Annotated in this window: 57 protein-coding genes and 1 pseudogene (2 of these 58 cut by a window edge); 38 read left to right on the top strand and 20 right to left on the bottom strand. The window is 59.0% G+C overall.

Annotation, left to right across the window (positions count from 1 at the left end; genetic code table 11):
- From CF137_RS15595 to CF137_RS15615, 5 genes are all read left to right on the top strand, one after another.
- Positions 1 to 675: the 3' end of a PTS mannitol transporter subunit IICBA gene (locus CF137_RS15595; protein ID WP_139720126.1), read on the top strand. It extends 1248 nt beyond the left edge of the window; the window shows 675 of its 1923 coding nt (coding positions 1249-1923); its start codon lies off the left edge, out of view; it ends in the stop codon at positions 673 to 675.
- Positions 676 to 712: 37 nt separating this feature from the next.
- The gene (locus CF137_RS15600; RefSeq protein ID WP_162515955.1) at positions 713 to 1858 is read left to right on the top strand and encodes a mannitol-1-phosphate 5-dehydrogenase; all 1146 of its coding nucleotides are present in this window, start codon (positions 713 to 715) and stop codon (positions 1856 to 1858) included.
- 133 nt (positions 1859 to 1991) lie between these two features.
- A complete protein-coding gene (locus CF137_RS15605; protein WP_101315837.1) occupies positions 1992 to 2513 on the top strand; it encodes an MltR family transcriptional regulator in 522 nt (173 codons plus the stop codon).
- 175 nt (positions 2514 to 2688) lie between these two features.
- Positions 2689 to 3261 (top strand): DNA-J related domain-containing protein, encoded by a 573-nt coding sequence (locus tag CF137_RS15610; protein WP_139720130.1) that lies wholly within the window; start codon positions 2689 to 2691, stop codon positions 3259 to 3261.
- 69 nt (positions 3262 to 3330) lie between these two features.
- On the top strand, positions 3331 to 3579 hold the full coding sequence (locus CF137_RS15615; RefSeq protein ID WP_101325991.1) for a hypothetical protein: 249 nt from the start codon (positions 3331 to 3333) through the stop codon (positions 3577 to 3579).
- Between the two features lie 65 nt (positions 3580 to 3644).
- On the opposite strand, the gene CF137_RS15620 is transcribed toward CF137_RS15615, so the two are convergent.
- Positions 3645 to 4157 carry a mechanosensitive ion channel domain-containing protein gene (locus tag CF137_RS15620; protein WP_098970711.1) on the bottom strand — a complete coding sequence of 171 codons (513 nt, stop codon included), beginning with the start codon at positions 4155 to 4157 and terminating at the stop codon, positions 3645 to 3647.
- 13 nt (positions 4158 to 4170) lie between these two features.
- Positions 4171 to 5136, bottom strand: coding sequence for a zinc transporter ZntB (zntB, locus tag CF137_RS15625; protein WP_101315846.1), 966 nt, complete (start codon positions 5134 to 5136; stop codon positions 4171 to 4173).
- Between the two features lie 141 nt (positions 5137 to 5277).
- Here zntB and CF137_RS15630 point away from each other — a divergent pair, with 141 nt between their 5' ends.
- A complete protein-coding gene (locus CF137_RS15630; RefSeq protein WP_042023070.1) occupies positions 5278 to 5727 on the top strand; it encodes a YaiI/YqxD family protein in 450 nt (149 codons plus the stop codon).
- 124 nt (positions 5728 to 5851) lie between these two features.
- Positions 5852 to 6352, top strand: coding sequence for a metal-dependent hydrolase (locus CF137_RS15635; protein ID WP_139720132.1), 501 nt, complete (start codon positions 5852 to 5854; stop codon positions 6350 to 6352).
- A 64-nt stretch (positions 6353 to 6416) separates the two neighbouring features.
- Here the strand turns inward: CF137_RS15635 and CF137_RS15640 are convergent, their stop codons facing one another.
- On the bottom strand, positions 6417 to 7622 hold the full coding sequence (locus CF137_RS15640) for a NupC/NupG family nucleoside CNT transporter (RefSeq protein WP_101315850.1): 1206 nt from the start codon (positions 7620 to 7622) through the stop codon (positions 6417 to 6419).
- Between the two features lie 576 nt (positions 7623 to 8198).
- Here CF137_RS15640 and CF137_RS15645 point away from each other — a divergent pair.
- The 11 genes from CF137_RS15645 to CF137_RS15690 all read left to right on the top strand — a co-directional run bounded on the left by CF137_RS15645 (position 8199) and on the right by CF137_RS15690 (position 16385).
- Positions 8199 to 8465: a helix-turn-helix domain-containing protein gene (locus CF137_RS15645; protein WP_139720134.1), complete on the top strand. Its 267-nt coding sequence runs from the start codon at positions 8199 to 8201 to the stop codon at positions 8463 to 8465.
- Between the two features lie 547 nt (positions 8466 to 9012).
- Positions 9013 to 9561 carry a PTS glucitol/sorbitol transporter subunit IIC gene (srlA, locus tag CF137_RS15650; RefSeq protein ID WP_139720136.1) on the top strand — a complete coding sequence of 183 codons (549 nt, stop codon included), beginning with the start codon at positions 9013 to 9015 and terminating at the stop codon, positions 9559 to 9561.
- Between the two features lie 11 nt (positions 9562 to 9572).
- Positions 9573 to 10010: a hypothetical protein gene (locus tag CF137_RS22395; protein ID WP_275066019.1), complete on the top strand. Its 438-nt coding sequence runs from the start codon at positions 9573 to 9575 to the stop codon at positions 10008 to 10010.
- 53 nt (positions 10011 to 10063) lie between these two features.
- A complete protein-coding gene (locus CF137_RS22400; protein ID WP_275066020.1) occupies positions 10064 to 10552 on the top strand; it encodes a hypothetical protein in 489 nt (162 codons plus the stop codon).
- Between the two features lie 29 nt (positions 10553 to 10581).
- Complete coding sequence (locus tag CF137_RS15660; protein WP_139720138.1) at positions 10582 to 10932, top strand: PTS glucitol/sorbitol transporter subunit IIA; 351 nt, start codon at positions 10582 to 10584, stop codon at positions 10930 to 10932.
- Between the two features lie 54 nt (positions 10933 to 10986).
- On the top strand, positions 10987 to 11766 hold the full coding sequence (gene srlD / locus CF137_RS15665; protein WP_139720140.1) for a sorbitol-6-phosphate dehydrogenase: 780 nt from the start codon (positions 10987 to 10989) through the stop codon (positions 11764 to 11766).
- A 63-nt stretch (positions 11767 to 11829) separates the two neighbouring features.
- On the top strand, positions 11830 to 12186 hold the full coding sequence (locus CF137_RS15670; protein WP_139720142.1) for a transcriptional regulator GutM: 357 nt from the start codon (positions 11830 to 11832) through the stop codon (positions 12184 to 12186).
- A gap of 11 nt (positions 12187 to 12197) precedes the next feature.
- Positions 12198 to 12965 (top strand): glucitol operon DNA-binding transcriptional repressor SrlR, encoded by a 768-nt coding sequence (gene srlR, locus CF137_RS15675; RefSeq protein WP_139720144.1) that lies wholly within the window; start codon positions 12198 to 12200, stop codon positions 12963 to 12965.
- On the top strand, positions 12962 to 13924 hold the full coding sequence (locus CF137_RS15680; protein WP_139720146.1) for a KpsF/GutQ family sugar-phosphate isomerase: 963 nt from the start codon (positions 12962 to 12964) through the stop codon (positions 13922 to 13924). The genes srlR and CF137_RS15680 overlap by 4 nt, the downstream gene beginning before the upstream one ends.
- Positions 13925 to 14601: 677 nt before the next feature.
- A complete protein-coding gene (gene dbpA, locus CF137_RS15685) occupies positions 14602 to 15981 on the top strand; it encodes an ATP-dependent RNA helicase DbpA (protein WP_042023073.1) in 1380 nt (459 codons plus the stop codon).
- A 113-nt stretch (positions 15982 to 16094) separates the two neighbouring features.
- Positions 16095 to 16385: a YkgJ family cysteine cluster protein gene (locus CF137_RS15690; RefSeq protein WP_139720148.1), complete on the top strand. Its 291-nt coding sequence runs from the start codon at positions 16095 to 16097 to the stop codon at positions 16383 to 16385.
- Positions 16386 to 16640: 255 nt separating this feature from the next.
- Here CF137_RS15690 and CF137_RS15700 read toward each other — a convergent pair whose 3' ends face one another.
- Complete coding sequence (locus CF137_RS15700; protein WP_139720150.1) at positions 16641 to 17063, bottom strand: hypothetical protein; 423 nt, start codon at positions 17061 to 17063, stop codon at positions 16641 to 16643.
- Positions 17064 to 17337: 274 nt separating this feature from the next.
- Between CF137_RS15700 and CF137_RS15705 the strand changes: the two genes are divergently transcribed.
- Entirely contained in the window at positions 17338 to 18732 is a 1395-nt protein-coding gene (locus CF137_RS15705) for a PepSY-associated TM helix domain-containing protein (RefSeq protein ID WP_139720152.1), read from the top strand.
- Positions 18733 to 18815: 83 nt separating this feature from the next.
- On the opposite strand, the gene CF137_RS15710 is transcribed toward CF137_RS15705, so the two are convergent.
- Both CF137_RS15710 and CF137_RS15715 read right to left on the bottom strand, forming a co-directional pair.
- Positions 18816 to 19031, bottom strand: coding sequence for a DUF6500 family protein (locus tag CF137_RS15710; protein WP_139720154.1), 216 nt, complete (start codon positions 19029 to 19031; stop codon positions 18816 to 18818).
- Between the two features lie 106 nt (positions 19032 to 19137).
- On the bottom strand, positions 19138 to 20043 hold the full coding sequence (locus CF137_RS15715; RefSeq protein ID WP_162515956.1) for a 1,4-dihydroxy-2-naphthoate polyprenyltransferase: 906 nt from the start codon (positions 20041 to 20043) through the stop codon (positions 19138 to 19140).
- Positions 20044 to 20282: 239 nt separating this feature from the next.
- On the opposite strand from CF137_RS15715, the gene CF137_RS15720 reads away from it, so the two are divergent.
- The 8 genes from CF137_RS15720 to CF137_RS15755 all read left to right on the top strand — a co-directional run bounded on the left by CF137_RS15720 (position 20283) and on the right by CF137_RS15755 (position 31596).
- Positions 20283 to 21605 (top strand): isochorismate synthase, encoded by a 1323-nt coding sequence (locus CF137_RS15720; protein WP_139691808.1) that lies wholly within the window; start codon positions 20283 to 20285, stop codon positions 21603 to 21605.
- 32 nt (positions 21606 to 21637) lie between these two features.
- Positions 21638 to 23398, top strand: coding sequence for a 2-succinyl-5-enolpyruvyl-6-hydroxy-3-cyclohexene-1-carboxylic-acid synthase (gene menD, locus CF137_RS15725; protein ID WP_139720158.1), 1761 nt, complete (start codon positions 21638 to 21640; stop codon positions 23396 to 23398).
- Positions 23358 to 24155: a 2-succinyl-6-hydroxy-2,4-cyclohexadiene-1-carboxylate synthase gene (gene menH / locus CF137_RS15730; RefSeq protein WP_139720160.1), complete on the top strand. Its 798-nt coding sequence runs from the start codon at positions 23358 to 23360 to the stop codon at positions 24153 to 24155. Before menD ends, menH begins: the two co-directional genes overlap by 41 nt.
- Positions 24148 to 25008, top strand: a complete 861-nt coding sequence (menB, locus tag CF137_RS15735) for a 1,4-dihydroxy-2-naphthoyl-CoA synthase (protein ID WP_101315866.1) — start codon at positions 24148 to 24150, stop codon at positions 25006 to 25008. Before menH ends, menB begins: the two co-directional genes overlap by 8 nt.
- Positions 25008 to 25937, top strand: a complete 930-nt coding sequence (gene menC / locus CF137_RS15740; protein ID WP_139720163.1) for an o-succinylbenzoate synthase — start codon at positions 25008 to 25010, stop codon at positions 25935 to 25937. Before menB ends, menC begins: the two co-directional genes overlap by 1 nt.
- Positions 25930 to 27357 (top strand): AMP-binding protein, encoded by a 1428-nt coding sequence (locus tag CF137_RS15745; protein WP_139720165.1) that lies wholly within the window; start codon positions 25930 to 25932, stop codon positions 27355 to 27357. Before menC ends, CF137_RS15745 begins: the two co-directional genes overlap by 8 nt.
- Before the next feature lie 219 nt (positions 27358 to 27576).
- The gene (locus CF137_RS15750) at positions 27577 to 30336 is read left to right on the top strand and encodes a collagenase (protein ID WP_139720168.1); all 2760 of its coding nucleotides are present in this window, start codon (positions 27577 to 27579) and stop codon (positions 30334 to 30336) included.
- Between the two features lie 186 nt (positions 30337 to 30522).
- The gene (locus CF137_RS15755) at positions 30523 to 31596 is read left to right on the top strand and encodes a SanA/YdcF family protein (protein ID WP_139720171.1); all 1074 of its coding nucleotides are present in this window, start codon (positions 30523 to 30525) and stop codon (positions 31594 to 31596) included.
- A gap of 105 nt (positions 31597 to 31701) precedes the next feature.
- Here the strand turns inward: CF137_RS15755 and CF137_RS15760 are convergent, their stop codons facing one another.
- The 3 genes from CF137_RS15760 to CF137_RS15770 form a co-directional block, all read right to left on the bottom strand.
- On the bottom strand, positions 31702 to 32316 hold the full coding sequence (locus CF137_RS15760) for a superoxide dismutase (protein ID WP_139720173.1): 615 nt from the start codon (positions 32314 to 32316) through the stop codon (positions 31702 to 31704).
- A gap of 17 nt (positions 32317 to 32333) precedes the next feature.
- On the bottom strand, positions 32334 to 32813 hold the full coding sequence (locus CF137_RS15765) for a tetratricopeptide repeat protein (protein WP_139720175.1): 480 nt from the start codon (positions 32811 to 32813) through the stop codon (positions 32334 to 32336).
- A gap of 160 nt (positions 32814 to 32973) precedes the next feature.
- On the bottom strand, positions 32974 to 33990 hold the full coding sequence (locus CF137_RS15770; protein ID WP_101346163.1) for a chemotaxis protein CheV: 1017 nt from the start codon (positions 33988 to 33990) through the stop codon (positions 32974 to 32976).
- Between the two features lie 204 nt (positions 33991 to 34194).
- On the opposite strand from CF137_RS15770, the gene CF137_RS15775 reads away from it, so the two are divergent.
- Positions 34195 to 34914: an SDR family NAD(P)-dependent oxidoreductase gene (locus CF137_RS15775; protein ID WP_139720177.1), complete on the top strand. Its 720-nt coding sequence runs from the start codon at positions 34195 to 34197 to the stop codon at positions 34912 to 34914.
- On the opposite strand, the gene CF137_RS15780 is transcribed toward CF137_RS15775, so the two are convergent.
- Positions 34901 to 37003: a tRNA(Met) cytidine acetyltransferase TmcA gene (locus CF137_RS15780; RefSeq protein ID WP_139720179.1), complete on the bottom strand. Its 2103-nt coding sequence runs from the start codon at positions 37001 to 37003 to the stop codon at positions 34901 to 34903. The genes CF137_RS15775 and CF137_RS15780 overlap by 14 nt on opposite strands.
- On the bottom strand, positions 37000 to 37311 hold the full coding sequence (locus tag CF137_RS15785) for an HlyU family transcriptional regulator (protein WP_101323488.1): 312 nt from the start codon (positions 37309 to 37311) through the stop codon (positions 37000 to 37002). Before CF137_RS15785 ends, CF137_RS15780 begins: the two co-directional genes overlap by 4 nt.
- 137 nt (positions 37312 to 37448) lie before the next feature.
- On the opposite strand from CF137_RS15785, the gene CF137_RS15790 reads away from it, so the two are divergent.
- From CF137_RS15790 to CF137_RS15800, 3 genes are all read left to right on the top strand, one after another.
- Entirely contained in the window at positions 37449 to 37655 is a 207-nt protein-coding gene (locus CF137_RS15790) for a bacterioferritin-associated ferredoxin (RefSeq protein ID WP_162515564.1), read from the top strand.
- A gap of 144 nt (positions 37656 to 37799) precedes the next feature.
- Complete coding sequence (gene bfr / locus CF137_RS15795) at positions 37800 to 38276, top strand: bacterioferritin (protein WP_098970749.1); 477 nt, start codon at positions 37800 to 37802, stop codon at positions 38274 to 38276.
- Between the two features lie 184 nt (positions 38277 to 38460).
- Positions 38461 to 38919, top strand: a complete 459-nt coding sequence (locus CF137_RS15800; protein WP_101315892.1) for a methylglyoxal synthase — start codon at positions 38461 to 38463, stop codon at positions 38917 to 38919.
- Positions 38920 to 38989: 70 nt separating this feature from the next.
- Here CF137_RS15800 and CF137_RS15805 read toward each other — a convergent pair whose 3' ends face one another.
- Positions 38990 to 40141 carry an iron-containing alcohol dehydrogenase gene (locus CF137_RS15805; protein ID WP_139720183.1) on the bottom strand — a complete coding sequence of 384 codons (1152 nt, stop codon included), beginning with the start codon at positions 40139 to 40141 and terminating at the stop codon, positions 38990 to 38992.
- A 147-nt stretch (positions 40142 to 40288) separates the two neighbouring features.
- Positions 40289 to 40738, bottom strand: a complete 450-nt coding sequence (locus tag CF137_RS15810; RefSeq protein WP_139720186.1) for a hypothetical protein — start codon at positions 40736 to 40738, stop codon at positions 40289 to 40291.
- A 473-nt stretch (positions 40739 to 41211) separates the two neighbouring features.
- On the opposite strand from CF137_RS15810, the gene CF137_RS15815 reads away from it, so the two are divergent.
- Entirely contained in the window at positions 41212 to 42684 is a 1473-nt protein-coding gene (locus CF137_RS15815; protein ID WP_139720189.1) for a C69 family dipeptidase, read from the top strand.
- Positions 42685 to 42745: 61 nt separating this feature from the next.
- Here the strand turns inward: CF137_RS15815 and CF137_RS15820 are convergent, their stop codons facing one another.
- From CF137_RS15820 to CF137_RS15830, 3 genes are read right to left on the bottom strand one after another with little or no spacing between them, the layout of a single operon-like run.
- Entirely contained in the window at positions 42746 to 43492 is a 747-nt protein-coding gene (locus CF137_RS15820; RefSeq protein WP_139720191.1) for an SDR family oxidoreductase, read from the bottom strand.
- A gap of 56 nt (positions 43493 to 43548) precedes the next feature.
- The gene (locus tag CF137_RS15825) at positions 43549 to 43794 is read right to left on the bottom strand and encodes a DUF3624 domain-containing protein (RefSeq protein ID WP_101315900.1); all 246 of its coding nucleotides are present in this window, start codon (positions 43792 to 43794) and stop codon (positions 43549 to 43551) included.
- Between the two features lie 31 nt (positions 43795 to 43825).
- Complete coding sequence (locus tag CF137_RS15830) at positions 43826 to 44335, bottom strand: GNAT family N-acetyltransferase (RefSeq protein WP_042023121.1); 510 nt, start codon at positions 44333 to 44335, stop codon at positions 43826 to 43828.
- 186 nt (positions 44336 to 44521) lie between these two features.
- Between CF137_RS15830 and CF137_RS15835 the strand changes: the two genes are divergently transcribed.
- Positions 44522 to 45961: a RimK family protein gene (locus tag CF137_RS15835; RefSeq protein ID WP_101315902.1), complete on the top strand. Its 1440-nt coding sequence runs from the start codon at positions 44522 to 44524 to the stop codon at positions 45959 to 45961.
- Between the two features lie 83 nt (positions 45962 to 46044).
- On the opposite strand, the pseudogene CF137_RS15840 reads toward CF137_RS15835, so the two are convergent.
- A pseudogene (locus tag CF137_RS15840) lies at positions 46045 to 47658 on the bottom strand (alpha-amylase family glycosyl hydrolase).
- A 260-nt stretch (positions 47659 to 47918) separates the two neighbouring features.
- The gene (locus CF137_RS15845) at positions 47919 to 48176 is read right to left on the bottom strand and encodes a DUF2442 domain-containing protein (RefSeq protein ID WP_139720193.1); all 258 of its coding nucleotides are present in this window, start codon (positions 48174 to 48176) and stop codon (positions 47919 to 47921) included.
- A gap of 262 nt (positions 48177 to 48438) precedes the next feature.
- Here CF137_RS15845 and CF137_RS15850 point away from each other — a divergent pair, with 262 nt between their 5' ends.
- Positions 48439 to 50403 carry an LTA synthase family protein gene (locus tag CF137_RS15850; protein ID WP_139720196.1) on the top strand — a complete coding sequence of 655 codons (1965 nt, stop codon included), beginning with the start codon at positions 48439 to 48441 and terminating at the stop codon, positions 50401 to 50403.
- A gap of 107 nt (positions 50404 to 50510) precedes the next feature.
- Here CF137_RS15850 and CF137_RS15855 read toward each other — a convergent pair whose 3' ends face one another.
- Entirely contained in the window at positions 50511 to 50981 is a 471-nt protein-coding gene (locus tag CF137_RS15855) for an Lrp/AsnC family transcriptional regulator (protein ID WP_042023133.1), read from the bottom strand.
- Positions 50982 to 51141: 160 nt separating this feature from the next.
- Here CF137_RS15855 and CF137_RS15860 point away from each other — a divergent pair, with 160 nt between their 5' ends.
- Positions 51142 to 51660, top strand: coding sequence for a cyclin-dependent kinase inhibitor 3 family protein (locus CF137_RS15860; protein ID WP_162515957.1), 519 nt, complete (start codon positions 51142 to 51144; stop codon positions 51658 to 51660).
- On the opposite strand, the gene metA is transcribed toward CF137_RS15860, so the two are convergent.
- Positions 51661 to 52608 (bottom strand): homoserine O-acetyltransferase MetA, encoded by a 948-nt coding sequence (metA, locus tag CF137_RS15865; RefSeq protein WP_139720201.1) that lies wholly within the window; start codon positions 52606 to 52608, stop codon positions 51661 to 51663.
- A gap of 144 nt (positions 52609 to 52752) precedes the next feature.
- Here metA and CF137_RS15870 point away from each other — a divergent pair, with 144 nt between their 5' ends.
- The 3 genes from CF137_RS15870 to CF137_RS15880 form a co-directional block, all read left to right on the top strand.
- Positions 52753 to 53991 carry an HD-GYP domain-containing protein gene (locus tag CF137_RS15870; protein WP_162515958.1) on the top strand — a complete coding sequence of 413 codons (1239 nt, stop codon included), beginning with the start codon at positions 52753 to 52755 and terminating at the stop codon, positions 53989 to 53991.
- 54 nt (positions 53992 to 54045) lie between these two features.
- Complete coding sequence (locus tag CF137_RS15875) at positions 54046 to 55194, top strand: competence/damage-inducible protein A (RefSeq protein ID WP_139720206.1); 1149 nt, start codon at positions 54046 to 54048, stop codon at positions 55192 to 55194.
- Positions 55195 to 55462: 268 nt separating this feature from the next.
- A protein-coding gene (locus CF137_RS15880; protein ID WP_139720209.1) for a DUF342 domain-containing protein crosses the window boundary here: on the top strand, positions 55463 to 56125 show its 5' portion. 1005 nt of this gene lie beyond the right edge of the window; 663 of the gene's 1668 nt are visible here — the first part of the coding sequence; it begins with the start codon at positions 55463 to 55465; the stop codon falls past the right edge of the window.

Genomic DNA, 56125 nt, shown 5'->3' on the forward strand with positions numbered 1-56125 from the left:
ATCGATCAGCTCGATGATCAGGTGGACTGGGTCATCACCCACAAGGATCTGACCGAGCGGGCCCGTCGCCATGCGCCGAATGCCCACCATATCTCGCTCACCAACTTCCTCGACAACGGCCTCTATCAGGAGCTGGTACAGAACCTGAGCCGCGCCGCCAACGATGATGTCGCCAACCCGCAACTGCTGGTGGCAGCCAACGATGACAGCTACGAGCTGCAAGCTGCTGAAGTCTTTATCCTGAGCCGTCATGACGTCCATCTGGGACTTAAAGCGGACAATAAGGAGGCCGCCATCCTGACCGCGGGCCGACTGCTGGCAGAGCGCGGCTACGTGGCGCCCGACTACGTCAACGCCATGCTGGAGCGCGAGCAGCTGGTCTCCACCTACCTCGGCGAGTCCATTGCCGTGCCCCACGGCACCATCGCCGCCAAGAAGTTCGTTAAGCGTACCGGCATCGTCATCTGCCAGTACCCGGCCGGGGTCGCCTTTGGCGAAGCCGCTGATGAGGTGGCGCGACTGGTGATCGGCATCGCCGCGTGCAACGACGAACACATGCAGGTGATAACCCGCCTGACCAATGCACTGGATGAACCCGGTCTCATCGACCGGCTGGCCAGCACCACGGATCCCCAGGCCTTCCTGGATCTGCTGGGTGCCGAACAGGCTGCGTAATCATCTTTCATCGTCTTTGGTTCAAGAGGTTAATATCATGAAAACATTGCATTTTGGTGCTGGTAACATCGGTCGCGGCTTTATCGGAAAACTGCTGGCAGATGCCAGCCATCAGGTCACCTTCGCCGACGTCAACGACTCTCTTATCGACCAGCTCAACCACCGTCAGGAGTACAAGGTCCATGTGGTGGGGGCGGATCAGAAGCTGGACGTGGTGCGCAACGTGGCGGCAGTCAGCTCCGCCGGTCACGAGGTGATCGCCCGTATCATCACCGCCGATCTGGTCACCACCGCAGTCGGCCCCAACATTCTGGACAAGATTGCCAGCACCCTGGCCAAGGGGCTGCAGGCCCGCTTCGATGCCGGCAACCTGGCGCCACTGAACGTCATCGCCTGCGAAAACATGGTGCGCGGTACCAGCCACCTCAAGCAGGAGGTACTCAAGTACCTGCCAGTCGCGTATCATGCCACGCTCGAAACCTGCATCGGCTTCGTCGACTCGGCGGTGGATCGCATCGTACCGCCCGCCGCGGCCGCCAACGATGATCCACTGGAAGTGACGGTAGAGAGCTTCAGCGAGTGGATCGTCGATCAGACCCAGTTCAAGGGGGAGCTGCCCCAGGTGGCGGGCATGGAGCCCACCGACAACCTGATGGCCTTCGTCGAGCGCAAGCTGTTCACCCTCAACACCGGCCACATCGTCACCGCCTATCTCGGCAAGCTGCGGGGCTACCGCACCGTGCGCGAGGCGATCGAAGATCCGCTGATCCGCAGCAAGGTGCGCCGCGCCATGGAGGAGAGCGGTGCCGTGCTGGTGAAACGCTACGGCTTCGACCCGCGCCTGCACGCCGCCTACATCGAGAAGATCCTCTCCCGCTTCGCCAACCCCTATCTGGTGGACGAGATTGACCGGGTCGGTCGTCAGCCGCTGCGCAAGCTGGCGGCGGGGGATCGACTGGTGAAACCGCTGCTCGGCACCCTTGAGTACGGCCTGCCCAACGCGCAGTTGCAGGAGGGGATCGCCGCAGCGCTGCACTATCGCAATGCCGATGACCCGCAGGCAGTGGAACTGCAAGCCCTGCTGGCGGAGCTGGGCCCGGCCAAAACGCTGGCCCGCGTCACCGGGCTGGATGAAGAGAGCGAGGTGGTTCGCGCCATCGTCGCCCGTTACGAAACCCTGTAGTGACCCTGCTTGTGGCGCATTCAGCCAACCCTGATAGCGTGCCAAGCGCTTGAATGGCAAGGGAATGTGCCCCATATGATAAAAACCGGGAGAGAGATTCACTCTCTCCCTGTCAGCTGGACCCTATGCACCTATGACCACACACCAGGAAGATGAAGTACTGGAACGACTGAACGAGCAGGATGGCCCCCGCGGCTTCTTTCTCGAAGCCGTGACCATCCTGGAAGAGGCGGTCGACTCCCTGATGCGACGCGCGTTCCGTCAGGAGGAGTATGCCGTCAAATACGCCATCGAACCCCTGCTCAACCAGAGCGGCCCCCTCGGCCAGCTGGAGGTGCGCCTCAAGCTCATCTTCGCCCTCGGCCTCATCTCCCTCGAGCGCTATCAGGATCTGGAAGCCTATCTGAAGATCCGCGACTTTCTGGTACGCGACCCCAAGGATTACCGCTTCAGTGACAAGCCGATCCGCGATCTGCTTGACCGGCTGCACGGGGTCAATCAGGGCGGCATGATGAAGCTGGAGCCCCCCACTAGCGAAGAGGATTGGGCCTTCTACCAGATGCAGCTCAACCGGCTCGATCAGATGGTGCGCTCCGCACTGGTACTGGCGCTGGCCGACTGTGTCGGCGAGCTCCACAAGGAGAGCCCCATCTAATCCGGCTCAATCTCATGACCGCCCAGCTGGCGGTCTTTTTCTGCGCATCCCTTGCCATTGCGCCTTGCCCCGCCCCATCGCGAATGTCACTCTGATCCATCACCAGCTCGTCTGTACGTAGCGCACCGCGGACACCACAGGCAGAGAGCCACCTCACCCGGAGGAATCGAATGTGATGAGTGACCAGAGCACCAACCCTCTGATTGCCCCGCTGCTAGCGCTGTTGCAACAGGCGGCGGGCAGCTACAAGGTGCACGAACTGATGGCCGACCTGCGCCAGCAGGGGGCAATCCCACCATTGGCCGATGATGAGCAGTTGCAGCTGTTTCGGGTCAACTTCCTGATCATGAACGCCCTCTACCAGTTGCAGGCCGAGCTCTGGCAAGAGGGGTGGTGGCTGGTGATCAGCACCCTGGATATCCGGCTCGAACCGCTGGCCGAGACCCCGGATGCCAGCCACGCCTTTGCCCTTGGCGAAAATCTGCGTAGCTACTATCTCGACTGGCAGGTGTTCTGGCAGACCGATCGGGCAGAGGTAGAAACCCTGCTCAACCGCTTCTGGCGCGCCTATGACGGAGAGGGACACAAAGGGGAGGCGCTGGCACTGTTTGAACTGGATGAAGGGGCGAGTCAGGAGGCGATCCGCCGACGCTGGCGGGAGCTGGCGTTGCAGCACCATCCGGATCGGGGTGGCAATGCCGAGACCTTTATCCGCATCCGCTGGGCCTGGGAGTCTCTGCGGGGATGATCCCGTTGCTGCTCATCTGTGACAGGCATAGACTGGAAGTGGATATTCCCCCAAGGAAAGGAGAACATCATGACAGTCAGTGAACTTCGCAAGATCTATCAGCAACAGCTCCTCATCGAAGCTGAACTTATCCATGACATCGCGGTTCCCGGCTGGCTCATCGAGTTCAGAGGCAAGGATGGCGCCCTCTATGAGCTTACCGATACCCTCGGCTGTCCGGTCAGTTTCGGCACGGTCGCGCAGGCCCGCGACCATGTCCATCTGGTGGCCGACTGCCCAATCCAGGTGGAACACCTCTACCGCTTCTTCGAACGCTAGCTGCACCCGCCAGACCCCGCACAGCAAAAAGGCTCCGAGGAGCCTTTTTCTATTCCGGTTGCTTTCTATTCCGGTTGCAGTGGTTCCGCCAGCTTGCCCTCCAGCTTCCTGACCGGTTTTTGCAGGATCAGGTTGGCCGGATAGGTGACCAGATCGCCGTTGTCATCCCGCACCCGCAAGTAGAACAGGCCGATCTCGGTGATCACACCGGTGACCGAATCATCCTTGTCGAGGATGCGGATCCGGTCGCCAATCCGATAGGGAAAGGCGAAGAAAATGGTGATGCTGGCGGTGATGTTGGAGAGGATCGACCACTGGGCCACCATGGCGACCCCCAGTACCGCAAAGAAGGACGACGCGAGCACCACCAGCCGGGAAAAGTCGAGCCCCCACACCCCGGCCAGCACCAGCAAGGTGGCGCAGCCAAGCAAAAAATGGAACACGTGGGCCACGTAGAGCACCCGGTTCTCGCTCACCTGCCTGCTCTGGCCGAGCGCCAGCAGGCTCTTGTGAATAAGCCGCCGGATCAGGGTGTGCCCCAGCAACAGCAGCAGGGTCAGGCCAATTGATTGCCACATGGGTTATGCCTCCTTACCACCAGCGTCTGTGCCTGAGCCAGACGGCCAGCCCGGCTGCCAGCGCCACCAACGAACCACAGAAGACCCAGAAGGCGGTCGGGCTCTCGGCCCCGGGCATACCGCCGAGGTTGATACCAAACAGGCCGGTCAGGAAACTGGCAGGCAAAAACAGCAGCGCCATCACCGACATCTGGTAGGCGCGGCGGTTGGTCGCCTCCGCCATCAGATTGTTGATCTCGTCTGCCAGTACCGCGGTGCGGGCCACCCCGGCATCCAGATCGTCGAGCCAGCGTCGCAGCCGGTCGGCAATATCGAGCAGACGGCGGCGGTCATCCTCATCCAACCAACTGATCTTCTCGTTGGCGAGACGCGCCACCAGATCCCGCTGGGGAGAGAGGTAGCGGCGGATCATGATGAGCTGCTTGCGGATCAGCGCCAGGCGGCCATTGGCGGGCATGTCGCGCATCAACACCATCTCTTCCAGATCGAGGATCTTGTCGTGCAGCTCCTCGACAAACTCCCCCGCCCGGTCGGTCAGGGCATCACACACCTCCACCAGCCAGTCGGCCGGGGTATCGGCGCCGCCCCCCAGCTTGAGCTGGTTGAACACATCCTGCTCGGAGAGCAGCGGACGACGGCGACTGCTGATGATGAGATCCGGGGTGATGAAGATGCGCAGCGCCACCATCTCTTCGGGCCTGTGGTCCTTGTTGTGGTTGATGCCGCGCAGGATCAGCAACACGGTTTCCCCCATCCGCACCAACTTGGGACGATTGCTCTGGCCGAGCAGCGACTCCTTGCCCGCCTCGCTGAGCAAGGGGGTCTGCAACAGCCAGCGTGCCGCCTCCGGATTACCGTAATCCAGATGTAGCCAGGCCGGGCGATCTCCCGGGATCTCGCTTCCTGCAGGCAGCGGGGTCATGCCGCCCTTGCCATCCAGAGTCAGGCCATAAATGAGGTCACTGGGCACCCGATCCATTTCGTCTCCATTTCTCGTTTCATGCGCAGGCCCCAGCTTACACCAAAGCAGGAACCGACTCAGCCCCACGGCGGACAGCGGTCGCCTGTGTTACTATGCCTGCTTTCGTATTCCCCCGTTTTAACCACAGGAAACCATGCCATGCCCATCTGGGTTGATGCCGATGCCTGCCCCATTCCGGTCAAGGAGATCCTCTACCGCGCCGCCCACCGCGCCCGGGTCGTCACCACCCTGGTGGCCAATCAGGGACTGCGAGTTCCCCCCTCCCCCTATATCAAGACTCAGCAGGTGGAGAAGGGATTCGATGTGGCAGATCATGTCATCGCCCAGCAGGTTCAGCCCGGCGATCTGGTGATCACCGGCGATATCCCCCTCGCCTCCTGGGTGATCGACGCCGGTGGCGAGGCGCTCAATCCCCGCGGCGAAATCTACACCCGCGAGACAATCAAGGCGCGGCTCGGCATGCGCAACTTCATGGAGGAGCTACGTTCGGCCGGGGTGCAAACCGGCGGCCCCGCCCCCTTCAACTCTGCCGACAAGCAATGCTTCGCCAATGCTCTCGACAAGTGGCTGGTCAAAGGCAAGTTGTAAAGAGACCCTAAAGGCGCCCTTCTTGGGCGCTTTTTCGCCGTAACATCCTGATTTTTAAAATAACAGCTGACCAACGCCAGCGGCCTGATAAGATGCGCCGCCCTTTCTCCACACAGTAATCATCATGACCGCCCAAGGGCACCTGCTCTTCTCTGTTACCTGCGCCCTGCTCGCCCACAAACTCCAGCTCACCCCGGCCCTGGCCGATGCCAGCCTGTGGCAGACCATTCCTGCCGCCTTGGCCAGCGCCCTGCTGCCCGACCTCGATCATCCCAAATCGGTGCTGGGACAACGACTGCCGTGGATCTCGAAACCCCTGTCGCGACTGTGTGGCCATCGCGGCTTCACCCACAGCCTGCTAGCGGTGGCCATCGCTATCTGGGGACTAAACCAGAGCTTGCCTGCCGGATCTGTGCCTGTCGGGGTCAAAGATGCGCTGATCGTCGGCTACCTCAGTCATCTGCTGGGGGACTGGCTCACCCCGGCGGGCATTCCGCTGCTGTGGCCCATCAAGCGCCGCTTCCGGCTGCCGGGCTGGCCGCTCAAAAGCGGTGGCCCGCTGGAAACCGGCTTTTGCACCCTCACCCTGCTGGTTGCGGGCTGGTGGTGCGGCTGGTTGATATAACACAGAGACAAAAAAGGCCCCGAACCTGAGTCCGGGGCCTGCCAGTGGTGATGCCACTAGAGGATTAGATCATGATGCCGGCGATAACCGCAGAGAGCAGGCTGACCAGGGTAGAGCCGTAAACCAGCTTCAGACCGAAGCGGGAAACCATGTTGCCCTTCTCTTCGTTCAGCGCCTTCACCGCACCGGCGATGATGCCGATGGAGCTGAAGTTGGCGAACGACACCATGAAGATGGAGAGGATGCCGACGGTGCGCGGCGAGAGCTCGGCAGCCACTTTGCCCAGATCCATCATCGCCACGAACTCGTTGGTTACCAGCTTGGTCGCCATGATGGAGCCCGCTTGCAGCGCTTCACCACTCGGGATCCCCAGGATCCAGGCGATTGGGTAGAAGAGGTAGCCCATCACGAACTGGAAGTTGACGCCAAACGCCATCTCGAACAGGTAGTTCACCAGCGCAATCAACGCGATAAAGCCGACCAGCATGGCCCCCACGATCACCGCAACGGTGAAACCGGCCATGATGTACTCGCCCAGCATCTCGAAGAAGTTCTCTTTCTTCGGCGTATGCTGCTCGTCACCTTTGGTGATGGCTTTCAGGTCGGTCACCGAGTTATCCGGCTCGTACGGGTTAATCAGTGACAGCACGATGAAGGTACTGAACATGTTGAGCACCAGTGCGGCGACCACATAACGTGGCTCGATCAGCTGCATGTAGGCACCGACGATGGACATGGAAACGGTGGACATGGCCGTCGCTGCCAGGGTGTACATCTGCTTCTCGTTCAGGTGCGGCAGGGTGTTCTTGAGGGCGATGAAGTTCTCGGACTGGCCGACGATCATCGAGCTGATGGCATTGAAGGACTCCAGCTTGCCCATACCGTTGATCTTGGCCAGCACTGTACCTATGCCACGAATGACGATAGGCAGCAGACGGATGTACTGCAGAATGCCGATCAGCACCGAGATGAAGACGATGGGCATCAGCACCATCAGGAAGAAGGAGAAGGCCCCTTCGTTGACCAGACCACCGAACACGAAGTCGGTACCCTGTTTGGCAAACTCCATCAACTTGGTGAAGCCAGCCGCGAAGCCCCCCACCACTGCCAGACCCACTTCGGAGTTCAGCATGAACCAGGCCAGCGCCAGTTCGACCACCAGCAGTTGGCCGATATAACGCAGCTTGATCTGTTTCCAGTTGTGGCGGTTAGCCAGCAGAGAAAGAGCGAGGACCATGACCAGTCCGAGCACAAAGTGAACGTATTCCATACCTGTAGCACCTGAGTAAATTGTAATTTTTGACCGGCGCCATCATAGACATTTGCACATTTAAAAATCAGATAGCCATCACAATCCCGCTCAATAATATGCATACAGGATAATACAAACGTTTTTAAATTAATTACGCAACAGCTCAATATTAATCGCGCTGCGCATTTAAAAAATAAACCATAAATAACAATAACTTACATAATTTCTCAGGAAATTTTATGACCATTCAAAACATTCAACCATCATTGCTGCAACATTTAGTTTTCTCTAACATCTGCTTTCAGCAGTATTTTTAAATCATTAAATTTAAACAATAGAGATGGAAAACGTTTATCTTTTATAAATATTTAAATTGCCGTCGAAAATTCACTCGGAATCCACATGATAGCCCGATATCTTCTTCCAGCACTCCACCCCTTCCTTAGGCATCACCAGTTCAGTCTCCTTTCTTGGGTGTCATTTGTTCTATAGCTCAGCGTTCTTGCAAGGCGGGATACCGGCTGTCGTCCCTTTTATACCAATGACATTAAGGAGGTGATCTAATCAGCGTAAACTTTCCTCTGGCACGCCATCATGGCTCAACTTATTGATTTTATATCCCTTGCCAAGGCAGAAACCTCTGATACCTGCAGACGTATCCGGCTTCTGGCGCTCGCTCATTTCCAAGATGGCCACTCCCGCGCTCAAATTGCCCTCTTGCTCAAGGTCGACCGTAACGGCGTCAATAAATGGGTCGCCAACTTGCCTGCTCACGGCTTGGCGGGTCTCGATACTATGCGACCGCCTGGCAACCCTGCGGGACTCAATGAACTGAAGCGCTCACAACTCCTGTTGTATTGAGACCAGTTACTGATAAGGCTAAGCACCTTCAGCTTGAAGGGAATCATGGTGCTCAGCGCACGGACCCCCGTTAGGTCCCGTAAAACTCATGAATTTGGATCGCCCCTCCCAGAAAGGCACTACGCTGCCAAAAAACCTTCACACCTTTCAAAATGAAAATCGTTAATTTTCAGTTGAAAAGTCATCATTATTGACTCAGCTCGCACCAACAGGAGGAAGTCGATGCTGAAGCGGCTTCAGCAAGAAAGTGTGACACAAGTAGCATTAAAAAGTGATTACGTGTGTAACAAGCATGGTCTAGCGACATAAAAACAACAACTTAACAAAATTAAGTGACGTGGCGCACAAAAATATCACCAAAACATTTTAATGAGTATTTTTGCAACTGCAGTCACAAAAAACTTAGCCATAGTGAAAGCTGAAGCTACTGAAATCACATTTTGAAAAGATGTGAGTTGCCGCCTTATTTTTATTGTGAAAAATTAATGTGGCGATGAGGTTTCGCAATAACCTTTTAACTTTTCATTTATAGATAGGAAGTTCACACATGGAATTTATTATTCATGGAGCTGAATGGTTTATCGGACTGTTCCAGAAAGGCGGTGAAGTCTTTGTTGGGATGGTAACCGGCATTCTACCGCTGCTGATCTGTATGATGATCGCCATGAACGCATTGATCGCGTTTGTAGGCCAAAAACGGGTCGAGCACTTGGCTGCCAAGTGTGCCGGTAATCCAATCAGTCGTTACTTGATTCTGCCCGTTATTGGCACTTTCGTATTTATGAATCCAATGACACTTACGCTTGGTCGTTTTTTGCCAGAGAAATATAAACCCAGTTATTATGCTGCAGGATCTTACTCTTGTCATAGCATGAACGGGTTATTCCCACATATTAACCCTGGAGAGTTATTTGTTTTTCTCGGTATTGCTAATGGCATTACAACATTAGGATTGAATGTTGCCCCATTAGCAATGGCATATTTTCTCGTTGGTATAATTTCAAATTTTTTCAGAGGCTGGGTGACTGACTTTACTACTGCATTTGTAGAGCGCCAGCAAGGTATCAATTTGAATGCTGAAGTTAAATTTAGCTAGGAGGAAAATTTATGAAATCTCTAGTTATTTCTCGTGGTCCGAGCGGCTGGGGTGGCCCTCTTAGCATCCCCGTGGACCTAAATAAAAAAATCGTCTATATCGCCGCGGGTACTCGCCCTGCGATTGTAGACCACATGTTGAAATTGACAGGAATGCAAGTCATCGATGGTTTCAGCGACAGCATTCCAGAAGAAGAAATTGCATTGGTTGTTATCGATTGTGGCGGTACTTTACGGTGTGGTCTGTATCCAAAAAAACGAATACCAACGGTTAATATTCACAACACCGGAAAGTCGGGGCCACTAGCGCAGCATATCATAGAAAGCATCTATGTATCTGGTGTTGGAGTTGAGCAAATTGTTATTTCAGATGGTGAACACAATAATATTTCATCTCCTGCGGTATCTTCTAATAAAATTACAAAAGAATACGATGTCACAAAAAAATAACTGAACAAAGTGATGGCTTGCTTGCAAAAATTGGTATGGGAATGGGGTCCGTCATGGCGACCTTCTTTCAAGCTGGTCGAGACACAATACAGACTGTGCTGACTAGCATCCTACCTTTTATGGGTTTTGTGTCGATGATCATCGGTGTAATTCTTGCCTCTGGCTTTGGTGATGTAGTGGCTCATGCTCTTACCCCGTTAGCAAGCTCTCCTATAGGCTTGGTTACTTTGGCATTGATTTGCTCATTCCCATTCTTGTCTCCATTCCTTGGTCCTGGTGCCGTAATAGCTCAGGTAATTGGGGTTTTAGTTGGCACTCAGATTGGTTTGGGAAATATACCACCAGCACTGGCTCTCCCTGCTCTATTTGCAATCAACGCCCAAGCTGCTTGTGACTTCATTCCCGTAGGCCTATCACTGGCTGAGGCCAAGCCAGAAACGGTACGTGTAGGTGTTCCATCTGTATTGTATTCCCGCTTCCTCACCGGTGCCCCTACTGTATTATTAGCTTGGGCAGCCTCTTCATTTATATATCAACAATAATCGAATTACACTAATAACAAGGGAATGATATGTATCACACCACTATTACAGAAATTGGCATTTTAGCTTCTGAAGCACTGGCAGATGGTATGCTAATTATCTTTGACAATAATGCACCTAGTGATGTCGGTGAATATTGCTTCTTGCATCCACATAGTGAACTTAAGGGTGAAATAAAACCAGGGATGACCTGCAGGCTCAATGGCATTGAATATCCAATTACTGCAGTTGGTGAAGTGGTGAATACCAATCTTAGTCAACTCGGTCATATCACAATTCAGTTCAATGGTGCAGAGTTAGCTGAACTACCCGGCACTGTTCATGCTCGTGGTGTTATGCCGGCAGAAATCGCTGTTGGCTGTGAGCTCTCCTTTATCTAAAAAATATATAATCTGCTCATCTTGCAAGACGAGCTAAATTAAAAGGTACAAAAAATGTCTAAAGTAGCTCTCGTTGTTGGTGCTGGTCAGTCTCTGGGTGCTTATCTGGTTAATGGCTTGGCAAATGATGGTTATCGCGTTGTCGTAGCAGACATAGATAGTATTAGTGCACAAAATGTTGCTGTCAGCATCGGCGAACATTGCGGTATGGAAAATGTCATGGCTATTCAAGCAAATGCCACAAACGAAGATGATGTAATCCGTATGATTGAAACTGTGAAGGAGAAGTGGGGAAAAATAGATCTAATGGTTTACAACGCAGGCTGGGCTGCGGCTCACAAGATTGATGTATTTCCAGTAAGTGATTGGGATCGTTCTGTCGCAATCAATCTAAACGGCTATTTCCTCTGTGCTCGTGAAGTATCCAAACTGATGATTGAGAAAGGCACTCGTGGTCGAATAATCAACATCAACAGCAAAAGTGGTAAAGTCGGTTCCAAACATAATAGTGGTTATTCTGCGGCTAAGTTCGGTGCGGTAGGCCTGACCCAATCCCTCGCGTTGGATCTGGCTGAACATGGTATCACTGTTCACTCTTTGATGCTGGGCAACTTGCTTAACTCCCCGATGTTCGACTCTTTGCTACCTCAATATGCCGTCAAGCTTGGCATCCCAGAAGAACAAGTGAAACAGAGCTATATCGACAAAGTGCCTTTAAAGCGTGGTTGCGAATTTTCTGATGTGATGAACGTTCTACGTTTCTATGCATCTGAAGGTGCAGAGTATTGCACAGGTCAATCAATTAACATTACTGGTGGTCAAGTGATGTTCTAAATCCTTCTATCGAGGTATGATAAGGGGTGCCATCGGTTACCCCTTTTTCTTCAGAGGACAGATATGGATTCAGTTAACGCTTTTATCACTGTTGCCTGTGGCGCTTGGATTCTGCAAACGGGATTTGGCTACATTCAGATGCAGGTGTTTAATCAGCTCATTCAGAAACTGGCTCAGCACGGCCACATGAAAATAGGCCGAAGCCTTAGCCGTTTTTCTTCTCGCGTAATGGTGGTTTTTGTCCATGGTGATGATGGGATAATTACAGATTCTTATATTTTAAAGGGCCGAACGGTTTTTGCTCGCCCAGATAATTTCGATACAATCATTGGTCAAAATGTTATAAATATCCACACCATCGCCATGAGTGGGGAATTTGATAAAAAGATAAGCGAAGCTTTGTACTCTGCTGTATCGTAATAGGTGAAATCATGAATAACATCGAACGACGTGATTTGGTTTTGCAATACCTGAAGGATCATGGACGTACTTCAGTAAATGCTCTTGCAGCTCATTTTGGGCTGACTGGTGCAACAATCAGAAGTGATCTTCGCACCCTTGAACTCGAGAGCAGAATTGTTCGATGCTATGGTGGAGCAGAAGCGCGGGTACTGCCTGTTCCTGAGACAGAGCAGCCGATGAATGAAAAAACAAAAATAAATCAAGAAGTAAAAAGAAATATCGCACAAGCTGCAGTTTTCTTGATTGATAACGGTGAATCATTAATTCTTGATAATGGTAGCACTACACTTCAGATGGTAAAATATCTTGAAGGTAGAACCGGGCTTTCCATTATGACAAATAGTTTATCAATAATGAATGAGATTGCAAATTTGGATTGTGATTTCAATTTACTGATCCCAGGCGGGGTATTTAGAAAGAATTCTTCATCATTTCACGGCCCACAAGCAGAGCAGGCATTTAGTTCATTTACTTTCGATAAGCTTTTTATCGGCGCAGATGGTTTCGATATCGAGATGGGGACCACTACATTTAATGAATTATTTCAAGTAAGCCAAGCCATGGTGAAAGCTGCACGGCAGGTTATCGTAGTGACTGATAGCGAAAAATTCAAACGCAAAACGCCCAATGTAGTTGTTAGCATAAATCAAATTGACGTAATCATTACGGATAGCGGTATTAGTGATGAGGACAAGAAGGCTCTTCAGGCTAAAAAAATAAAAGTGATTACAGTATGATTGTAAACAACATTGAGAAATACGCCAAGGAAACAATTAAAATTCAATCACAAGCGGTCATGGAACTAGACTCCAGAATAAATGATGATTTTATTCGGTCCTGTGAACTAATTCTAAAGTGTAAAGGGAAGCTAGTAGTTTCAGGGATTGGCAAGTCTGGACATATTGGGAAAAAACTGGCAGCGACATTTGCCAGTACCGGAACCCCAGCTTTTTTCTTACATCCATCAGAAGGGCTACATGGCGACCTAGGCATGGTGGCACCTGGGGATGTCGTGATCTTAATTTCTTATAGTGGCTCTGCAGCTGAATTCAAAACTATGGTTCCACTGTTCAAAGCCAAAGGTATCCCGATCATTTCCATGACCGGTGATGAAAAATCGTTTCTAGGCAATGTGGCTGATGCAGTCCTGAATATACATGTTGACCGAGAAGCCTGTCCCCTAGGGCTAGCTCCGACGGCTTCTGCAACTGCAACGCTGGTTCTTGGTGATGCACTGGCTATATCTGTAATGAGAAGTCGGGGATTCAGTGAGCAAGACTACGCAGCCAGTCATCCTGGTGGGGCACTAGGAGCTCGATTACTACTTCGCAATAGCGATATCATTGATACCGAGCTGCCCGTCCCAATAGTCCAACGAGAAACCCCATTTCGCGACGCCTTACGCGTTTTAAGTTCTGGATCGGTGGGATTGCTGGCTGTTATGGACAATAGCCAGTTGAATGGTGTCTTTACTGATGGCGATTTGCGACGCGCCATTGACATTGGTGTATCAAGTACAGCCCCGATATGGCATTTAATGAACCACAACCCGGTCTGGGTATCAGCTGATGGCCTTGCTGTAGAAACACTAAATCTCCTACATAATCGAAACATCAATGCGGTTCCAGTTATGGACTCTGATGTACTCAAGGGCGTGATTACTACACACCAAATATATAAAGCTGGAGTTAGGTAAAAAACATCATTTTTGGCCGATTAATTTCAGTGTAATACCGACCTTGATAACGAAAAACATATTATATCTATATAGTGATTTCGAAAAATCGTTCACAAGAGAAAGCTCGCGGTCTTTTTGCTCTTGTGAACAAGATTTTTCCAGCATGTTTAACTGAGTATTAATATACAACACAGTCGAGATGACATTCCCTTTCAGTGTCAAAGGCACGTAAGTAACACCGCTTGATTCACAGCTCAAACAAGCTACTGTCTCCGAGCATTTTGGCCATTTCTGAATAGCGATTCAGTAACGGAACAACGAGCTCCCCTTGGTGCTAAAAATGGTCAGAATGACACCTTTTTTACGCTATAAGGAAGGATTCCATTGGTCGCTAAATTATATTTTCACCATGTATGGCGATTACATTTCATCTCATCCTCACATACCTAACAGGCTTTAGCTTACTTAAAAAAAATGTTGTTTGGGGTATTTCAAGTATCATCAGGAATGATGATTGCGTGAATCTCATTTCATTATTTTCACTAAGTGATATAAACCAGGGTCTCGTAACTGTACGCTTTTGCCCATGCTGCTTTTGCGTTCAAATTTCCGCCACATCCACTGCCACATTCTGGTATGATGCGCGGCCTTAGCGCTCGTGCGCATCCCCGTTTTCTTCGAAATAGAGTCTTTTTGTGAACAACAGCGAATTTAGCAGCCTCAATCTCTCCCCCGCCCTGCAAGAGAACCTCATCAGCCTGGGTTATCTGCAGATGACACCGATCCAGGCCCAGAGTCTGCCCCTGGTGCTCGATGGCAAAGACCTGATCGCCAAGGCGAAAACCGGTAGCGGCAAGACCGCCGCCTTCGGTCTGGGCCTGCTGGCCCAACTCAACGTCCATCGTCTCGAAGTGCAGGCGCTGGTGCTCTGTCCGACTCGCGAACTGGCAGATCAGGTCGCGCAGGAGATCCGTCGGCTGGCCCGCGCCCTGCCCAACGTCAAGCTGGTGACCCTGTGCGGCGGCACCCAGACCGCGCCCCAATCGGCCACCCTGGGCTTTGGCGCCCACATCGCCGTCGGCACCCCGGGCCGCATCCTCAAGCATCTGGAGCAAGGCACCCTGGAGTTGTCTGGCCTTAAAACTCTGGTGCTGGACGAAGCCGACCGGATGCTGGACATGGGTTTTGGCGAAGAGATCAACCGGGTCATCAGCTATGCTCCCCAGCAGCGCCAGACCCTGCTGTTCTCCGCCACCTACCCGGAAGGGATCGCCCAGATGAGCCGCGGTGTGCAGCGCAATCCGGTCGAGGTGAGTGTCGAGTCTCTCCATGAAGGGAGCGCCATCGAACAGAAACTCTATGAAGTGCCATTTGGCGAGCGCCTCGATGCCCTCACCTGGTTGCTGAGCCACTATCAGCCAGCCTCCTGCGTGGTGTTCTGCAACACCAAGCGCGCCTGTAACGACGTGGCTGACCATCTGGCCGCCAAGGGCTTCTCGGCGCTGGCACTGAACGGCGATCTGGAACAGCGCGAGCGGGATCAGGTACTGGTGCGCTTTGCCAACGGCAGTGCCACCATTCTGGTGGCCACCGACGTGGCAGCCCGCGGCCTCGACATCAAAGAGCTGGGCGCCGTCATCAACTATGAGCTGACCTATGACCCGGAGATCCATGTCCATCGCATCGGTCGTACCGGTCGTGCTGGCCAACAGGGTCTGGCCCTGAGCCTCTATCAGCCGAACGAAGCCCAGCGCGTCAACTTTATCGAAGAGTACCAGCAGGCCCCGATGCCGCAGGGCGACCTCGCGCTGATTGGCCGTGATATCAAGCCGATTGCGCCACAGATGGTGACCCTCTCCATCGATGCGGGCCGCAAAACCAAGGTGCGGGCCGGTGACATTCTGGGTGCCCTGACCGGTGAAGGCGGTATTGCCGGCGCCGATGTCGGCAAGATCCAGATTTCCGAGCAGTACTCCTACGTCGCGGTCAAATGCAGTGTGGCGAGTGCCGCCCTCAAGCGGCTGCAAGAAGGCAAAATCAAGGGGCGCACCTACCGCGCCCGCAAACTGGGTTAAACCTGAGGGTGGGCAGCCTGACTGCCCGACTCACGGTTGACCGCAATACGGGCGCCTTTGCAGGCGCCTGTTTTTTATCAAAAATGTGCTATTTCATGGCATGGACAACATAGATGAACCAACAAACCCCAGTCGAGGTCAGCTGCCAGAACTGCGAAGCCTGCTGCTGTCGCCTTGAAGTGATGCTGTTTACTGATACCGGCGTGCCGGATCGCTACGTCGATGATATCGAAGGTCAGGTGCCGGTGATGCACCGGCTGGAAGATGGCTGGTGTGCCGCGCTAGATCGCAACACTATGATGTGCCGCATTTATGAAGTACGGCCGCTGATCTGCCGTGAATTCGATATGGGTGAGCCCGACTGCGTTGACGAGCGAGACAAGTGGTTTATCACGCTGGCCTGACCCGGGCGCCCGATCGCACTCCCGCCATGATGTGCCGCATTTATGAAGTACGGCCGCTGATCTGCCGTGAATTCGAGATGGGCGAGCCCGACTGTGTAGATGAACGGGACAAGTGGTTTATCACGCTAGCCTGACCTAGGCGCTCGATCGCACTCCCCGCCATGATGTGCAGCATCTACGAGGTGCGACCGCTGATCTGCCGTGAATTCGAAATGGGTGAGCCCGACTGTGTGGACGAGCGGGACAAGTGGTTTATCAACTTGGCGTAAGCCCTGCCACAGTGATATCGCAGGGATCGGGGGTGAGCTGCTGTTCCAGCCAGTGGATCGCTGCCGCCTCCTGTTCGAAATAACGCACCGCCCCGAATGGCAGACCCCTGAAGAGGTTATCTGCCAGATAGCGTTTGAAACCACCCTCTAACACCACCGCCAGAAACCGGCAACCACTGCTGGCGCACCAACCAAACTGGCGGCGAAAACGGGCCAGCACCTCGGGTCCGGCGGCTTCGAACTCGGTCGCTACCTCCACGATCCCCCAAGGCAGGCCGACCAGCTCGACCAATTCCTCGCGAAAGTCAGCCTCATAGGCCATGGCGCCTGCCAGATTAAAGGCGCCATTTGGCCGGCAGATCAGCATCTGCCCTCGGCGCACCATCTCGAATTGCCCATGTGGCTGCATCCCTGCTCCCTTGCGCTGCAACTGCCTGCAAATTGTTATCATAAGGTAATAATTTATAAAGAAAAGTCCAGTGAAAAACCTTTACCGATGAAGACCAGACGCCTCATCTGACTAGCCAGCAACGCCTTCTCATACCTTCATACTGTCACCATCCTGCACCGGATCAGCCTCAACAAAATGTGTGATTGCAGTTAATAAAAAGTTACTGCTATTATCCGCGCCGCCACAAACATTCCACCAGCCGAAAGGTTTGGCACACCAACAAGGATGCGCAATGAAAAACAGGGACTCGAGTCATTACCAACGGATCTGGCGCTGGCACTTCTACGCCGGTCTCTTTGTCGCCCCTTTTCTGATCCTGCTGTCGCTGACCGGGATCGTCTATCTGTTCAAACCCCAGCTCGATAACCTGATGTACCCCGAGCTGATGAAGGTCGCCCCCACCAGCCAGACCCTGAGTGCCGACCAGCTGCTGGCCAAGGTGATGATGGCCATGCCAGATGCCAGCCTGCGTAAATACCTGCCCCCTGCTGCTCCCGATCAGAACGCCAAGTTCATCGTCAATCGGGGCGAACAGGAGCTGACCCTGTTTATGGATCCTGCCAGCGGCGCCCTGCTCGGCACCATGGATAACAAGTGGAATCTGCAAGCGGTGGCCCGCTCCCTGCACGCCGACCTGCTGCTCGGCACCACGGGGGATCGGCTGATCGAACTGGCGGCAGGCTGGGGGCTGGTACTACTGCTAAGCGGCCTCTACCTCTGGTGGCCACGCAAGGGGCCCGGGATAGGCGGCATCCTCTGGCCCAGAATAAGCCAGCGCGGGCGGCTCTGGTGGCGGGATCTGCATGCCGTAGTCGGCTTCTGGGGAGCCGGTTTCCTGCTGCTGTTGCTGCTGAGCGGCATGACCTGGACCGGTTTCTGGGGCGATCAGTTTGCCGCGGTCTGGAACCGCTTCCCCGCCGCCATGTGGAACGAGGTGCCCAAATCGGCGCCGCTGGCCCGTACCCTGAATCAGGCTCATGAGCAGACCGTTCCCTGGGCGGTGGAGAACACCCCCATGCCCAGCTCGCAGCCAGCTAACAAAGAGCACGATCATGGCGCTATGAACCACGGCGAACACGAGGGGATGGTGATGGCAAGCCAGCGCATTGCGCTGCAACAGGTGGTCGAGACCGCCAGTGAACGGGGGGTCAAACCGGGTTACAGCATCACCCCGCCGGTGGGTGACACCGGCGTCTACACCATAGCCCTGTTTGCCGACGATCCGCGCAACGACGCCACCCTGCATATCGATCAATACAGCGGTAAGGTGCTGGCCGATGTGCGCTGGCAGGATTACGGCCCGGTCGCCAAAACGGTGGAGAGCGGCGTCATGCTGCACATGGGCAAGCTCTACGGCTGGCCCCATCAACTGGCCATGCTGATCATCTGCCTGATGGTGCTGACCAGTGCCGTGAGCGGCCTGTGGATCTGGTGGTGCCGCCGTCCGCAGGGCCGTCTCGCCGCGCCGCCGCTGCCAGCAACACTCCCGCCGATGCGCGGTGCCATCGCCCTGCTGATCCTGCTGGGGATCGCCTTCCCGCTGGTGGGGGCCTCCATGGTTGCCATCTGGCTGCTGGATACCCTGATCTTCTCCCGCCGCCCCCTCAAGGTGGCGCGCGCCAGCTAGTCGATAGCATCATCGACCACCAACAGAGAGGGCTCCCGCTTGGGAGCCCTCTCTGTTTCATTGCGTTTCATTGCAACCGACTTTCACTCCTGCTCGACCAGCAGGAGAATTCTCTTGGCCTTCTCAAAGTGATCGAGCTTGTGGGTCTGGATCCACCAGGTCGCCGCCTCCATCAACAACTCGGGATCGTCATTGCGATTGGCAAAAAAAGCATAAAAGGAGAGCCCGACCGTCTCCCCCTTCTGGGCGATTTTCTGCTGGCATACCTGAATGATTTTCTGTTTGAGTGATGCACGCATGGCAGTCTTCCTGTCTGACTGATTCAGTACCAACGCGTCGCATCGGCACACAAAAAGGGCTCCCGCCTCGGGAGCCCGTTTCACATAACAACAAGCAGGTCGCTCATCAGGAGAGCGCCAACCCGATGGAGAGCAGCAGACTGAACAGAAAGGCGCTGATGGCGGTCTTCTTGAGGGAACCGGTCAGCACCTCGCCATCGTAGCTTTCGCGCAAGGTACGGGCCGCATCGCTGAGAGGCTTCATGGCGGGCAGGAAGATCCACGGCCAGAAACTGGCGGGCTGGATCAGGATAAAGGCGATGGTTGCCAGCAACGCCGCCCCCAGCAGTACCCAGTGATAGGCGATGGCACGGTTGCGGCCAAGGCGCACCGCCAGAGTGATCTTGCCGCTGGCGGCGTCGGTCTCGATATCGCGCACATTGTTGATATTGAGCACGGCGGTGGCCAGCAGGCCACAGGCGGTGGCAGGCAACAGCAGATCCCACTCCAGCGTCTTGGTGAAGAGGTAGTAGGAGCCGAGCACCCCCAGCAGACCGAAGAACAGAAACACCGAAATATCGCCGAACCCGCGATAACCGTAAGGAGTCTTGCCCACGGTATAGGTCACCGCCGCGACGATGGCTGCGCCACCCAGCACCACAAATGCCAGGATCTGCAGCCACTGACCACCGAAGGCGCAACCCAGCAGCAGCAGACCGCTGGCCACCGCCGCCAGCGCGGTGAGCGCCATCGCTACCCGCATCTGCTTTTGGGTAATAAGGCCAGAAACCACGGCGCGCTGCGGGCCGATCCGATCGCCATTGTCGGCGCCGGAGACCGCATCGCCGTAATCGTTGGCCAGATTGGAAAGGATCTGCAGCAGAATGGCGGTCAGCAGCGAGAGCACCATGATGGTGCCATCGAAGGCACCACGACTGGCAGCCAGTCCCGCGCCCAGCAGGATGGAAGAGCAGGCCAGTGGCAGTGTTCGCAAACGCGCCGCCAGCAACCAAACAGAGAAGGTATTTGTCATATTGTGATGGCCAAACAATCGGATATTGATCGTGTTAAGGGTTATCGAACCGGATTTGGGTATACTTGGCCCCAGAGAGTGAAACACCCTCGGGCGATTTACATGGACGAATGGACGGATAATATATAGGAAATCCTCGCCCTTTGGCATAAACCCACTGAAACCTACATAAAGATCGGTGCAACCCGGCACCCATCACTGCAGGATCAGTCGTTACTATCCGGCTCAGAAAAGAATCCATGTTGGCTCAGACCCATATCAAGCAACAACTGGACGCCCTGCGTCACAGCAACGTCAGCGGCTTCGTACGGTTGCGAGTGGCGATCGAAATCCGCTCCTTTCTGGGCTGGCTCGCGGCGCAAACCCTCTATCCCCGCATCTACTGGCAGGCCCGTGGCCAGGATCGTCCCGAATATGTCGCGCTGGGCGCCATCCATGAGCTGACCGAGCCACACGCCATCAAACGGGTGTGCGCCAACGCGGCCAGCCAGCATCACGACGACAGCCCCCGCTACTATGGCGGACTGGCGTTCGATCCGGCCCAATCCGGCTGGCAAGGGTTTGGCCCCTGCCGTTTCGTGTTGCCCCGCATCGAGCTGGTGCGCCGTGGCGAGTGCGTCAGCCTCTGCCTCAACCTCTGGCTGGATGACGACAACCTCGCGGCCGAACTGCAGGCGGCCGAAGCGGCCCTCGATGCCCTGCGCCCGGAAGCCCCGCTGCCCGCCCTGCAAAAACAGCCCTGGCAGCGACAGGATTGCCCCGGCCCCGCCCAGTGGCAGGCGCTGGTGGAGCGGGTCACCGCCCCCGATTTTCAGACCCACACCCCCAAGGTGGTGCTGTCGCGGGAGAGCCTGCTGACCAGTCCGAACCATGATGCAGATATCAATCCCTGGGCCATGCTCGACCAGTGGGCCCGCCACGCCCAGGACTGCTTCCACTTCGGTTTTCAATTCTCCCCCGAGCAGGCCTTTATCGCCTGCTCCCCCGAGCGGCTCTACCGCCGGGAAGGGAGCCACCTCTTTACCGAGGCGCTGGCGGGCACTATCCGCCGCTCCGGCGATGAAGAGGTTGATGCCCAACTGGCCGCCGAGCTGCTGGCCGACAACAAAAACCGGCTGGAGAACCGGCTGGTGCACGCCGACATCCTCAGCCGACTAGCGCCGCTGGCCCACGATGCCACCCTGACCGAGCCGCGCATTCTCAAACTGCGGCTGCTGCAACACCTCAAGTGCGATATCGAAGCCGAACTCAAGCCCGGCGTCTGCGACTGGCAGCTGCTCGACGCCCTCCACCCGACTCCAGCGGTGGGCGGTGCGCCGCGCGAGGCGGCACTGGCGTTCATTCGTGAGTTCGAGCCCTATGATCGGGGCTGGTACGCCGGTGCCTGCGGCATGCTGAGCCGGGAAACCTCGGAGTTCTCGGTCGCCATTCGCAGCGCCCGCATTCAGCCGGGCAGCGTCACCCTGTTTGCCGGTGCCGGCATTGTCGCCGGATCCGAGCCTGTCGCCGAGTGGGCCGAGCTCGACAACAAGATCGCCAATGTGCTCTCCCTGCTGGGATAGCCATGACCCCTTTTCAACCCGCGAGAGCCCCTATGCCCACCCGTAAAGAGCCGACCAGCGAAGAGTTTGCCTGCCCCCCGTTTTCGAGCCAGCACGCCACCTTCAACCACGTCTGGTCTTCCCTCTTGCTGGAGGAGCTCTTTCGCCTCGGGGTGCGCGACATCGCGCTGGCCCCCGGCTCCCGCTCCGCGCCGCTGACCATGGCGGCCGCAGCACATCAAGGCTTTCGCCGTCACCTGCACTTTGACGAGCGCGGCCTCGGCTTTATGGCGCTGGGGCTGGCCAAAGGAAGCAACCGGCCGGTGGCGGTGATCATGACCTCGGGCACCGCGGTGGCCAACCTCTGGCCCGCCGTGGCAGAGGCCCAGCTCACCGGCGTGCCGCTGATTATTCTCTCCGCCGACCGCCCTCACGAGCTTATCGACAACGGCGCCAATCAGGCGATCGACCAGCAGGGGATCTTCGGCCGCTACCCCGTCTATCAGCAGAACCTGCCGAGCCCCACTCCGACCATTCCCGCCGCCTTCGTGCTGAGCTCGGTAGATCAAGCGCTGGCCAGGCAGGCGCTCACCCCCGGGGTGGTGCACTTCAACTGCATGTACCCGGAGCCCCTCTACCCGGGCGATCACTATCAGGATTTTGGCGACTATCTGGCCCCCCTCGGTGACTGGCTCAGCTCGCAAAGGCCATGGAGCCCGTGGCTCGCGATCGAACCGACCTGCCCGCCGCAACCCGAATGGCGCGAGTGGCAACACAAGCGCGGGGTGATTGTGGCTGGCCGGATCACGGATCCCGAACAGGCACAGGCGGTCACCGCACTGGCGGAACAACTCGGCTGGCCACTGCTGGCGGATCTGCAGAGCCAGATCCGCTTCGATAGCCGCAACCTAATCCACATGGATCTGGCGCTCAACGACCCTGAATTCGTCGCAGAGCTGGGCCGCGCCGAAGTGCTGCTGCAATTTGGCGCGCGGCTTATCTCCAAGCGGCTCGGCCAGTTCATCAAGCACCATCCATGGCAGGATTACTGGCTGGTGGATCCGCAACCGGCGCGGCTCGACCCCGACTACCGGTTGCGCAACCGGCTGATCTGCAGCGCCAGCGCCTTTGCCGCGGCTCATCCGGTCAGCACCGCTCAGATCCCTTGGCACCGGCTAGCCGAGCTGCAACACCACGCCAGCCAGCAGATCGTCGCCGCCTGCGATCGCTTCTCCGAACTCGGGGTCTGCCATCGCCTCAACCAGCTGATCGAAGGGCAACTGTTTGTCGGCAACAGCATGCCAGCCCGACTGATGGATATGCTCGGTGACACGGGCAAGGGGCCGAGCCGGGTGATGACCAACCGCGGCGCCTCCGGCATCGATGGCCTCATCGCCACCGCCTACGGTTTTGCCCAATCGGTCGAACCGGGCAGCAATGAGCCCACCACCCTGCTGCTCGGCGATCTCAGCGCCCTGCACGATCTCAACAGCCTCGCCCTACTTGGCAAGGCGAGCCGCCCCTTGGTGGTGATCCTGCTCAACAACGATGGCGGCAGCATCTTCCGCATGTTGCCGGTGCCCACCGAAGGGGAGCTGCTGGAGAGCTACTACCGGCTGCCCCACGGCCTCAGTTTTGAACATGCCGCCGCCATGTTTGGCCTCAGCTATCGCGCGCCGACCACTCTGGCCGAGTTCGAACGCGATTACCGCACCGCCCTCAAACATGGCGTTACCTTGATCGAGATCCGGGTACCGAGCGAGCAGGTAGCCGATGATCTCAAGGCGCTGGGGGCCGCCATCCGTGGCAAATAAGGATGCCAAGGTGCCGCTGGTGCTGCTGCACGGCCTGCTGGGGGATGGCGGCGACTGGCAACCGGTGATCGAGCGGCTGCCCGCCATCCGCTGCATTGCCCTCGATCTGCCCGGTCACGGCAGCCATAGCGCTCTGAGCGTCGATGGTTTTGAGCAGTGCCACCAGTGGCTGGTTGCCGAACTGGCCAGCCGCAATATTAAACGCTATCTGCTGGCGGGTTACTCGCTGGGGGGGCGACTGGCCCTCTATCACGCCAGCTGCGAGCCCGCCGGGCTCCAGGGGCTACTGCTGGAAAACTGCCACCCGGGGCTACCGGCCAGTGAGCGCACCGCCCGCATCCAGCACGATGAACAGTGGGCCCAGCGCTTCGAGCGCGAGCCCCTGGCCGAGGTGCTGGCAGACTGGTACCGGCAAGGGGTGTTTGCTGATCTCGACGAGGCAGCCCGCGCTCGCCAGATCGCCAAACGCCTTGGCAATAACGGCAGCGCCATCGCCGCCATGCTGCGTGCCACCTCGCTCGGCAAGCAGCCGGATCTCGCCCCCTGGCTCATGCAGTGCCAGTTGCCGGTCACTTATGTGAGCGGCAAGCGGGATCACAAATTCCATCAGCTGGCTTGCCAGCTGGCGAACCAGGATCGCAAAATCAACCACTTGGTGCTGGATGGCGGCCATAATCTGCATGCCCATCAGCCTGATAACTTTGCCCGACTCCTCACGGAGTGGGTCAACCAACAAGAAGAGACGAGTCATGATTGAAGCAATGACGGAAGCTGAACTGTACGCTCCTGTTGAATGGCAGGATTGCTCCGCCGGTTACGAGGACATCCTCTATCACAAATCCGACGATGGCATTGCCAAGATCACCATCAACCGTCCCCAGGTTCGCAACGCCTTCCGTCCCCGCACCGTCAAAGAGATGCTGCAGGCGCTGGCCGATGCCCGTTATGACGACCATATCGGCACCATCATCCTGACCGGTTTTGGCGAGAAAGCCTTCTGCGCCGGCGGCGACCAGAAGATCCGTGGCGACTACGGTGGATACCGTGATGACGAGGGGACTCACCACCTCAACGTGCTCGACTTCCAACGCGACATCCGCACCTGCCCGAAACCTGTGGTTGCCATGGTGGCCGGTTATGCGGTTGGTGGCGGCCATGTGCTGCACATGATGTGTGACCTGACCATCGCCGCGGACAACGCCCAGTTTGGCCAGACCGGCCCGAAAGTCGGCTCCTTCGACGGCGGTTGGGGGGCTTCCTACATGGCTCGCATCGTCGGCCAGAAGAAAGCCCGCGAAATCTGGTTCCTCTGCCGCATGTACGATGCTAGCCAAGCCCTCGACATGGGTCTGGTCAACACAGTCGTGCCGTTGGCCGAACTGGAGCGCGAAACCGTGCGCTGGTGCCGCGAAATGCTGCAAAACAGCCCGATGGCGCTGCGCTGCCTGAAAGCCGCTCTCAACGCTGACTGTGATGGTCAGGCGGGCTTGCAGGAGCTGGCGGGCAATGCCACCATGCTGTTCTACATGACCGAAGAGGGTCAGGAAGGCCGCAACGCCTTCAACGAAAAGCGTCGCCCCGACTTCTCCAAATACAAGCGGAACCCCTGATGACACTAGCCCTGTATCGCTATCAACTGCCTTTTACCCAGCCACTGACCTTTCACGGCAAGGTGGAGGTGGCGCGAGAGGGGCTATTGGTGCGCATCAACGACGGCTGGGGGGAGATTGCCCCCCTGCCCGGCTTCTCGAAAGAGAGCCTGCAACAGGCAGAGGCGGAAGCCCTTGCCACGCTGGCGGCCCTGGCCGCTGGCGACACCCCGAATCCCGTGCTGCCGTCGGTGCAATTTGGCCTCGACTGCGCACGCCGGAAATGGCCCGAGCAGCGCAACCCGCTGCCGGAGCCCTATCCCCTCATTCAAGGCTCCCCCCAGGAGCTGCTGCGTAACTGGAAAGCCTGGCTGCACCGCACCCCCAACAAGGCCAAGCTGAAGGTGGCGCGCTACCCGATGCGTGACGAGCTGGCGCTGATCCGCCTGCTGTGCGATCGCCTCCCCTCCCTCAAGCTGGTGCTGGATGCCAATCAGGGCTGGACCCGCGAGGAGGCATGGACCTTCTGCGGCCATCTCGATCCGAACCGCATCGAGTATCTGGAAGACCCCTGCGCCGATTTTGCCGACATCGCCTTTGTCGCCAACCGCACCGGCATGCCAGTGGCGCTGGACGAGCTGCTGGCGCAAGGCAAGCCGTGGGAGCCGATCCCGCAACTGCGCGCGCTGGTGCTCAAACCCACCCTGCTCGGATCCCTGGCCAACTGCGAAGCGCTGATCGCCCGCGCCCGCGAACTGCGGCTCAAGGTGATCATCTCCTCCTGCTTCGAATCGGATCTGGGCCTGAACCAGCTCTTTCATCTGGCAGGCGAGTGGGCACCGGAACAGGCGCCGGGGCTGGATACCCGCCGCTGGATGGCTGGCAATCTGCTGGGGGAAGATGGCAAACCGGATCTGAGCCGACTGGAGCAACTGTATTACCGTGATTGACCCCTCCTGCTCATCCGAACAGACGCCTTGCCCGGTACGCCACCGGGCAATCACCACCCCGGACCACATTGCCATCCACTCCGCCGCCCCCCTCAGTTACCGCCAGCTCGATGCCCGCCTCAACAGCCTGTGCCAACAGCTGGAACAGGCCGGTGTGCGCCGTGGCGATCATCTGGCAGCAGTGGTGCGCGGTGCACTGGAAGATGTGCTGCTGGCCTGGGCCTGCGTGCGCAGCGGCGTGGTGTTCTGCCCGCTCAACCCCGCCTTTCCCGTTGAAAAGCAGCGCGAGCTGGCGGTGCAACTCGATGCTGGCGCCTTCTGGTCAGCAGGGGAGATCCCGACGGGAAACTGGCAACCCTTGCTGCTCGACTTCGCGCGCGAACTGCCGGCAAGCGAGGAGGCGTGGCCGCTGGCATCGACCCAGCTCAACAACATGATCCTCACCTCGGGATCCAGCGGCACGCCGAAAGCGGTGGTGCACCGGCTGAGTAACCACCTTGCCTCGGCGCGCGGCTCTGCCAGCCTCATTCCCCTCGATGAGGAGTGCGGCTGGCTGCTCTCCCTGCCGCTGTTCCATGTCGGCGGCTACGCCATCCTGTTTCGGGTCTTTCTGGCGGGCGCCACTCTGGTGCTGGATCAGCGTGAGCGGCCCCTCAAAGAGCGGCTGGAATGCCAGCCCATCACTCACTTGTCCCTGGTGCCGACCCAGCTCTGGCGCCTGCTGGCAGAGGCTTTTGACCCAGCGCGCACCCGCCTGCGCGAACTGCTGCTCGGTGGCGCCGCCATTCCGCAACCGCTGGTGCATCGCCTCTGTGCCATGGGGCTGGTGCCTAAAGTAAGTTATGGCCTCTCCGAGATGGGCAGCCAGGTCTGCACCGCTGTGCCCGGTGATGCGGGCGTGGTTGGCAAACCGCTGCCGGGGCGGGAGGTGTGCATCAGGGAGCAGGAGATCTGCGTGCGCGGCGCCACCCTGTTTGCCGGTTACTACCGAGATGGCGTGCTGGATCTGCCCCTCGATGGCGAAGGCTGGTTTCATACCCGCGACAAGGGGCGGTTCAGTGCGGCAGGGGAACTGCTGGTGGAGGGGCGACTCGACAACCTCTTTATCTCGGGCGGGGAGAATATCCAACCCGAGACCATAGAGCAGCGACTGGTGGATCATCCCGCCGTGGCCCAGGCGCTGGTAGTGCCGGTGCCGAGCGATGAGTGGGGGCAACGCCCCGCCGCCTTTATCGACTGGCACGGCGAACCGGTTCCCTACCCCGAGCTGGCAGCCTGGATCCGCAGCGCCCTGCCCGGCTTTATGGTGCCCGACCAGTGGCACCCCTGGCCCGATCTCGGCGGCAATCTCAAGCCCTCCCGCCAACAGTTGGGCAAGGTTGCCCGACAGCTGACCACCTTGTCACAACAAGCTGAATGAGATCAGACTCACAATTTCCCGATCTTCTCTGAAAACAGAAAAAGAAACATGTGAGTCCTTGCTGCGGCGCCAACCCACGACAGTTCGATCAGATTAAAAAACACACCATCTTATTGATTCATTTGATTTTTAATTGGTGGTTGATATCCCTTTGAATCCCTGTAGATTGCATTGCGATTACTCGCAAGACAATACACAAACAACAACAAAGGGATAAAAATGAACCGTTCGGGTACCGGGTGGCTGCTGCTGGCAGGCCCACTGCTTTTGGCTACATCCTCGGCGCAAGCCAACTACTCCCCCAATGACTGGCGACAGTATCAGCTGACTGGCGAATCGAGCCAGCAACTGGCCGCTCGCATCACCGAGATCACCTACGAACTCAAGGCGCGCAGCAGCAGCGCGCCCTACCAGCAGCTTAGGGTCTACCGCCGCTTCGACTGGCAGAGCAGCGAGCTCGGTGCACTGGCCGAGCAGCAGTGTGGCGAGCCGCAGCTCAAGGTGGATGCAGGCTGGCAGATCCGCTTCGTGCGCTGTGAAGATCGGATACCGGCGGGCAAGCTTATTCCCGCCAGCAGTTATGACTTCGGCTATGGCCTCAAGCAGGGTCGCTGGGAGCAGCTGGGGGGCACGCCGACCGCACAGCGGCAGGATCGCCTGCCGCTGCCGCAAGCCATCATCCTTGGTCAGAGTGAAAGGGAGCTGGATCGCTGCGAACTCAACGCGCAAGGCCGCTGCGCCGAGCCCGAGTGGCACTATCAGCCGCAGGATTGGCAGCAGTTGCAGGTACTTGAAGAGACACCCAGCGAGCGGGATGGCCGGCTGGAGCAGATCTTCTTCCGTCTGCAGCCGATTGCAGGCAGCCAGGCTGCCGCTCAGGTCAGCGAGATCCACGTCTGGCGCCGCTATCAGTGGCAGCTGGATCAGCTCACGCCTCAGCAGGAGTGTGATGAGCCCCAAGAGCGCAAGGAGGGGAGCAACACCATCCGCTATCGCATCTGCCGTCAGGTGATCCCCGCAGGCAGCGAGGTTCAGGTAACGCTGCAAGATAGCGGCTACCAATACCCGATCGCGGGCGGCGAGTGGCAGCCCCTGCCAGAGAGCAAAGAGTGGCAGGAGAGCCGGGTGCTCAATCGCCCCATAGTGCTGGCCAGCAAGGAGGAGCAACTGGAGTGCCGCCGAGCCAATGGTCGTCTCTGCTCCGAACCCGAGCAGCCCGATATGGATCTGCTCGATAGCGATGCCGCCAAACTGGTGGCCGACGTGAGCGGCCAGAACAGTCCTGCCTGGCAGGCGGATTATGGCCACGATGACGCCAAGCTGATGGCGGTGGTGCGCGGCATGCGTGCCCTGCTGGCGGCCAACCAGCCGACCCATCCGGCGATGGACAAGCTGCTCTACTATGTGCGCGCCCACAACTACCACGGCGGCGTTGGCAAGGAGAGTGATCAAGTCGCCCGGGCGCTGGCCGGGGTGATGATTGACCTGCTCAACCACCCCCTGTTGTTGGGAGCCGAACCGCAGGATCAGGCAGGCACAGTGCTGGAAGCCTGGAGCGTGGCGGCGCAGGGACAACTTGGACAAGCCGCCTTCCGCCAGAGTGCCGCCCCCATGCTGGCCCAGCTCAGCCAGGCGCTCGGCTATGCGGTGCAACATGCGGCGCAAATCAATGGTCACAAACCCTGGGCTGATGGCCTGTTCGAGCTGCTCAATCTGGTCGATCAGAGCGCCTCTTACGGGCAGCAGGCAGACTTCAGCGCGGCGGTGCTGCAACAGGAGGCGGCATTGCGCCAGAACCTGCTGCAACTGGGCCTGAGCGAACTGGCCCTCTGGAAACAGCGCGATGGCTCACGGGATCTGTTTATTTTCAACAACATCCTCGATGCCCATAGCCGTCTCTACCAGATGATGCGCTATCTCCATCACACCAGCCCGGATGAGGCGATCGCCTATCGCCAGCAGCTGGATCGCGATGTCATCGCCATCATGCGCCAGCAGGGGCTGATCCCGGGTGGCCAGCATCCGGCGGCCATGCTGGAAGAGGTCTCCCTGACCCTCTCCAGCTACTACCTCACCTACACGGATCGCACCAGTGAAGCCTGCGTCAGCGGCGAATTCGCCGGGCTCTGCACCCCGATCCGCATGGAAGATATCCTGTCGTTCGAGCACACCTGCTCGCCCACCCTGCGCCTGCGCGCTCAGGATCTGACCCAGGCTCAGGCCGAGGGGATCTGCCGTGAGCTGGGTGACGAGGAGCAACGCTTCCACCAGCTGATGGAAACTGGCGAGCAACCGGTGGCCGATGATCACAACGAGGCGCTGGAGCTGGTTATCTTCAACTCCTCTGCCGACTGGGGCCGCTACGGCAGCGCGCTGTTTGGCGTCTCCACCGACAATGGCGGCATCTATATCGAGGGGGATCCGGCTCGCCCCGGCAATCAGGCGCGCTTCTTCGCCTATGAGGCGGAGTGGAAGCGCCCTGCCTTCCAGGTGTGGAACCTGCGCCACGAGTACGTTCACTATCTGGATGGCCGCTTTAACCAGTACGGCAGCTTCGGCCACTATCCGCTCAATCGCACCACCTGGTGGTCAGAGGGAATTGCAGAGTACATCGCCCACGGCCAGTGTTTTGCCCGTGGCCTGGATAACGTGGCAAACCGCCCCGCCAACCAGCGCCCGACACTGGCGGCGATCCTCCACCTCGATTACGAGCAGGGGGGCGAGATGGTCTACTCCTGGTCCTATACCGTGCACCGCTTCCTTAACGACACCGGTCGCGGCGCCAGCTGGCTGACGCTGGCACAGGCGCTGCGCAATCAAGATCAAAAGCAGGCGATGAGCGACTTCGAAGGGGAGCTGGACCGGCTGATCGCCAACGACAGCGACGCCTATCAGGCGTGGCTCGGCCGGGATCTGTTGCCATGGTGGCAAGCCAACAAGGAGTCTGACATCTGCAAGGGCAATGATTCGGCCCACTGACCCATCGTAACGACGCGAGGGGCAGCCACGGCTGCTCCTCTTTTTTCCGGCGTAGTAGCCAGCCCATCTGATGCGGCAACCTCTGCCCGCAAGAGCGCTACCTACTCATCAAGCCTGACGCCAGCGGCCGAGTTGTAATAGAATGGCGATAGCCACTCCTCACCTCAGATCCTGACCGCACCGCGCATGAAGAAGTTTGCCAAAATCCTCCTCGCCTGCCTTGTTTTGCTGCTGGCACTGATTGCTTCGCTGCTGGCCTATAGCGAGTGGATCGTCTCGGATGCCCGTCACTACACCTACGATCAGGTGGAGCAGGTGCCCTACAACCGGGTTGCGGTGGTGCTGGGTACCTCCAAATATCTCTCCGGTGGCGGCCCCAATCACTACTTCAAGCACAGGATCAAGGCGGCGGCCGAGCTCTACAACGATGCCAAGGTGGACTTCATCATCGTATCCGGTGACAACGCCACCGTGCAGTACAACGAGCCGCGCCAGATGCGGCGTGCCCTGATCAAGGCGGGCATCCCCGCCTCTGCCATCTATATGGATTTCGCCGGATTCCGCACTCTCGACTCAGTGGTGCGAGCCAAGGAGGTGTTCGGTCAGGATCGCTTTACCGTGGTCTCCCAGGGCTTTCATAACGAACGTGCCATTTTTATCGCCCGTCATTTTGGTATCGACGCGGTCGGCTTCAACGCCGAAGACCCCAGTGCCTATCAGGGGATCCGCACCCGGGTACGGGAAGTCTTTGCCCGCCTGATGGGGCTGCTCGACCTCTATGTACTGGACAAGGGGCCCAAGTTTCTCGGGGAGCCGGTGCCCATTGGTCTGCCTGTACCTTGTAAATCTCTGAGCACCATCGGCAGCCTGCAACCCTGCCTCAAACAGCCCAAACCGGCCGTGGGTGAGATCAAGCCAACGGCGGTATCCGCTGCTGTTGCAGTCACTGAACCGGTCACACCGGCTGTATCAGCAACGGCAGCCACTGAGCAGGTCACTCCGACTGTATCAGCAGCGGCAGCCACTGAGCGGGCCACGCCAGCGGTATCCGCAACGGCAGCCACTGAGCTGGCCACTCCAGCTGTATCAGCAGCGGCAGCCACTGAGCAGGCCCCGCCAGTTGAATCAGCAGCAGCAATGACTGAACCGGTCACCCCCGTCAAACCAGCGGTTGAAGCCGCCGCCAAGCCCCCCACTGCGACCTTGCCAACAGTGCCGGTGGCGCCCTCCGCCGCCAGCGCCAGCGTGCCCGCCCAATAACAAAACAAACGACCCGCCAGTTGGCGGGTCGTTTGGTATTGCATGCACTGCAGATTGCGGCTGCGGTCTTGTACCGCTCAATACCACATCTCTATTGCGGCCAGATCAGCCGCGCGCCGCCTGATAGCGGCTGGCCACTTCGGCCCAATCCACCACCTGATAGAAAGCCGCGATGTAATCCGGACGCTTGTTCTGGTACTTGAGGTAATAGGCATGCTCCCACACATCCAGCCCCAGGATCGGGGTCTGGCCATGCATCAGGGGGCTATCCTGATTGGCACTGCTCTCCACCTGCAATCGGCCTGCCTGGTCCACCACCAGCCAGGCCCAGCCGCTGCCAAAGCGACTCAGGGCCGCCTGAGTGAAGGCCTGCTTGAAGGCATCGAATCCCCCCAACTCCCGCTCGATGGCCAGCGCCAGTTCGCCACTTGGCTCACCGCCACCCTGCGGGCTCATTACCAGCCAGAACAGGGAGTGGTTGGCATGGCCGCCGCCGTGGTTACGCACCGCCCCCTGCAGCGTGGCGGGCAGGGTAGCGAAGCGGCGCAGCAGCTCCTCAACCGGCAGTGCGGCCAGCTCCGGCGTACCTTCCAGCACGGCGTTGAGGTTGTTGATATAGGTCTGGTGGTGACGGCTGTGGTGGATCTCCATAGTCAGGGCATCGATATGGGGTTCCAGTGCGTCATAGGCATAGTTCAAGGCTGGCAAGGTATGGCTCATGATTACCTCTGGTCGGATTAATGGAGTCGGGATGAAGATTCGCTCTGGCACAGACATTGGCCAAGCGAGCAGATGATCGCGGCATTGCTGCCGTAGCGCTGAACGAACGTCAGCAACTCGGCACGAGTGGTGCGGGTGTGGCGCAAGGCTGCCTCCCGCAAACGGGGTGAGGTCGCGGGGGAGTGACAGGCTGCCAGCAGGCAGTCGTGGACATAGCAGAGCTGGTCGGCAGCGCGATCGGGCAGGGTCATGGCCACCAGCAGATCCGCCAGATTGTGATGGGCCACCACCAGTGCCGCCACCGCCTCATCGGCATCGTGCCACTGAGCCAGTTGCTGGCATGCCAGCCAGAGCGCTTGCTGATAATGGGCCAACGCCTGATGGTATTCGCCACAGTCAAACAGCCGGTTGCCCTCTCTGGTCTGCTGCTTCCAGTGAGTCATGCTGCTGCCACCTTCGGTCGACCCGACCCACCCTTTCACCCAGGTTGCTGTCATATCCGTCACGCCATCAAATGATAATAGTTATCATTACATGACTTGTATCCGGGAAACAAGAGAGAATCACATCACGGCTCGCGGCCAAAACAGAACGGCCACTCCCTGGCAAGGAGTGGCCGTTTGATCCGCCCGATCAGTCAATGACCAGAATGGCTGGTCAGATATTGTTGGCAGGGGAAGGAGGGGCAATCCCCAGCAGCATATGATCCATCATCCCCACCATGCGGCCAATCTCAGGCTTGGTAATGGTATCGTTGGCACCTAGTTGCAGCGCCTTCTGACGGTTATCATCGCTCATCAGGGAGGAGAACATCACTATGGGCATCTCCTTGTAGGAGGGGGTATCGCGTAGTCTTTTGAGCAGGTGCATGCCATCCATCCGCGGCATCTCCACATCGGTGATCACCGCGTTGACGAAACCAGACACCGGCATCCTCTCCTCCTGCGCCAGACGGTCGAAATCCGTCAGCATCTCCAACCCTTCCCCCCCATCCTTGGCCGTTATCACGTTGAAGCCAGCGGTACGCAAAGTGGTCTCGATCATCTTGCGGATAAAGGCCGAGTCGTCCACCACCAGAATGGTCTTGCCCTGGCGCAGTGCCATCATGCGATCGTCGATGAGCACCTTGCGATCCTGGGTAACGTCGTACTTCTCCATGCTGAGCTCGGGATTGATATCGGCGATGATCTTCTCGAAATCGAGGATCATGATGAGGTTGCCATCGCGCCTGACCACCGCTACCACGCAGTCATTCTCCCCCGCCTCCAGAAACTGGCTGGGGGACTCCACATCCTCCCAGGAGACCCGGTGAATCCTGCTGACGCTGTCGATCAGAAAGCCGTTGGCCATCTTGTTGAAGTCGGTGACGATCACCACCTTGTGGCTGGGATCCGGGTTGGTCTTGATACCAAGCCAACCGGCCAGATCCACCAGCGGGATCAGGCGCTCCCGCAGGGAGAACACCCCCACCATATGGCGCTGGGCATTGGGGTAATCGGTGGTATCCGGCACCCGGATCACCTCGCGCACCTTGGCGACGTTGATCCCGTAATAGGCGATCTTCTCTCGCCCGTCCGGCAACAGCTTCTTGAGGTGAAACTCGATGATCTCGAGCTCGTTGGTCCCGCTCTCGGTCAGGATGGATTTACGCTCTTCCCCGTCTTTGGACATCATGGTGACTCTCATTCTGGTTGCGCGGGCAGCACACCGCTGCGGTTTTCTCTCAGTATAGGAATGGATCCGCCCAGACCGGAGAGATCCGCACAACTTAGCCTTGATAGCTACTTGATCCCGCGAGCAAAAAGGAACGTAACAGCGATGGAGAGTACAAAGATGCGATGGTGAAGGTCATCACCTCAATCGAAACAGGAGCAGAATATGGCGCAAAGCGTGGTTGTGATTGGAGCTGGGGGTGGCATAGGGCAGGCTCTGGTGACGCAATGGCTGGCCACAGGAGCCAATAAGGTCATTGGCATCAGTCGTCAGCAAGCCCCCGTCGGGTTTACTGATCCCCGCCTGCATTGGCTCTGTTGTGACTACAGTGACCAGCAGATTAGCCACTGCGTCGCTCAAATTATCGCCCTGGCCCCCAACTTGCGTCATCTGGTGATCTGCAACGGCATCCTGCATCAGGGGGAGATCCAGCCGGAGAAGCGGCTCGAAGCACTCAATCTCGATGCCATGACCCACCTCTACCAGACCAACGCCTTGTTGCCACTGCGCTGGATCAGCCAGTTGTTACCGCTGTTTGGCCGTGAGCCCTGCACCCTGGCCGTACTCAGTGCCCGGGTCGGCAGCATAGGCGACAACCGCGCTGGCGGCTGGTATGGCTATCGCGCCTCCAAGGCCGCCCTCAATATGTTGCTCAAGTGTGCCGCCATCGAGTTGGCCCGGCGGGCCCCCGGGGTCAAATTGCTGGCCTTTCATCCCGGCACCACTGATACCCCGCTCTCCCGTCCGTTTCACGCCAATGTACCGGCGGGAAACATGCAGAGTCCCGAGCAGGTAGCCGGCCATCTGGTGCAGCTGATGAACCGGCTACAACCGGATGGTGAATTGAGCTTTCTCGACTGGCAGGGCAAACCTATCGAGTGGTAGGGGAACCCAACAAACGCGCCAGCAGCGCCCGCAACCCCTTGATCACGGCGGGTTTGCCCGCCAGCTGCAACTTCGCGGCCAGCGTTCCCCAATCGGCATATTGCCAGATGGTGGCGATCAGCAGCTGGCGCTCGGCAGGGGTCAGCAAAGCCAGCACAGCCAGATGACGCGCCAGCCACAGCTGCAAGCTGGATTGGCACAATTCGAAGGGCTTGTGATGCAGGGCAAAGCATTCAATCTCATCGCGATCAAACTCGCCAAGCTCAGGCGCGGTGACGGTACTGCCTTGCAGGCATTGCCATACCAGCTCGGGATCCAATTCTTTCAACTCACCCGCCAGCAGGGTCGGCAGCTGGCGTGCGAATCTCTGCTGCCACTGAGCCAGCTCGGGCGCATGTTCGGGTTTAAGCGCCTTTAGCAGCAAGGCTGCGTGGCAGCCGCTGGCGGCATCCCGCTGCAGGCCGATGCGCAGCACCGCCAGCCCGGCCTTGCGCCAGAAGGGGAGCAGATCGGCGCCGGCCGAAAAGGCAGAACCAAGATAGTCGATGCCCGCCTGGCGATAGTGTTCTTCCAGCCTGCCAAGCAGCAGCGAACCCAGCCCGTGGCGATGCAGCTCGGGGTGGATGGCGATGCGCATCACCCGGGCATAACTGCGCGCCCCCGCCGTTTTGAAACCGGCGTGGGCCAGCAGCGACTGGGGCAGCAGATGACCGCGCGGGCGGCGGCGCCCGGCCCAGATCGCCTCGGCCAGCTCGGGATCTATCCCCCCTTCCCGTGCCACCAGCGCCACACCCAGCAGGCTCGCATCCTGTTCCAGCAGATGGATGTCGAGATCCGGGCTCTCCAGAAGGGATCTGAGATCGCCCGGCGTAGTCTGGTAGTGAGCCAGCACCAGCAAGCCAAACAGCTGGTTGAGCAGCGCCTCGTCATCAGCCAGTTCCTCTTGGCTGATCAGACGCCAGCTCGGGCTGGTCGGCGGTAAGGGCGCCGCCACCTCGGCATTGAGCCCCAGCAAGCGGAAGATCAGCGGCTCCAGCGGATCGCGCTCACTCCAGCGAATAGGTTCGCCCAGGTGGAGCTCCTGCCACTGCGGGGTCTGGCTATCGAGCACCCGTTTGAAGCGCAGGTGAAAACCGCGCCCCGTCCCCTCGTAACCGTGTTCGGTAGTGGCAAACACGATGCGGCTGTGGCGGGCCAGCATCGCCTCAAGCAGCGGGGTCGGAATGGCGGCCGCTTCATCCACCAGCAGCAAATCGGGATTAATCGTCTCGTGCACCAGCCGATCCGGTGAGCAGTAGCTCAGCCCCGTCAGCTGTTCCGGCTGAGGTTCCGGCTTATGTTCCGGCTTATGTTCCGGCGTAGTATCGAGACCACGAGCGGCGTGGGCAAACAAGGTCGCTACCGTCGCCTGCGAGGGGGCCGTCACCACTATGTTCAGCTCGGGCTGCTGACGCAACAGCTCGGCTGCGGCCAGCCCCAGCAGCGCACTCTTGCCACGACCGCGATCGGCACTCAGCACCAGCGGACGGCGGCGATGGCCGTGCAATACCTTGTGGATGGCGGGCAGCGCCCGGGCCTGATCGCAGCTCAGCGCTCGCTCGGGCCCAATCGGTTGCCACGGCTGCGGACAAACCGGCGGAGCCAGTGACAGGGCCGGATCCCCCGCCAACAACCGCACCAACCGGGTGATAAAACCGTGACCCGCTCGGCTCGCCTCCTCCGGCTGCGCCACCAGCCGAATCCGATCTGGATCCGGCCATGCGGGCCAGATCTCTCTGGGCGGAGTCAGCAACAACAACAAGCCACCGGCGCGCAGGGTACCTGCCAACGCCCCGAAGGCGTCGGGGTGAAAACCACTGAAGGCATTGAACACCAGCGTGTCGCACTCCTGACCGAGCCGCTGCAGCGCCTTGGCGGCGGGTTGCGGGGCATAACACTCAGGCCCCGCGCCCAGCCAAAAGATGCGCTCGCCGAGCAGGGTTTGGGCACGGACAATGCAGTCGGCCTCCTCCCCCTCCAGCCAGATCAGGCGCCGCTCACCGGCGCAGGCCAGCGCCTCGCGCAGCCGGTTGACCTCTGCTTGAGTCATGAAGCCGCGCTGTCAGCCGGTTTGCGGGGTTCGAACATGCGATCCCCCATCTGATCGATAAAGGTGTGGGCCTTCTGCACCATGAAATGCTCGGCATCGGCCGGATTGGCAAACAGATCGGAGCGGATGAAACGGTGAGTCTGCAGCACCCCATCCAGCTCTTTGGTGATGCGGCCCGCCAGCCGATATTGCCCCCCTTCAGCCATCGGCTCGGGATAGATGAGATAGCCGGCATATTCGGTCGGTGTAACGTCCGCCACCTTGGCCGACTCGCCCCCGAACAGGGCACTGAACAGTTTCTTGAGCATGGTGATCTCCTCTGGTTGCCAGCATTGTCCCCAAGGGGTTGCACAGTGGCAAGCAAGGGATCTTATTACCAATGGTTATTTGCATCACGAACCATTCTCATTTAGATTTCACTCAACTCCAGCATGAGGTAAATCCTATGTACGTCTGTTTGTGCCGCGGCATCACAGATACCCAAATCCGCAAGGCGGTGCAGTCAGGTAAAAGCGAATTCCGCCAGCTCAAGCAGTCGCTCGAGGTGGGTGCCCAGTGTGGCAAGTGTGTGCGCATGACCATGGAGATCATCGCCGCCGAGCTCGACAAGATGGAGCAGGAGCAACCCGTGCTCTACTACCAAGTGGCCTGACCCAGGCCACTCCTTTCTGACCCGACCCGCAAACAGGGTCACCCTTCCACTCGGGCGAGCTGGCTCGCCAGATCTCTTATTGTCACTTTTCTCGACTAAGCTCTAACGATCCAAGCCTCAGGCACGAACCAAGGAGCAGAGCCGATGAAAGGAGATCCCAAGATCATTGCCCACCTCAACAAGGTGCTGGCCAATGAGCTGATTGCCATCAACCAATACTTCCTGCACGCCCGCATCTACGATGACTGGGGCCTCAAGGCGCTTGGGCACAAGGAGTACCACGAGTCCATCGATGAGATGAAACACGCCGATGAACTGGTCAAACGGGTGCTGTTTCTCGAAGGGCTGCCCAACTTGCAGGATCTGGGCAAGCTGCGCATCGGTGAATCTGTAGAGGAGATGCTGCGCTGCGATCTGTTGCTGGAGATGGACGCCATCCCGGACTTGAAAGTCGCTATCGCCTACGCCGAGTCGGTGCAGGACTACATCAGCCGCGACCTGTTTCAGAAGATCCTGGAGGATGAGGAGGAGCATGTGGACTGGCTGGAAACCCAGCTCGACCTTATCGATCGCATCGGGCTGGAGAACTACCAGCAGGCGCAACTGCACCACGGCTCCTGAGCCGGCAGACCAGCAAGCAACGAGACCCGCCAGCGCGGGTCTCTTCATTTTGGCCGCCTATTTGGGCCGCGATAGCCCGAAAACTTTTCGACAGGATCACAGTTAATACGCCCGACACAACATCCGTCATGGCTTTCGATTAGGATACGGCTCTCTGCCAATAACAATGCTACGGACGATTTCCATGGAACAGATTGCACGCGAGATGGCGCCCCACAAACGGCTGGCTCTGGTGGCTCACGACAACATGAAGACCCCTCTGCTGAACTGGGTGATGCGCCGCAAGGAGGAGCTCAAGCTCCACCATCTCTATGCGACCGGCACCACCGGCACCATGCTCGGCAAGAAGGCGCAGTTGCCCATCACCTGCCTCTTCTCCGGCCCCATGGGTGGCGACCAGCAGCTCGGCGCCCTGATCGCCGAAGGGAAGATCGACGTGCTGATCTTCTTCTGGGATCCCCTCAATGCGGTGCCCCACGACCCGGACGTGAAGGCACTGCTGCGGCTGGCCGCGGTGTGGAACATCCCGGTCGCCACCAATGAAGCGACCGCCGACTTCATCATGGACAGCCCCCACATGCGGCAAGCGTTCAGCGTGCAGATCCCGGATTACGCCGGTTATCTCAAGGCGCGCACCGAGTGATCGGCTAACCCGTCATGCAAGAGGGCCGCAACAAGCGGCCCTCTTTATTGGGAAACAAACCGACACCGGCTTATAGCGCCCGGGCGAGAATGCGCGCCACCCGATCCGGATCGATATCCTGCTGCTCACCAAGCGCGGTGCGCCCCACCCGCTTGAGGTTGGAGCAGATCGCCGGAATGCAGCTTTCGCTGAGGCCATAATCGGCCAGCCGGGTGCCCAACCCCATCTTCTGGAAGAACTGCTCGGTGCGGATGATCGCCTCCTCGATGCGCAGGGCCTTATCCTCGCGGGTCGAATGCCACACCCGCTCGGCAAACTGGGCCAGCTTGTCCTGCTTCTGGCTCGCCCGCTCACGGAGCAGCGAGGGGAGCACCACCGCCAAACTCTGGCCGTGATCCAGCCCGTAGAGCGCCGTCAGCTGATGGCCGATGGCGTGAGAGGCCCAATCCTGCGGCACCCCACAGCCAATAAGGCCGTTGAGCGCCAGACTGGCAGCCCACATCAGGTTGGCCCGCACCTGATAGTTGGCAGGCTCCGCCAGCGCTCTGGGGCCGTTCTCCACCAGCACCTGCAGCAGGCCTTCCGCCAGCCGGTCCTGCACGTCGCCGCCTACCGGGAAGGTGAGGTACTGCTCGGTGATATGGATAAAGGCATCCACCACCCCGTTGCCGGTCTGGCGGGCAGGCAGGCTGTAGGTGGTCGCCGGATCGAGCACCGCAAATTGCGGCTGTACCAGCGGGCTTCTGAAGGAGATCTTCACATCACCCCGGCTCACCACCGAGGTGGGATTGTTCTCGGAGCCGGTGGCAGGCAGTGTCAGCACACAGCCCATCGGCAGCGCCTGGTGCACGCTCGCCTGTTTGCCGCAGATATCCCAAGGGTCGCTCCCCTCATAACAGGCCGCCGCCGCGACAAACTTGGTGCCATCCACCACCGAGCCGCCGCCGACCGCCAGCAGAAAGTCGATGCGCTCGCGCTTCACCAGCGCCACCGCTTCCATCAACAACTCGTATCTGGGGTTGGCGCCGATGCCGGAGAACTCCTGCCACGTCACCCCTTCCAGCGCCCGGGTCAGCTGCTCATAAACGCCGTTTTGCTTGATGCTGCCGCCGCCATAGAGCACCAGCAGGCGGCTGCCGGGCGGGATCAGCGTTGGCAGGCTGGCGATCTGCCCCTCACCAAAACAGATGCGGGTCGGGTTGGCATATTGGAAGTTGTACACGGCGGGATCCTCGACTTGAACAGAGCGGGGACATTGTGCGCCTGCAAGCGGGTGAGGTCAAAACAGCGGGAACCCCATGGACAACTGCCGGGTCGGCAAGGAGCAATCCGTGCCGACCCGGCAGAAGCGAGGCAACAGGCGGCAGGATCAGGCCGTTTTGGTCTTGTCACTCTTGTCTGATTTGCCAGTCAGGCGATCCATCGCCTCTTTCAGCATCGCCTCTCGCTGCTCGTTGAGCGGCTTGCTCTGCTCCGCCCGCTCTTCCGGCGTCAGCTTCTTGTTGTCGGCGATGGTCTTGAGCTTGTCCTCTATCTCGTTGAACTTCTTGCGATCGAAGCCCAGCGCCTTGTCCACCAGCTGCTGTACCACGCCCCCCTTGTCGGAGCTCATATCCAGCGCTGGCGGCAGCTTGCTGTTCTTGGCCAGATGTTCGTAGGTCAGCACCTGCTGGGCCTGACTGGTCATGCGCTGGGTGGAGAGGCTGACCATCTCCTCCCAGCCACCGCCCTGACCGCCACCGGCACTGTTGAGGGTGGCGAGGGCACGGTTGTTGGACGCGCTCTGGGCAAGCTGCTGGCTGTAGGGTTTGATATCCATGGGGGCTCCAATTCGGTGCGTATCTGCGGCAATGAGCACAGGCTGATCCGGTCACATGGGGCGTCAGGCCCCACCATTATCAATTAAACCAGCAAGTTACAGGCCAACTTGTCAGATAGTGCGAGATCCAGAGATATGGCGGATCTCACCACGCATCCCACGCAAGCAGGCGTCAGAATCATGACTCATCTGCTGCCAGCTCACGCTGTTTTGGCACATTTTGCCGTCCACGCGCCACGATGCCAGAGAAAAGTCAGGAACAGTCGTTCGATCACAAAATAAACAACCACTCGGGAATACAATTTTGGCGCACATCACAACCAGCCAGCCGTGTCATGGATGATCTGTTCGAAAAACTAATAACAGGCAGACCAATCTGTCGTGCTCACTCCGCTGCCAGTTCGGAGTTGCAGCCTCCCCACACCTCATCCCCTCGTCTGGCTCTCACTCACCGCAACCCTTCGGGTACACCTATGAAAAAACACACCTTGAGTCTTCTCTCCGCCACCCTGCTCACCCTGCTTGGCACCAGTGCCGACGCCTGTACCGGCCTTATCGTCGGCAAGGGGGCCAGCGCCGACGGCAGCGTAATGATCGCCAGAAACGAGGATTTTGGCGTCAACAACTGGAACAAGTACCTCGCCTTCCGGCCCGCGCAGCAGAACGAGGGCAAACTCTGGAAACTGGGCAACGGGTTGGAAGTGCCGATGCCCAAAGCATTTTTCGCCTACTCCGCCATCCACGACTGGGATGCCACCACCAGCGATCCGGCTGGCAAATATTATGAAGAGCGCGGCATCAACGAGTTCAACGTCGCCATCTCGGCCACCACCAGTGCCGAGGTCAACGACAAGGCCCAGAAAGCCGATCCGCTGATCGAGAAGGGAGTCATCGAGGCCATCATCCCGACCCTGATCCTGCCGCAGGCCAGGACGGCCAAAGAGGGGGTCGAGCTGCTCGGCCGCTATGTGGAGCAATATGGCGCCGGTGAGGGCAACAGCCTCTATCTGGCGGATGTGAACGAGGCCTGGCTGATGGAGATCGGCTCCGGCCACCACTGGATCGCGGTGCGGGTGCCGGACGACAGCTACGCCATGGTGGCCAACGGCCTGCGCATCCACGGCGTCAATCTCGACAGCGCCGATGTGCTGCACTCGCCCAAGCTGCTGGAGTTTGTACGCGAACACAAACTGCTGGATAACGCCGATCCAAAGGATTTCAACTTCGCCAAGGCGTTCGGGGTCATTGCCGACCCCTATAACGTGGATCGGGAGTGGCTCGGCCAGAAAATGCTGACCGCCAGCCACCAGCAATCAACCCGGCAGGCGCAATATCCGCTGTTTATGAAGCCGGATGCCCCCATCGCCGTGCCGGACGTGACCAGGGTGCTGAGCGCCACCTATGACGGCACGCCGCTGGCGGGCAAGGCAGAGCGGCCGATCCGCGTCGATCGCCAGCTCGAATCCCACGTCATCCAGCTGCGCAAGGAGATGCCCAAAGAGCTGCAGGGGCTGATCTGGCAGAGCTACGGCGTGCTGGCCGAATCGGTGATGGTGCCGCTCTACAACACCCTGGAAAACTATCCCCTGCCCTATCGCAGCGGCAGCGACAGCTACTCCGACGATTCCGCCTACTGGCAGTTCCGCAGCCTGACCGCACTGGCCAATACCAATCCGGACAAATACCTGCCGCTGCTGCGAAACGTCTGGAGCAAGGAGAGCAACAAGCTTTACAAGGAGGTCGCAGTCCTCGACAAGAGCCTGAAGCAGGCCTACGCCAACGACAAGGCCACCGCCATCGGGCTGGCCGCCGACTACTCCTACGGCCAGCTGGAGCAGACCTACCAGATGGCCAAAGATCTGCGCTACAAGCTGATGACGGATCTGACCAAGAGCAGCGAGAAGAAGTACTCGGAGGAGGAGTTCAAGAAGATCATGAGCCTGTAATCGGCTCGCCAACGCAAAGAGGCTCCCGAGGGAGCCTCTTTTGTTTCATCCTATGCAGCGATCAGCGACGGCTGATATTGAGCGGGCCGAAGGTCTGCGCCACCGGCATGATCTCGATGCTGTTGATGTTGACGTGGGCGGGCTGCTGGCTGATCCAGAGCACGGTATTGGCGATATCATCTGGTTGGATCGCCTCCACCCCCTGATAAACGGTCGCAGCCTTGGCATCGTCACCGTGGAAGCGCACGTTGGAGAACTCGGTGCCGCCGCACAGGCCCGGCTCCACGTTGGTGACGCGGATGGCGGTGCCCGCCAGATCGGCGCGCAGGTTGAGGCTGAACTGCTTCACGAACGCCTTGGTAGCGCCGTAGACGTTGCCGCCCGGATAGGGGTAGGTGCCCGCGATGGAGCCGATATTGATAACGTGGCCGCGATTGCGCGCCACCATGCCCGGCAGCAGCAGGCGGGTGAGCAGGGTCAGACCGCTGATGTTGGTGGCGATCATCTGCTCCCAATCTTCCAGATCCGCCTTGTGGGCCGGTTCCAGCCCCAGCGCCAGACCGGCGTTGTTGACCAGCAGATCCACTTCGCTCCAGGCGGCCGGCAGACTGGCGATGGCGGCGCGGGTGGCCGCCTTGTCCTGCACGTCAAACACCAGCGGCAGAAACTGCTCGCCCAGCTCGTCAGCCAGCGCGGCCAGCCGCTCGGCACGGCGACCGGTGCCGATCACCTTGTAGCCCGCCTGCACCAGCTGGCGGCTGATGGCTTCACCAAAACCGGACGAGGCGCCCGTTACCATTGCAATCATCTGAACCTCCATATCTACACCGATATTGTTATTTATCTTTTTGAATCTATTCAGATTCATTCATCGCTCAATTCACGTCCGGTCGCCTTGCGCCAGACAAATACCACCAGATGGAGCAGCAACAGGCCCGAGCCCCCCAGCGCAAACAGCAGGCCAGTGAGGGCATTGACCGACGTATCGGCGCCACACCACCACCAGACCAGCCAGCCGATCAGGCCGATGACCAAGGTCTGGCCGGCGCAGGCCGGGCAGCGCCCCAGTTTGGCCTTGATGGCGGTGGCAAGGCAGTTGTCGCAGCTCATCCTGATCCTCCACTCTGCTCGTTCAACATAACTAGCGGGCCTGTGAGAGCCGCTTGCGAGCCTGACGCCGCAGCAGGATCTCCTCATCACTCACCAGCGGCAGCACCAGCCGGTGTGCATGCTGGTCACGGCCATAGTAATTCGCCAGCCGCTGCTGGGGACGAAATCCCAACCCCTGATAGAGGGCCAGCGCCTCTTCATTGGCATCCCCCACTTCGAGGCGAACCGCCCCCCAACCGGCAGCCTTGCCCTCACGGATCACCTGTTCCAGCAGGCGGCGGGCCCAGCCCAGACGGCGTACCGTCCAGCGGATCGCCAGTGCCTGAATGACCAGTCGATCCCAGCCTCGGTGCTCCAGCAGGCAGAGGTAACCCATCAACAGATTTTTTTCATCCAGCAGCAGCAGGGTACGTCCCTTGGCGTGGGTCAGCAGATAGTGCCAGCGGCTGCGGCCAAAGGCGACTTCAGGGGGAAAGCAGTAGCGTTCCAGATTAACGATGGCGCCCAGATCATCGGTTCGGGCCGCTCGTACGGTCAACACAGGGAGTCCTTGTTCGGTTATTTATCTTCAGCACCAAAAATGCGATTTGTATCACAAGTGACCAAAGCAGAATATGAGGCACTGTAACCTCTTGTTTCCCCTCGCGCCATTGTCGTGCTTGTCGGTGCATCGAAGCCCACTGGGGATCCTGCCTGTTCAGGCAGTCTGATCTGTGGAGCCGAAAATATGAGTACCTATGTCATCGTCGAAGAGCTGGGCGACTGGCCTTGCCATGCCGATTATCTGCTGACCGCCCGCACCTACCTGCAACATGGGGTGCCGACCACCGGCGGCCGACCCCGCATCATCAACCTCTGCCGCAATCTGGAGCACCTGAGCGCGGGCTACTACTGCTCGCTGCTGGCACAGGCCCGGGGCCATCAATGCCTACCGGGTCTGCAGGCCATCAGCCGACTGCAACCCCAGCAGCCACCGGCCAAGCTGTGGCGCAAGGCGCAAGGGTGGCTGGCCCAGCAGAGCGAGGATCGGATCCGGGTGCGTGCCATCTTTGGTCAGTGCGAACAGAGCGAGCTGGCGGGGTTGGCCCGCTACTACTACGGCCTGAGCCAGCTGCCGCTGCAGGAGCTGACCCTCAAACGCGGCCGTCACGGCTGGTCGGTGCGCCAGCAGCAGAGCCTGTCGCCGCTGGAGCTGAGCCAAAGCGAAAAAGCACTGATGCAGCACCACGCTCAGGCGCTGGTGGGCACAGGTGACGAGGAGCAGGCGGCGCCGCTTTACCAGCTCGCCATTCTGGTAGACCCCGATGATGGTCGCGCCAGCAGCGATGGCTTGGCGCTGGAGCGCTTTATCCGGGCCGCCGCCGCCCAGGGGATCCGCGCCGAGATCCTGCCACCGTCGGCCATCGAGCGGCTGCCGGAGTTCGACACCCTCTGGCTGCGCGCCGAAACCGCGGTCGGCCACTACACCTTCGAATTTGCCCGCCGCGCCGAGCAGCTGAAGATGCCGGTGATCGACAGCTCCCGCGCCATCCTCGCCTGCAGCAACAAGCTCTACCTCTACGAGCTGATGGTGCGCAGCGGGGTGCCCATGCCGCCGACCATGGTGGTGACCCGTCGCGGTCGCCACCATGTCGATGAGCTGGTGCAGCGACTAGGCCTGCCGCTGATGGTGAAGGTGCCCGATGGCGCGCAGGGGCGCGATCTCGCCCTGGCCAGTGACGAGCAGCAGCTGGCCCGGCTGCTGGACGAGGGGCTCAGCCGCTCCGCCCTGCTGCTGGTGCAGAGCCGGATCCCCGCCGAGTTTGACTGGCGCATCGGCTTTCTCGACGGCTCGCCGCTGTTCGCCTGTCGCCGCTACCGACCCGAACCCGGCAACCGCATTCGCCGCCGCAAGCATCCCCTCGACATGAGCCGGATCGAGGCGCTGCCGCTCAACGAGGTGCCGGAGCGAGTGCTGCAGACCGCCCGCCGCGCCGTCCATCAACTCGGCAATGGCCTCTATGGGCTCGATTTGCGCCAGCAGGGCCGTGACTGCGTGTTGCTGGAGATCGTCGACAACCCCTGGATCCGCGGCGATATCGAAGACAAAGAGGCGCAGGATCTCTACGAGCGGCTGGCCCGCGCCTTCCGTCAGCGGCTGGAAAACCGCGGCCAGACCACCGCATAGCCCGCCATGACCTCAACGCCCACAATGACAGAGAGGGCCCCGCGATGGGGCCCTCTCTCGTCTCACAGCTTGTTGCCGCTGACCTATTGCAGGCGCAGGAAACGCCCGCTCAAGGGGGGAAGCTCCACCGTCACGCTGCTGCCGCCGATGGCCAGACTCTCGCCGCTTTGCAGATCCACCAGCGCGCTGCCGCTGCGCAGCTTGCCCGTCGGCAAGTTGTAGCTGAGCGCCGTGGTGGAGAGGTTAAGCAGGTAGACGACTTGCTCCCCCGCCGTCTGCTTGATGTCGCCATAGAGGCTGCCATCGGCCACCAGCTTGACTCGTTCCCCCTGATAGAGGGCGGGATGAGCGGCGCGCATCCCTAGCAATTGGGCGAGCCACTCTTTCAGCTCGGCCTGTTCGGCACTGGCCACAAAACCGCTGACAGCGGGCACCTTGCCGTCGCTGCGAGCCACGTGATCGTCGCACAGTCCCAGCGCCGCGCAGTCGCCGCCAACCTTGGCGGCAAAGCCCGGCACCTCGTCGCCAAACTCCTCGCCATAGTAGAAGGTGATGGGGCCGGAGCGGGCAGCGAGGAAGCTGAAGGCCGCCTTGTGGCGCAGCCAGTACTCCGCCGGATTGAAGTGACCGCGCTCCAGCAGATCACCGAAACGCACCAGATCGTGGTTGCCCAGCATCAGGTTCGGCATGGCGTGGCTGGGGTAGTTTTCCACCTTGTTCCAGCTGGCGTCGAGCACGCTGGCCCCTTGCCCGCCCTTGCCGGACTCCTCCACCGCCAGCGCCTGCACGATACCGTAGCGCAGCGGGAAGTCGAACGCCGAGGCGAGCGCCGGGTTGTCGCTCGATCCATACGCCTCGGCACGAATATCATCAGCCCCCTTCCACACCTAGCCCACCATGTAGCCGAGAGTGCCCCACTGCTGACCGGCGGCCTTGCGCGTCGCGCTGGCTCGTTCCACTTCGCTCCGAATGGCGCGCCACTCGTCCAGATTGAGCTGATAGGCCTGATCGAGGCGCCAGCCATCGATGCCATACTGCTCGACCCAGTAACGGGCCACCTCCTTGAAGTAGGCGAGGCTCTGGGGCTTACTGTAATCCACCAGCTGACCGGGATAACCGGCACCGCCGCTGGTGAGGGCAGGCAGACGCCCCTCTGGCGACGGCTTGCTCACCCCCACCTTGTTGACGTGGCCAAACACCCCATCGAGGAAAACGTAGAGGCCACGCTGGTGGGCCCCATCCACCAGTTTTTTCAGCTTGGCATTGCTGCCGAAGTTGGGGTCCACGGTGAAAAAGTCGCAGGCGAAGTAGCCGGTGGCATCGAGCTTGTTGTCGCCGCCCTGACCGGCGCAGGAGTCAAACACCGGGGTGAGCCAGATGGCGTTGACGTTGAGACTCTTGATATGGTCGAGACTGTCGATGATCCCCTGCAGATCGCCGTTATGCTGGGAGGGGCCATAGCCGACGCCGTAGTTGGCACTGCCGTCACCATCGGCAAACGACTCCACCATCACCTGATAGATGCGCAGGTTGCAGGCGGGTTGATCATCGCCATAGCAGGCACGGTTGCTGACCAGATCGGTACGGTTGGGAACCGGCGGGATGACTTCACCACCGGAAGAACTGCTGCCACCGCAGGCAGCCAGTAACAGGGCGGCCCCGAGCAGGCCGCCATAGCGTAACGTTCCTTGTTTCATTGTTATGTTCCCGCTGTGAGAGCAGGCGTCTGATACGCCTGTTTTTCACCATGATAGCGAGCGAGCCCAGAATGCGCTGTGACTGAAAACGTTATCTGAATCAACTGGTTAAGCGCACCTGCCGAGGCAAAACGGTAGTTGACCGAGAGCCAATATGATCGGCTCGGGTATGCGGCCACGCAGCTCATAGCCAACCCGACCTGACTGGTGTGCAGCGACGTGAAGAGGGGTCGATCCCCCTTGCTCACAAACAGCGGGGATTAACGGAAGGCTTCCCGTTCATCGATGGGGGAGATCAGGTGATAAATCTCGTGGGCTGACAAGGTACAGCCGACCGGCCACTCCAACTGGTGGTGACGGTTGATGAAGACCCGGGCGCACTGGCGCTCACTCTCCAGTTTTGCAAACAGCGCCTGACCACGCCAGGGGTTCAGATCCAGCACCCCTGTGATACCGTCCGATAACACCACGAACAGACGCCATCCCTGCACATACTCCACATCGATAAAGACCGGCATCCTTTCGGCTCCGATTGGGATAATTCGCGGTAATTATAAACACCCGTCACCCTATCCATACGCGCCGCAGCTCACATTTCACCCAGCAGATTATTCTGTAATCATTAACTGCACGCCGTCACACCCTTTGATAAGCGATATGTTAATTGCCCCTTTTGGCAAGCTAGAGTGCAACCTTCTCCCCATCTGCCTGTCATAAGGTCACAACAAATAAAAAAAAACGTCTGTGGACAGACGTTTACAGGCTCTATCAGGAACATTCATGACAAACCTAAAACAGCGACTGGGCCCATTTTGGCCTTTCGCTATCTTCTGCGCGCTCGCCCTGTTCTCTCTCACCTTCAGTCGAATTGCCCTCGGCCTCTGGCAACTGGAACGGGTGGATGCCGTTGCCGGTTGGCAGGAGATGCTGCTGCAAGGGATCCGGGTCGATTTTGCCACCCTCTGCTGGGTCTGGGGCGTCCCCGCCATGTTCACCCTGCTGCTGGCGGGCCCCCATGCCATCGGCCGTGGCTGGCTGCAACTGATGCGAGTGTGGCTGACCGTCGGACTCTGGCTGATGTTGTTCCTCGAGATCTCCACCCCCTCTTTCGTTACCGAGTACGGCTTGCGCCCCAATCGCCTCTATGTGGAGTACCTCATCTATCCGAAGGAGGTGCTCTCCATGTTGTGGGCGGGCCGCAAAGCCGAGCTGCTGCTGGCCGTGGTATTCAGTGGCGCCGTGCTGGCCGGTGGCTGGTGGCTGAGCGGCCGTCTGGTGCGTGGCCTCAGCTTCCCCCGCTGGTATCTGCGTCCAGCGTTTGCCCTGCTTATTCTGGCCATCGGCTTTCTCGGCGCTCGCTCCAGTCTTGGCCACCGCGCCCTGAATCCGGCCATGGTCGCCTTTGCCGATGATCCGCTGATCAACTCACTCACTGTCAACTCCGCCTACTCCCTCTTCTTTGCCATCAAACAGATGGGTGCCGAAGAGGATGCCAGCCAGTTTTACGGCAAGATGTCCGAGGAGAAAGTGCTCGAGATCATGCGCCAGGAGAGTGGCCGTCCGGCCAGTGATTTCAACTCGGATCTGCTGCCCAGCCAGACCTTCAACCCGGCGAGCTTTCAGGGCAAACCAAAGAATCTGGTGATCTTGCTGCAGGAGAGCCTGGGCGCCCAATTTGTCGGTTCCCTCGGTGGCCTGCCGCTCACCCCCAACATCGATGCACTGTCCCAACAGGGTTGGGCCTTCGAGCAGCTCTACGCCACCGGCACCCGCTCGGTGCGCGGTATCGAGGCGGTGCTGACGGGCTTCACGCCGACCCCGGCACAGGCGGTGGTCAAACTCGGCAAGAGCCAGACCAACTTCTTCACCATCGCCGATCTGCTCAAACAGCGAGGTTATGACACCAGCTTTATCTACGGCGGCGAGAGCCACTTCGACAACATGCGCAGCTTCTTCCTCGGCAACGGCTTCACCACCATCGTCGAGCAGAAGGATTTCGACAATCCGGTATTCAAGGGCTCATGGGGCGCCTCTGACGAGGATCTGATGGCCAAAGCCGACGAGACCTTCAAGGCACTGCACAAGGAGGGCAAACCCTTCTTCAGTCTGGTGTTCAGCTCCAGCAACCACGATCCGTTCGAATTCCCGGACAATCGCATCGAGCTCTTCGAGCAGCCCAAGCAGACCCGTAACAACGCGGCCAAGTATGCGGATTACGCCATCGGCGAGTTCTTCAAGAAGGCGAAACAGTCCGAATACTGGAAGGACACCCTGTTCCTGGTGATCGCCGATCACGACAGTCGGGTCGGCGGCTCCAGTCTGGTGCCCATCCCCCGCTTCCATATTCCGGGGGTCATCGTCGGTGACGGCATAGCGCCGAAGAAGGATCCGCGCATCGTCAGCCAGATCGACATGGCACCGACCTTGCTCTCCCTGATGGGGATCAGTGCCGACCACCCCATGCTGGGCAAGGATCTGACCCGCATGCCCGCCGACTGGCCGGGACGCGCCCTCATGCAGTACGACAAAAACTTCGCCCTGATGCGCGGCAAGGATGTGGTGATCCTGCAACCAGAGCGACCAGCAGAAGGATTTGTCTATAACCAGACCAGTGAAGCGTTGACCTCTGCCGCACAACCTGACGCGATGAAAGACGATGCCCTTGGTCTGGTGCTCTGGGGCAGCATGGCCTATCAGCAGGGGCTCTATCAGACCGCAAAGGATCAACGGGTCGCCGCCAAATAAGCGTCCCCTTTCGGATAGCAATGAGGCCAAAAAGGTAACATGTTGAATAGAAAAAACCGCCAGCTGGCGGTTTTTTCTATCTACTCAACCGAGCGACTCGCCCGCCGTTATGGCTGGGTAAAACAGGGTAACGAACGGCTGAATCTGTGCTCGAATACCAGTGAGGTTTCGAGGTGCACCACCTCCTCGCGGGAGGTGAAGTGGTCGAACACGAAGTTACGCAGGTGCTCGGTGTCGGAGACACACAGGTGCACCAGAAAATCATCCTTGCCGCCCATATGGAACAGGCTGATCACTTCGGGCAGCGCCAGAATGGCATCGCGGAAGGCATCGATGATCTGGCGACTATGGCGGGCCAGCTGCAGGGAGACCATGGCCTGAATGTGGCCGCCGAGGGCCTGATAGTCCACTTCGCAGTGCGCCCCCTTGAGCACGCCATCCTGCTGCAGTTTGCGTACCCGCTCCAGACAGGTGGAGGGGGCAACCCCCACCAACGCGGCCAGATCCTTGTTGGTCATGCCCGCATCACGAAACAGATGGGCCAGGATATCCAGGTCCAGTTGATCCAGATTTCTCATCTTAACTCCTTGAACCACACAATTTTTTTAAACTCTGCCCGTAAACCGGACCGAACACAACGCAGATTGACATCGCGACCACGCGCCCTATCCTTTGTCACACTCAGCATCCGGGCCTGGCCCGTTTCGTCTTGCCCCTACCTGCCTCATAAGGACTTTTATGTACTCGTCTCATCCCTTCTGGAGCCAGGAAGTCCCCCGTGTCGATGGCCAACTGCTGCTGACCCCCTGCCCCGGCACCCAGCAGGTGCCGTTGACCCTGGCCCTCGATCAACTGAGGTTTGCCGGCGCCCACGGCGTGGTGACCTTGATGACGGCGGCCGAGCTGGCCCGACTCGAACTGGATCAACTCGGTCAGCAGGTCGAGCGCGAAGGGATGCGCTGGTTCCATCTGCCCATCGAGGATGACCAGGCCCCCGATAGCGCCTTTGATCTGATCTGGCAACAAGCCCTGCCTGCCATGCGCGAGCTGCTGGGGGATGGCAAGCATTTGGTCATTCACTGCAAAGGGGGCAGCGGTCGTACCGGTCTGGTCGCCGCCGCGCTGCTGATGACCCTGGGCCAGCCACAAGCAGAAGCCATGGCCGCCATCAAGGCCCACAGACCCAAAGCATTCAACCTGGCCGTGCACCGCCAGTGGCTCGACCAGCTGGCCACGCGGTTGGAGCAGGGCGGCTGACTACTTGCCGCCCTGACCGTAGGTAAAGACCTTGCCGATATCCTCTACCCGATAACTGGTGAGCTGATAGACGTAGTAGTTGAGCCAGTTGGCAAACAGCAAGTGACCATGGCTACGCCAACTGGCGCGCGGGGTATTGCCCGGCTCGTTATCAGGGTAGTAGTTGACCGGAATGGCCGGGTCGAGCCCTGCCGCCAGATCCCGCTGATACTCTCCGTCCAGGGTCAGGGTGTCGTATTCAGGATGACCGGTGACGAACACCTGGCGACAATCCTTGGTCGCCGCCAGATAGACCCCCGCCTCTGCTGACTCGGCAAAAATCTGCAGGTCGGTATGGGTGCGGATCAGATCGCCATCGAACGCCGCATAGCGGGAGTGGGGGGCGACAAACTCGTCATCAAAACCGCGCAGCAGCGGCTCGTGCTCATCGAGGCGATGATGGCGGTAAACCCCGGAGAGCTTCTCGCCGTGGGTCTGCTTCTCCATGCCATAGAGCGCCTTGAGTGCCGCCTGCACCGCCCAGCAGAGGAACAGGGTGGAGGTGACATGCTGATGGGACCACTCAATGATCTCGACGATGCGCGGCCAGTAGACCACCTCTTCGAACTCCACCAGCCCGAGCGGCGCCCCGGTGATGATCATGCCGTCATAGTTATTGCCACGCACCTGCTCGAAGTCGTGATAGAAGTTCTCGAGGTGCGCCTGCGGCGTATTCTTCGACTCCCGATCGTCGATGCGCAGCAGATCCACATCCACCTGCAACGGCGAGTTGGAGAGCATCCGCATCAGCTGGATCTCAGTCTCAATCTTCTTTGGCATCAGGTTGAGGATCAACACCCGCAGCGGGCGGATGTTCTGGGTGACGGCCCGGGATTCCGTCATCACGAAGATGTTCTCCTGCCCCAGCACTTCGGCGGCGGGTAACTGATCCGGGATTTTGATCGGCATGCTTACTCCCTGTACTGCATCGGTAAAAGTGTCTGGACATCCAGAAGCCTATAATAAAGCCCCCAGCCTGTCATCAGATACCTTTTGTATTCATCCTCGCCTTTGACTAGCATACGGCTCAGTGTGCCTCCTGCTTCCAAGATAATGACTGGTATCAAGATTTCCGTAGATCGACTGCAAGTCGGCAACTTTGTATCCCTGCCACTGGGGTGGCGCGAACACCCGTTCCTGTTTTCCAGCTTCAAGATCAAAAATGAAGAGGAGATCGAACTGATCCGCCGTCTCGGTCTCAAGCTGGTCACCATCATTCCCGACAAGAGCGACGCGCCTCCCAAGCCTCTCAGCCAGGTGCAACCGCAACCAGCCGAAGCGTCAGATACTGCGCAGCGTCAGGCGCAGATGCAGCAGGAGAAAGATCGCCGCATCGAGCAACTGCAGCAATATCGTCGCGACTTGCAGCAGTGCGAGAAGCAGTTCCAGCAGTCGCTGGCACAGGTGCGCAATGTGATGAGCAAGCTCCAGTCCCGCCCCCTCAATGCCATTGGCGAGGCGCAGGAGCTGATCAACGCCATGACCGAGCAACTGCTCGCCGTGGATGAGATGGTGCTTCATCTGGTCTCCGACAGCGATGATAACAACAACCTCTACTTCCACTCCCTCAATGTCAGCGTGCTCTGCATGCTGCTGGCCAAGGAGTGCGCCATGTCGGCCGACCAGATCCGCCAGATCGGCATGGGGGCACTGTTCCACGACATCGGCAAGCTGAAGATCCCGAGCCAGATCCTGCGCAAGAGCGAACCCCTCACCAAGCCGGAACAGAACCTGATGGCCCAGCACCCGCGCTACGGTCTGGATCTGCTCAATCTGGCCAAGGATTTCCCGGCCGAGTCGAAGGGGATAGTGCTGCATCACCACGAATACCTGGATGGCAGCGGCCCGGAAGGGCTCAAGGGTGGCCAGCTCGACCCGCTGACCCAGATGGTGTCGCTGATCAACGAGTACGATAACCTCTGCCACATGCAGGCCAAGGTGCCCTACTCGGCCCTGAGCGGCCTCTACAAGCAGCGCAAAGCCCAGTTCAATCCGGAGTACCTCAGCATGCTGATCCGGCTGATGGGTATCTACCCCCCCGGCAGCGTGGTGCAGTTATCCAACGGCCAGGTGGGGCTGGTGATGTCGGTCAACGCCTCCCGCCTGCTCTACCCTTCGGTGCTGGTCTACGATCCGCGCATCCCGCGCCAGGAGGCGGCCATCATTGACCTGCAACAGGTCGAATTGTCGATTGCCAAGGTGATCCACCCCAAACGGCTGCCACCTGCAGTGTTCGAGTACCTCAATCCACGCACCCGGATCAGCTACTACTTCGAGCAAGCCAAATCCTGATTGCCCTGGCCTCAGGTCAGCGCCGTTACCCTTTTCTAAAGCAAGGAGTTCGCCATGCGTATCGAGATCATCAGTACCGGAGACGAAATAGTGACGGGGCTGGTGGTGGATACCAACGCGGCCTGGCTCAGCGCCCTGCTGCTGGAACAGGGGTGGCAGGTGCGCCGCCGCCTGACGGTGGGGGATAACCTCGCCGACCTGAAAACGGTGCTGCAAGAGAGCGCCAGCCGCGCCGAGGTGGTGCTGGTGTGCGGCGGGCTCGGGCCCACTGCCGATGACCTCACCGCTCAGGCCGCCGCCGAGGCCTTTGGTCAGCCACTCACCCTGTTCCCCGACTGGCTCGCCACCATCACCGCCCGCTACGCCAGCCGGGGCCGCCCCATGGCACAAAGCAATGCCAAGCAGGCCTGGTTGCCACAGGGGGGCGAGATCCTCGACAACCCGGTCGGCACCGCCTGCGGTTTTGTGGTGCGAAGTGGCCAGAGCCAGCTCTTCTTCACCCCGGGCGTGCCGTTCGAATTCAAGCAGATGGTGCGCGAGCAGATCTTGCCGCGCCTCAAGCTACTGGCCGGAACGCAGACCGACACCGAGCTGCGCCGCTTTTACACCTTCGGCGTCTCGGAATCGGCCCTCAGCGACATGCTGGATGCCACCCCCTGGCCCACCGGCATCGAGCTGGGTTACCGCTCCGCCATGCCCCTCATCGAGCTGAAACTGATCGGCCACGGCGCCAGCGCCGCTGATATAGATAGCGCCGAGAGCCGACTGCTCAGCACGATCCGCCCCTGGCTAGTCGGCAGCGGGGATAGCGAGTCGGCGCAACAGATCCTCGCGCTGCTGCAAGGCAGGCCACTGACTCTGCTGGAGGGGGAGAGTGGCGGCGCGCTGCTGGCGCTTTGTCACGGCTATCCCCAGCTGGAGGCCCGCTTCAGCGCACAACTGGCCGATGAGCTGGCGCAGCTGCCGACAGCCGATGCAGACCTGCAGCTGACCATAGGGCGAGAGGGATCAGAGGGTGTGCCACTGCTGCTCAGCGCCGATGGCAAACAGATAGGCCAGACGGTCAAAGTCAGCCATCCCGATCCGGAGAGCCGCCGCAAGATCCTCGCCTTTGCCGCGCTCGACATGCTGCGCCGCCACCTGCTGGGTGAGCCGATACTCGGCGATTACCTCACGCTGGCCAGAACGGCCCAGCGCGGCTGATAACCACAGCCCCTGCCAGCGATACCCGTGTCGCTGGCAGAGATCTCCTGTCACGGTCCGGCGCACCTCTTCATACCATTTCCAAACAGCACCCACATTTATCCGGCCGTCATCACCGATTTGACCTCAATCCATTGACCATTCAGCAGAAATATCTGGATACTGCCCACTCTCACAGTCAGCGATTCGCTTTATCCATCATTGAGAGATTAAATGACAGTAGAGGGACGAAACGATCGCCCCTCCTTTCACCCGGCAAGGAGATACGGTGTTAAGCAAAGAGTGGCTGCTGCTATCAAGCGATATGGACCTGGTCTGCCTGCGAATTGCTGCCGGTCTCACCAAGCCGGTCACAGAACAGGATATTCAGGCTCTGCTGCTCGCCTCCAACTGTCGCCGTTATCAGCCACTGCCAGAGGGGGTCAAGCAGGCCATCAGCCTGCTCAATACGCTGCTCACTAACCCTGCCGCCCCCGTGCCCTCCAACCCGCTTCCCATCGCCAAACGGCAAGATGCCAGAGTCACCATAGTGGTGGAAAAAGATCGGATGAGCGCCAGCGCTCAGATCACCGCTGACTGGGGTGGCAAGTATGTGACGCTGGAACAGCTGCAAGAAGCCATCTCTCTTAGCGAGATCAAGCAGGGAGTGAGCGCGCCGCTGCTCACCGCCGCCATCCAGTCGGCCAGGGAGGCCACCCCCGGCAGCCAGCTCAAACTGGTCATCGCCCGCGGCCAGCCTACCGTCAATGGTCAGGACACCCGCTATGAACGCTTGGTGGAAACCCCTGCCGAGCGGATCCTCAAACCCAGGGAGCTGGATCATGACCGGGTCGATCTGCGGGATCTCGGCTCCATCGTCACCGTCAAGGCGGGCGCCCAGCTGATGCGCCGTCACCCGGCCACGGTCGGGGTGCCCGGCTTTACCGTGACC

Source organism: Aeromonas sobria, from assembly GCF_006243315.1.
Classification (GTDB): domain Bacteria; phylum Pseudomonadota; class Gammaproteobacteria; order Enterobacterales; family Aeromonadaceae; genus Aeromonas; species Aeromonas sobria_A.

What these genes read in the sequence shown, in the direction of transcription:
- CF137_RS15600 (WP_162515955.1), top strand. Translation starts at nt 713, where the DNA reads ATGAAAACATTGCATTTTGGTGCTGGTAACATCGGTCGCGGCTTTATC.
- CF137_RS15605 (WP_101315837.1), top strand. Translation starts at nt 1,992, where the DNA reads ATGACCACACACCAGGAAGATGAAGTACTGGAACGACTGAACGAGCAG.
- CF137_RS15610 (WP_139720130.1), top strand. Translation starts at nt 2,689, where the DNA reads ATGAGTGACCAGAGCACCAACCCTCTGATTGCCCCGCTGCTAGCGCTG.
- CF137_RS15615 (WP_101325991.1), top strand. Translation starts at nt 3,331, where the DNA reads ATGACAGTCAGTGAACTTCGCAAGATCTATCAGCAACAGCTCCTCATC.
- CF137_RS15620 (WP_098970711.1), bottom strand. Translation starts at nt 4,157, where the DNA reads ATGTGGCAATCAATTGGCCTGACCCTGCTGCTGTTGCTGGGGCACACC.
- zntB (WP_101315846.1), bottom strand. Translation starts at nt 5,136, where the DNA reads ATGGATCGGGTGCCCAGTGACCTCATTTATGGCCTGACTCTGGATGGC.
- CF137_RS15630 (WP_042023070.1), top strand. Translation starts at nt 5,278, where the DNA reads ATGCCCATCTGGGTTGATGCCGATGCCTGCCCCATTCCGGTCAAGGAG.
- CF137_RS15635 (WP_139720132.1), top strand. Translation starts at nt 5,852, where the DNA reads ATGACCGCCCAAGGGCACCTGCTCTTCTCTGTTACCTGCGCCCTGCTC.
- CF137_RS15640 (WP_101315850.1), bottom strand. Translation starts at nt 7,622, where the DNA reads ATGGAATACGTTCACTTTGTGCTCGGACTGGTCATGGTCCTCGCTCTT.
- CF137_RS15645 (WP_139720134.1), top strand. Translation starts at nt 8,199, where the DNA reads ATGGCTCAACTTATTGATTTTATATCCCTTGCCAAGGCAGAAACCTCT.
- srlA (WP_139720136.1), top strand. Translation starts at nt 9,013, where the DNA reads ATGGAATTTATTATTCATGGAGCTGAATGGTTTATCGGACTGTTCCAG.
- CF137_RS22395 (WP_275066019.1), top strand. Translation starts at nt 9,573, where the DNA reads ATGAAATCTCTAGTTATTTCTCGTGGTCCGAGCGGCTGGGGTGGCCCT.
- CF137_RS22400 (WP_275066020.1), top strand. Translation starts at nt 10,064, where the DNA reads ATGGCGACCTTCTTTCAAGCTGGTCGAGACACAATACAGACTGTGCTG.
- CF137_RS15660 (WP_139720138.1), top strand. Translation starts at nt 10,582, where the DNA reads ATGTATCACACCACTATTACAGAAATTGGCATTTTAGCTTCTGAAGCA.
- srlD (WP_139720140.1), top strand. Translation starts at nt 10,987, where the DNA reads ATGTCTAAAGTAGCTCTCGTTGTTGGTGCTGGTCAGTCTCTGGGTGCT.
- CF137_RS15670 (WP_139720142.1), top strand. Translation starts at nt 11,830, where the DNA reads ATGGATTCAGTTAACGCTTTTATCACTGTTGCCTGTGGCGCTTGGATT.
- srlR (WP_139720144.1), top strand. Translation starts at nt 12,198, where the DNA reads ATGAATAACATCGAACGACGTGATTTGGTTTTGCAATACCTGAAGGAT.
- CF137_RS15680 (WP_139720146.1), top strand. Translation starts at nt 12,962, where the DNA reads ATGATTGTAAACAACATTGAGAAATACGCCAAGGAAACAATTAAAATT.
- CF137_RS15690 (WP_139720148.1), top strand. Translation starts at nt 16,095, where the DNA reads ATGAACCAACAAACCCCAGTCGAGGTCAGCTGCCAGAACTGCGAAGCC.
- CF137_RS15700 (WP_139720150.1), bottom strand. Translation starts at nt 17,063, where the DNA reads ATGCAGCCACATGGGCAATTCGAGATGGTGCGCCGAGGGCAGATGCTG.
- CF137_RS15705 (WP_139720152.1), top strand. Translation starts at nt 17,338, where the DNA reads ATGAAAAACAGGGACTCGAGTCATTACCAACGGATCTGGCGCTGGCAC.
- CF137_RS15710 (WP_139720154.1), bottom strand. Translation starts at nt 19,031, where the DNA reads ATGCGTGCATCACTCAAACAGAAAATCATTCAGGTATGCCAGCAGAAA.
- CF137_RS15715 (WP_162515956.1), bottom strand. Translation starts at nt 20,043, where the DNA reads ATGACAAATACCTTCTCTGTTTGGTTGCTGGCGGCGCGTTTGCGAACA.
- CF137_RS15720 (WP_139691808.1), top strand. Translation starts at nt 20,283, where the DNA reads ATGTTGGCTCAGACCCATATCAAGCAACAACTGGACGCCCTGCGTCAC.
- menD (WP_139720158.1), top strand. Translation starts at nt 21,638, where the DNA reads ATGCCCACCCGTAAAGAGCCGACCAGCGAAGAGTTTGCCTGCCCCCCG.
- menH (WP_139720160.1), top strand. Translation starts at nt 23,358, where the DNA reads ATGATCTCAAGGCGCTGGGGGCCGCCATCCGTGGCAAATAAGGATGCC.
- menB (WP_101315866.1), top strand. Translation starts at nt 24,148, where the DNA reads ATGATTGAAGCAATGACGGAAGCTGAACTGTACGCTCCTGTTGAATGG.
- menC (WP_139720163.1), top strand. Translation starts at nt 25,008, where the DNA reads ATGACACTAGCCCTGTATCGCTATCAACTGCCTTTTACCCAGCCACTG.
- CF137_RS15750 (WP_139720168.1), top strand. Translation starts at nt 27,577, where the DNA reads ATGAACCGTTCGGGTACCGGGTGGCTGCTGCTGGCAGGCCCACTGCTT.
- CF137_RS15755 (WP_139720171.1), top strand. Translation starts at nt 30,523, where the DNA reads ATGAAGAAGTTTGCCAAAATCCTCCTCGCCTGCCTTGTTTTGCTGCTG.
- CF137_RS15760 (WP_139720173.1), bottom strand. Translation starts at nt 32,316, where the DNA reads ATGAGCCATACCTTGCCAGCCTTGAACTATGCCTATGACGCACTGGAA.
- CF137_RS15765 (WP_139720175.1), bottom strand. Translation starts at nt 32,813, where the DNA reads ATGACAGCAACCTGGGTGAAAGGGTGGGTCGGGTCGACCGAAGGTGGC.
- CF137_RS15770 (WP_101346163.1), bottom strand. Translation starts at nt 33,990, where the DNA reads ATGATGTCCAAAGACGGGGAAGAGCGTAAATCCATCCTGACCGAGAGC.
- CF137_RS15775 (WP_139720177.1), top strand. Translation starts at nt 34,195, where the DNA reads ATGGCGCAAAGCGTGGTTGTGATTGGAGCTGGGGGTGGCATAGGGCAG.
- CF137_RS15780 (WP_139720179.1), bottom strand. Translation starts at nt 37,003, where the DNA reads ATGACTCAAGCAGAGGTCAACCGGCTGCGCGAGGCGCTGGCCTGCGCC.
- CF137_RS15785 (WP_101323488.1), bottom strand. Translation starts at nt 37,311, where the DNA reads ATGCTCAAGAAACTGTTCAGTGCCCTGTTCGGGGGCGAGTCGGCCAAG.
- CF137_RS15790 (WP_162515564.1), top strand. Translation starts at nt 37,449, where the DNA reads ATGTACGTCTGTTTGTGCCGCGGCATCACAGATACCCAAATCCGCAAG.
- bfr (WP_098970749.1), top strand. Translation starts at nt 37,800, where the DNA reads ATGAAAGGAGATCCCAAGATCATTGCCCACCTCAACAAGGTGCTGGCC.
- CF137_RS15800 (WP_101315892.1), top strand. Translation starts at nt 38,461, where the DNA reads ATGGAACAGATTGCACGCGAGATGGCGCCCCACAAACGGCTGGCTCTG.
- CF137_RS15810 (WP_139720186.1), bottom strand. Translation starts at nt 40,738, where the DNA reads ATGGATATCAAACCCTACAGCCAGCAGCTTGCCCAGAGCGCGTCCAAC.
- CF137_RS15815 (WP_139720189.1), top strand. Translation starts at nt 41,212, where the DNA reads ATGAAAAAACACACCTTGAGTCTTCTCTCCGCCACCCTGCTCACCCTG.
- CF137_RS15820 (WP_139720191.1), bottom strand. Translation starts at nt 43,492, where the DNA reads ATGATTGCAATGGTAACGGGCGCCTCGTCCGGTTTTGGTGAAGCCATC.
- CF137_RS15825 (WP_101315900.1), bottom strand. Translation starts at nt 43,794, where the DNA reads ATGAGCTGCGACAACTGCCTTGCCACCGCCATCAAGGCCAAACTGGGG.
- CF137_RS15835 (WP_101315902.1), top strand. Translation starts at nt 44,522, where the DNA reads ATGAGTACCTATGTCATCGTCGAAGAGCTGGGCGACTGGCCTTGCCAT.
- CF137_RS15845 (WP_139720193.1), bottom strand. Translation starts at nt 48,176, where the DNA reads ATGCCGGTCTTTATCGATGTGGAGTATGTGCAGGGATGGCGTCTGTTC.
- CF137_RS15850 (WP_139720196.1), top strand. Translation starts at nt 48,439, where the DNA reads ATGACAAACCTAAAACAGCGACTGGGCCCATTTTGGCCTTTCGCTATC.
- CF137_RS15855 (WP_042023133.1), bottom strand. Translation starts at nt 50,981, where the DNA reads ATGAGAAATCTGGATCAACTGGACCTGGATATCCTGGCCCATCTGTTT.
- CF137_RS15860 (WP_162515957.1), top strand. Translation starts at nt 51,142, where the DNA reads ATGTACTCGTCTCATCCCTTCTGGAGCCAGGAAGTCCCCCGTGTCGAT.
- metA (WP_139720201.1), bottom strand. Translation starts at nt 52,608, where the DNA reads ATGCCGATCAAAATCCCGGATCAGTTACCCGCCGCCGAAGTGCTGGGG.
- CF137_RS15870 (WP_162515958.1), top strand. Translation starts at nt 52,753, where the DNA reads ATGACTGGTATCAAGATTTCCGTAGATCGACTGCAAGTCGGCAACTTT.
- CF137_RS15875 (WP_139720206.1), top strand. Translation starts at nt 54,046, where the DNA reads ATGCGTATCGAGATCATCAGTACCGGAGACGAAATAGTGACGGGGCTG.